Below are 57,671 nucleotides of genomic sequence, written 5' to 3'. Positions count from 1 at the left end.
TGCTCGCCGACTTCATGGCGGGCAAGTTGACCGCCCCCACCGGGGATCGCGCCGCCTTGCGGGAACTCGTGTCGCAGCGGCAGGCCGACGTGGTCAACCGTGCGGGGTGGAAGGCGATCGACGCGGCGGAGAAGGCCGCGGGCAAGGCGGGCGGGCGTCCCCGGGTCAAGTTCACCACCCTCGAGGACCTGCTCAAGGCCGCGCGCGGCTGACGTTCCCGACTTCGGCCGGGTCCGTGCGATCCGGCCGAAGCAGTGGGCTCAGGGCAGTGGCATGATGCGCACGACCGTGGTCGTCGCACCGCCCACCACGAACCACAGGCGCAGTACCGGCCTGCCCGAACGGTCGCCGGGTTCATAGCGGCTGCGAACCGTCACGTGTTGCCGGGCCAGCACGGGGGCGACGTACTCGATGATGGCGCGATGCGGCCCGGCGACCAGCTTCGGGTACTCGACCAGGAACTGTTCCACCGCCTGCCAGTAGCAGGCGTTGTTGATGTGGTTGTACTGGTCTATATCGGTGGCGCGCACCGGGAACGGCATATCGATATCGGATTCCGGCGGGGTGGCGTCGGTGAGGTACGGCCGCCACCGCAGCCGATGTTCCTGGGTGGTCTGCGCCAGGTAGGACAGGCCCTCGTCGCTGATCCTGGTGGGCATGTTGTTGGTCTCGCTGATGTTGATCCAGAAACCCTCGGTCTCGATCAGCCCGCCGTTTCCGCTGGTGATCCGCACGCGCATATTGGTCCAGCGGGTCGACATGCTCGAACACCAGCGCAGCAACCGCACCCGATCGGGCCACTGGATCGGCCGGACGACGTCGATGACCGTGCGGCGCACGATCCACACCGGATCGGTGCGATGCAGCGCGGTCTGATGCAACTGCTCCCAGGCGATATCCTGGAGATATCGGGCGACGCTGTCGAACCGGAGGCGGTCGTACGGGTCCACATCACCAGCCCGGACGGGCCACGCCGAAGCAAAGCCCATGCCCTCCTGGGGAAGCGGGGCGAGTGGCTGATCGAGTGACACTGGTGCTCCTCGCGCTGCACGGTGTGCCGCGTTTCTTCTTGCGGTGCTGTTGTGAGACGACTTTACGGGGCCTACGTCACACCCTCGCGTCGAGCCATCTCTACTCGCAGGTATGGCCTCGACCAGGCAGTATGGCGGCCGTGAACGGTTCCGATCTCCCCTCTGGACTCAGTGGACCCGCCCGGTGCGCCCTCGCCGCGGCCGGTATCACCACCCTCTCCGACCCGACGACCCGGACCGGACGCGACGTGGCCGCCCTGCACGGCGTCGGCCCCACCGCCATGGTAAAGCTCCGGGCGGCCCTGGCCGAACGCAACTGGTCATTCGCCTCGTAGCGATCACGAACCGACGCTCAGTACCCCTGGTAGGCGCCCCCGGAATTGACCGCGGCCACACCGGGCACATTGCCCAGCGAGCCGTACCGGTCGAAGGAGTAGCGCACCGCCGCGACGATGTTGTCCACCGGGTTCCAGATGTCGTCGTGACCCGGCGCCTTGTAGGCGTTGAAGGTGCCGTCGATGGTCTGCATGATGCCCTTGGACGGGTGGCCGGCCAGCCAGTTGCTGTCCCAGCGGTTCTCGGCGTACGGGTTGCCACCGGATTCGTGCTGGATCATCATCGCGATGGCCCGCTCGTCGATGTCCTTCTCGTCGTAGCCCATCTCGACGAGGACCTTCTTGGCGTCCTCGATCCACTTGGCGACGTCGCCGGTCGGCATCGGCCCGGTCGGCGCGCTCGACGATCCGCTCGACAGCGCGCCGCCGCCCATGGCGTAGTCGGTGGACCTGCCGTGCGAGCCCGAACTCGACGCGGGCGTGTAGGCGGGGCGCGAGGAGGACGGCGCCGAGGTGACCACCGGCGTGGCGGCGGCGGGGGTGGTCGGCGCGGGCACGGCCGAGGGGTCGCCGAGTCCGTCGAAGGCCGCGTTGAGCTTGCCCACCGCGGTGGCGAGCGTGGTCTGCGCGATGGTGGCCACGCCCTCGGCCTGGGCCAGGGCGTTCACCAGGTCGGTGTGCCAGCGGGCGGCGTCGAGTTTCGCCTGATCGCCGAGCCGATCGGCCTCGTGTTCGCCGAGATTGTCCTTGTACCAGGCGATCCGCTTGTCGGCGCTGACGTCGCCGTTGGGCGCGACCTCGAAACCCGGTTCGTGTTTGCCCGGATCGGCCCAGCACTGCCCGCCCGCCTCCGCGCCCGCGCGCAGGCTCAGCACCTTGGATTTGGCGTTCTCCAGGTTGCCGACCTGGGCGGTGAAGGCGGTGTGCAACTCGAGCAGCGCGGCGCTCAGCGCCGAAGCGCGGGCCTGCTCGGTGCCCATGCGGGTGTTCGCCGCCGTCGCGGCCACCCCCGACCACACCTTGTCGACTCCAAGTCGGCTGGTGGCGTCGACGGCCGTGCGCACGGCGGCGTCCAGATCGGTGGACATGGTCTGGGCCGCGCCGCCCGCGGCGGTGAGCTGGGCGGGCTGCCAGCCCGCGACGTCATCGATGGTCAGGGTCATGGCAGCGACAGTCCGATCGTCTCGAGCTTGCCCGTGAAGTCGGATTCGGCGACTTCGTAGACCTTCGCGGCGTTCTGGGTGCTGTCGGCGATCCGGTTCAACCGCTCGCCGACGCGGGCGAGACTCCTGTTCACGGCGTCGGTGGCCTGCCCGACGACATCGCCGAACCCGGTGCCCGGTAGCGCGCCGTTCGCGACGGCGAGGAGATCGCCCGCGTTGAGCGTGCCGATCCGGCCGGAACCCGCGCGCAGGGCGTCCGCGAAGCCGCGCAGCCCGTCCTGGTCCACCCGCAGGGTGGTGGATTGCCCTTCCTGAACCATCTGTCCGATCCCCCTTCTCCCCGACTGAAAGTCGCGGTCAGCATAGCAAAACGGGCCCGCCCGGAGGGGTCGGTACGGCCGCGTTCCACAGGCATCGCCGCCCCGCGGACGGCCGGCGGTTATGTTGGTCTCGACGTCGGTGACGGACCGTGTCACCGGAGTGGATACGAGAGGTCGGCACATGCGCGCAGCCCAGGTCAGCAAGTTGGAAGGGCCCGAATCCATCGAGATCGTCGAGATCCCGGAACCCGCGGGTTTCCCGGACGGCGTCGTCATCGACGTGCACGCGGCCGGGGTGGCCTTTCCCGACGTGTTGATGACCCGGGGCCTCTACCAGATGAAGCCCGAGCTGCCCTTCGTGGTGGGTGGCGAGGTCGCCGGCGTGGTGCGCGAAGCGCCCGCGGGCGCGCACGTGGCCCCCGGTGACCGGGTGATCGCGCTGACCATGCTCGGCAACGCCATCGCCGAGGTCGCCGTCGCGCCCGCGCAGATGGTGTTCAAGCTGCCCGACAACATCTCGTTGGAGGCGGGCGCCGGCATCGTGTTCAACGACCTGACGGTGCACTTCTGCCTACGCACGCGCGGCAGACTGGCCAAGGGCGAGTCGGTGCTCGTGCACGGCGCGGCGGGCGGTATCGGCACCTCGACGCTGCGGATGGCCAAGGCGTTCGGCGCGAGCCGGGTGATCGCGGTGGTGAGCACCGAGGAGAAGGCGGCCATCGCCGAGGCCGCGGGCGCGACCGACGTCGTGCTCACCGACGGGTGGTTGGCGAAGGTCAAGGAGCTGACCGGCGGTCGAGGCGTCGACATCGTGCTGGACCCGGTCGGCGGCGACCGCTTCACCGACAGCATCCGCTCGCTCGCGCCCGCGGGCAGGCTGCTGGTCGTCGGCTTCACCGGCGGGGAGATCCCCACCGTCAAGGTGAACCGACTGCTGCTCAACAACGTCGAGGTGACGGGCGCGGCGTGGGGCGAGTGGGTGATGCGCAACCCCGGTTACCTCCAGGAACAGTGGGCCGAGGTGGAGCCGCTGCTGGCTTCCGGCGAGATCGTCCCGCCCACGCCGGTGATCTATCCGCTCGAGCAGACCGCGGCCGCCGTGGCCTCGCTGGACAATCGCACCGCGCTCGGCAAGGTCGTCGTCACGCTGCGCTGACCGCCGTCGGCGGGCCGGTGCGGCCGGCCCGCCCTCAGCCGGCCCGCCCGCCTCGGTAGGCGGGCGCTTTGCTGGTGTGGGTAGGGGTGGAGGTACGCAGCAACGGCAGCGTCCGCCTGGCCACCACCGTCGACAGCACGACGACGCTGTGCGAGCGCGTCACCGAGGTGGTCCGGTCGATGGTGAGCAGCACCGCTTGCAGGCCGGCGTGCGAATCCGCGCCGATGCGGCACAGCACGTCGCCGGACCCGGTGGTCGCGTACGCCTCCAGCACGCCGGGGATGGCCGCGAGTTCGGCGGTCACCAGATCCAGCGCGCCTTGGGCGATCTCGAGGGTGACGAACGCCTGCACGTCGAATCCGGCGGCGGTGACGTCGATCTGCGGGTCGTAGGAGGCGATCACCCCGGCGGCCTCCATCCGGCTGATCCGCGCCTGCACCGTGGCCCTGGCGACCTTCGTGCGTCGGGACAGTTCCAGGACTCCGGCCTTCTGGTGGTCGTGCATCGCGGTGAGGATCGCGAGATCGAGTTCGTCCAGTTTCGGCGGTGTGCGGGACATGGCGGCCCTCCCGGTCGGGTGCGCGACGATGCGAACTGCTAGTCGAATTGTCCAGCATCCGCGCCTCGCGTCCGGCGTGATCGACCACAGTGTCCAGCGGGAATCGCGGCGGTTGCCCGGCCGGTGCGCCCGCGATTTCCTGGACCGATGACGATCGACGTGCCCTCCGACGGCGAATTGCGCGACCTGGTCGGCCTGGTCGACCACGACCTCGGCGTCGACCCGTTTCCCGTCATCGGCTGGGACGCGCTGGTGTGGGTGGTGGGCAACGCCACCCAGACCGCGCAGTTCCTGCAATCCGCCTACGGGATGCGGTTGGTCGCCTATTCCGGTCCGGAGACGGGCAACCGCGACCACAAGGCGTTCGTGCTGCGCAGCGGCGCGGCGCGTTTCGTGATCACCGGCGCCGTCGATCCGGACAGTCCGCTGGCGGCGCACCACCACCGGCACGGCGACGGTGTCCTCGACATCGCCTTGGAGGTCGCCGACGTGGACCGTTGCGTGCACCGGGCGCGATCACGCGGCGCGCGGATCCTGCGCGAACCCGCCTCGGCGAGTGACGGATTCGGCACCGTGCGGACCGCGACGCTGGCCGTCTACGGCGCGACCAGACACACCCTGGTCGACCGCTCCGGCTATCGCGGGCCGTACCTGCCCGGCTACGTGGCGCGTGAATCCGCGCACCGGACGCGCCCGGACGCGCCGCGCCGACTGTTCCAGGCCGTCGATCACGTGGTGGGCAACGTGGAACTCGGGATGATGGATCGCTGGGTCGAGTTCTACCGCGAGGTCATGGGATTCGCGAACATGGCCGAATTCGTCGGCGACGACATCGCCACCGAGTACTCGGCGCTGATGAGCAAGGTCGTGGCGAACGGGAACCACCGGGTGAAGCTCCCGCTCAACGAACCGGCGCTGGGCAGGCGGCGTTCGCAGATCGAGGAATACCTGGAATTCCATCGCGGCCCCGGTGTTCAGCACATCGCGCTGGCCACCGCCGACATCGTGGCCGCCGTGGACGCGCTGCGCCGCGAAGGCGTGGAATTCCTGACCACCCCGGACGCCTACTACGCCGATCCCGACCTGCGCGCGCGCATCGGCGCGGTGCGCGCGCCGGTCGAGGAACTGCGCTCGCGCGGCATCCTGGTCGACCGCGACGAGGACGGCTACCTGTTGCAGATCTTCACCCGGCCGATCGGCGACCGGCCCACGGTGTTCTTCGAATTGATCGAGCGACACGGGTCGCTCGGGTTCGGCAAGGGCAATTTCCGCGCGCTGTTCGAGGCCATCGAGCGCGAGCAGGCGACTCGCGGCAACCTCTGAGGGATCTGGGTAGAGTTCACGGCATGCGGATCATGGCTGCGTTGGTCGCCGGGCTGAGCTGTGTGCTCGCCCTGACCGCGTGCGGGGGCGGGGGCGGCGATTCCGCCGACGGGCCGTCGCGGCCGGTGCCCAAGGTGGTTCCGCCGGGGCCCTTCGTCGGCGAATGCGGGCACGTCACCGACGACGAGGTCCGCGATCGCGCGGGGCTGAGCCAGATCTCGCGGGTGTTCAAGAACGCCGTCGGCTGCAACTGGGAAGCACCCGGAATGGGTTCGGCCAGTGTGACCTTCGCGTCCTATCGGGGGAGCCCGATCGATCGCGAACGCGCCTGGGTGACCACGCACGGCAGGCCGCCGGAGCAGATCACCGTCGGCGGGCGTTCCGGTTTCGCCGCGCTCGACCCGAGCGGGACGATCTGCGATCTGGCCGTCCAACTCGAGGACGATTTCTTCGAGTGGTCGACCTCCTACGGTTCCTATTCCACGATCTCGGGCAATCCGTGCGATCGCAGTCGCGCGCTGGCCGAGCTGACCGTGCAGCGGCTGGGATGAGGTCTACGACGGTGTCACGGCCACGCCGTTCGGCGGCGCGTCGCACGTTCGCCGCGCTGGCCGCCGGTGTGTTGCTGGCGGGCGGTCTCGCGGGCTGCGGCAGCACGATCCAGGGCGAAGCGGTCCCGCTGGGCGAGGGCGGCCAAGGCGGCATCAACACCAAGTTCGACAAGTTGCTGCGCGAATGCGACGTGGTCACTCCCGACAAGATCGCCGAGACGGCGGGCGGCGAGGGCTCCTATGTCGCGGACTCGTTCTTCGGCGCGGTCTGCATGTGGGATCTCGAGGGCGCGGCCACCGGGATGATCACGTTGAACTGGTACGAGAACGGGAGCCTGCGCAACGAGCGGCTCAACAACGACAAACTCGGCTACAGCACCAACAGCATCTCGGTGCAGGGTGCGCTGGCACTGGAGGTGCGCAGACCCAACGATCCGGATTCGTGCGGTGTCAGCGCGAGCGCCGCGGACACCGGCGTGGTGGGCTGGTGGATCAACTACCGGGCGGGCTCGCCCCATCCCGATCCGTGCGCCGCGGCCAAGACGCTGGTCGAGATCACGCTGAACCTGGCCCGGTGACGACCCCGCTTTGACCGTGTCTCAGGGCCGCGGGTATCGTGGATCGCTGTGCCCGGAAGCTAGCGGGCAATTTCGTGCTCTGACGTAAGCCAGCGAAAGCGGCCGACCTCTCCGGCATGCCCAGAATGTGGGTCTTGTCCGGCACGCGACACGCCCGACCTCGGGACGCGTGAAAGGGGGTCGGACGTGCGGGTGAAGGCTCGATGACAGCGGCATGAACGACGGCTCCACCGGACGCCGTCGCGCCGCGGCCGACCCAGACATGAAGTTCTAGACAACCGAGTTAGACAACGCCGAGTAGACGAAACAAGGAAAGCCGGTCTATGCCAACCATCAACCAGCTGGTCCGCAAGGGTCGCCGTGACAAGGTCGCCAAGACCAAGACCGCGGCCCTCAAGGGGAGCCCGCAGCGTCGTGGGGTGTGCACCCGCGTGTACACCACGACCCCGAAGAAGCCGAACTCCGCGCTCCGTAAGGTCGCGCGTGTTCGCCTGACCAGCGCGGTCGAGGTCACGGCTTACATCCCGGGCGAAGGCCACAACCTGCAGGAGCACTCGATGGTGCTCGTGCGCGGCGGTCGTGTGAAGGACCTCCCCGGTGTCCGCTACAAGATCATCCGTGGCTCGCTCGACACCCAGGGTGTGAAGAACCGCAAGCAGGCCCGCAGCCGCTACGGCGCCAAGAAGGAGAAGAGCTGATATGCCACGCAAGGGCCCCGCACCCAAGCGTCCGTTGATCAACGACCCGGTCTACGGTTCGCCGCTGGTCACTCAGCTGGTCAACAAGATCCTGCTGGACGGCAAGAAGTCCACCGCCGAGCGGATCGTCTACGGCGCGCTCGAGCAGGCGCGCGAGAAGACCGGCACCGATCCGGTCGTCACCCTCAAGCGCGCGCTCGACAACGTCAAGCCCTCGCTCGAGGTCAAGCCGCGCCGCGTCGGCGGCGCCACCTACCAGGTGCCGGTCGAGGTCCGTCCCGGCCGCGCCAACACCCTCGCGCTGCGCTGGCTGGTCAACTTCTCGCGCGCCCGTCGTGAGAAGACGATGGTCGAGCGTCTGGCCAACGAGCTGCTCGATGCCAGCAACGGCCTCGGCGCCTCGGTCAAGCGGCGTGAGGACACCCACAAGATGGCCGAGTCGAACCGGGCCTTCGCGCACTACCGCTGGTGATGTCCGACCGGCCGTCGCTCGTGTCGGCTCGGGAAGGCACACGGCAGGAACGTCCTGCGACGCCGGCGGCGGACCGTCGCCGGCGAGGTGGAACCTCCTGCCTCGTCGAGACAGTCGGACCAGGCACTTCCGTGCCGCTTCCGGCGTTGACCTAGTGATGACCCGACAGGGTCTCGTACCCAAGATCCCAACTGATCTACGACAAGCAGAGCGGGGAAGATTTCCGTGGCACAGGACGTGCTCACCGACCTGAACAAGGTCCGCAACATCGGCATCATGGCCCACATCGATGCCGGTAAGACCACCACTACCGAACGCATCCTCTTCTACACCGGTATCACCTACAAGATCGGTGAGGTCCACGACGGCGCGGCCACGATGGACTGGATGGAGCAGGAGCAGGAGCGTGGTATCACCATCACCTCCGCCGCTACCACCTGCTACTGGAACGACAACCAGATCAACATCATCGACACCCCCGGCCACGTCGACTTCACCGTCGAGGTGGAGCGGTCGCTGCGCGTGCTCGACGGTGCGGTCGCGGTCTTCGATGGCAAAGAAGGCGTCGAACCCCAGTCCGAGCAGGTGTGGCGTCAGGCCGACAAGTACAACGTGCCGCGTATCTGCTTCGTCAACAAGATGGACAAGCTGGGCGCGGACTTCTACTTCACCGTCCAGACCATCAAGGATCGTCTCGGCGCCAAGCCGCTGGTCATCCAGCTGCCCATCGGCGCGGAGGACACCTTCGAGGGCATCGTCGACCTGGTCGAGATGAACGCCAAGGTCTGGAAGGGCGAGACCAAGCTCGGCGAGAAGTACGAGGTCCAGGAGATCCCCGCCGACCTCGCCGAGCGCGCCGAGCAGTACCGCCAGGAACTGCTCGAGACGGTCGCCGAGTCCGACGAGGCGCTGCTGGAGAAGTTCTTCGGCGGCGAAGAGCTCTCCATCGAGGAGATCAAGGGCGCGATCCGCAAGCTCACGGTCAACTCCGAGCTCTACCCGATCCTGTGCGGTTCGGCGTTCAAGAACAAGGGCGTGCAGCCCATGCTCGACGCCGTCATCGACTACCTGCCGACCCCGCTGGACGACGGCGGCACCGACGGTCACGTCCCCGGCAAGGAGGACGAGGTCATCCACCGCGAGGCGAGCGTCACCGAGCCGTTCGCGGCGCTGGCGTTCAAGATCGCCGTGCACCCGTTCTTCGGCAAGCTGACCTACGTGCGCGTGTACTCGGGCAAGGTCGACTCCGGCGCCCAGGTCATCAACTCGACCAAGGGTAAGAAGGAGCGTCTGGGCAAGCTGTTCCAGATGCACTCCAACAAGGAGAACCCGGTCGGCGAGGCCCAGGCGGGTCACATCTACGCCGTCATCGGCCTGAAGGACACCACCACCGGCGACACCCTGTGCGATCCGCAGAACCAGATCGTGCTGGAGTCCATGACCTTCCCGGACCCGGTCATCGAGGTCTCCATCGAGCCCAAGACCAAGTCCGACCAGGAGAAGCTGGGCACCGCCATCCAGCGTCTGGCCGAAGAGGACCCGACCTTCTCGGTGAAGCTGGACGACCAGACCGGCCAGACCATCATCGGTGGCATGGGCGAGCTGCACCTCGACATCCTCGTCGACCGCATGCGGCGCGAGTTCAAGGTCGAGGCGAACGTCGGCAAGCCGCAGGTCGCCTACCGTGAGACGATCACCAAGCCGGTGGAGAAGCTCGAGTTCACCCACAAGAAGCAGACGGGTGGCTCGGGTCAGTTCGCGAAGGTGATCATCGCCCTCGAGCCGTTCGTCGGCGAGGACGGCGCTCACTACGAGTTCGAGAACAAGGTCACCGGTGGCCGCGTGCCGAGGGAGTACATCCCTTCGGTCGACGCCGGCGCGCAGGACGCCATGCAGTACGGTGTGCTCGCCGGTTACCCGCTGGTCAACCTGAAGGTGACCCTGCTCGACGGTGCCTACCACGACGTCGACTCCTCGGAGATGGCGTTCAAGATCGCCGGCTCGCAGGCCCTGAAGGAAGCGGCCCGCAAGGCCGGTCCGGTGATCCTCGAACCGCTCATGGCGGTCGAGGTCATCACGCCCGAGGACTACATGGGCGAAGTGATCGGCGACCTGAACTCCCGCCGTGGCCAGATCCAGGCCATGGAGGAACGCAGTGGTGCCCGTGTCGTCAAGGCGCTGGTTCCGCTCTCGGAGATGTTCGGCTACATCGGTGACCTGCGGTCCAAGACCCAGGGCCGGGCCAACTACTCCATGGTGTTCAACTCGTACGCGGAGGTTCCGGCCAACGTGTCGAAGGAGATCATCGCCAAGGCGACCGGCGAGTAAAACCGGGCGCAAGCACCACCCGATCCCCGCATCCGCGGGGATGATCCACGCACCTGCTGCAAATGCACGCACCAACAAGTCCAGGAGGACCCAAAAGTGGCGAAGGCGAAGTTCGAGCGGACGAAGCCGCACGTCAACATCGGCACCATCGGTCACGTCGACCACGGCAAGACCACGCTGACCGCAGCGATCACCAAGGTGCTGGCTGACAAGTACCCGGATCTGAACGAGGCCTCGGCCTTCGATCAGATCGACAAGGCGCCGGAGGAGAAGGCTCGTGGTATCACGATCAACATCTCCCACGTCGAGTACCAGACCGAGAAGCGCCACTACGCGCACGTCGACGCCCCGGGTCACGCCGACTACATCAAGAACATGATCACCGGTGCGGCGCAGATGGACGGCGCCATCCTGGTGGTCGCCGCCACCGACGGCCCGATGCCGCAGACCCGCGAGCACGTGCTGCTCGCCCGTCAGGTCGGCGTGCCCTACATCCTGGTCGCGCTGAACAAGTCGGACATGGTCGACGACGAGGAAATCCTCGAGCTCGTCGAGATGGAGGTCCGCGAGCTGCTGGCTTCGCAGGAGTTCGACGAGGATGCCCCCGTCGTGCGCGTGTCGGGCCTCAAGGCGCTCGAGGGCGACCCGAAGTGGACCGAGTCGGTTCTGGAACTGATGAGCGCGGTCGACGAGTCCATCCCGGACCCGGTGCGTGAGACCGACAAGCCGTTCCTGATGCCGGTCGAGGACGTGTTCACGATCACCGGTCGTGGCACCGTCGTCACCGGTCGTGTCGAGCGCGGCATCATCAACGTGAACGAGGAAGTCGAGATCGTCGGCATCCGCGAGAAGAGCACCAAGACCACCGTCACCGGTATCGAGATGTTCCGCAAGCTGCTCGATCAGGGCCAGGCGGGCGACAACGTCGGTCTGCTGGTCCGCGGCATCAAGCGCGAGGACGTGGAGCGCGGCCAGGTCGTCGTGAAGCCGGGCACCACCACCCCGCACACCGAGTTCGAGGGCCAGGCGTACATCCTGTCCAAGGACGAGGGCGGCCGCCACACCCCGTTCTTCAACAACTACCGTCCGCAGTTCTACTTCCGTACCACGGACGTGACCGGCGTCGTGACCCTCCCCGAGGGCACCGAGATGGTCATGCCGGGCGACAACACCGAGATGAGCGTCAAGCTCATCCAGCCGGTCGCCATGGACGAGGGCCTGCGCTTCGCGATCCGCGAAGGTGGCCGCACCGTCGGTGCCGGCCGCGTCACCAAGATCATCAAGTGATTCCCTGAATCACTGATCGGTCGACGGCGTCGCTCCCCCGGGAGCGACGCCGTTCGCCGTTTCGAAGCGCGTCACCGGTGGCTGCCCCCCCGGTGGGTTGACGCTCAGCAGTTGGTGGGGGCGGGGTGGTTTTGGAAGCGGGCGTCGAGCCAGGCCAGGGCGAAGGGGAGGCCGAGGACGGCGGTGGTCATGTGTTCGGGGGTGGGGGCGAGGTCGGCTTGGAGGGTGACGCCGGCGGCGCAGTAGCGGCGGTTGGTGTTGACGATGGAGTCGACGGGGATGAGGGGGTCGGTGGGGGAATGCCATTCGTAGATCGGCATGTTCGGGATGCCGTCGAACAGTTCGAGGCTGTTCTCCTCGACCACCGCGCGGGCCTGGGGATCGTCCACCATGGACATGCTGCTCGCGAAATCCATGACGCCGCGGCCCGCGCCCGCCGCGAGGATGTCGTTGGTGCACCCGTTGGCGACGCTGTCGCGGGCGGCCAGACCGCGGGAATTCATCGAATCGCTGACGGGGAAACGATCGGGATATTCGCGTTCGAGTCCGATTCCGGCGGCGAACACCAGTCCGAATGCGGGGTGCGGATTGGTGCCGACGCCTTCGATCATGCGGACCAGATTCATCGGCACACCGCCGTAGGCGGCTCCGGCGATACGCAATTCGGGGGCGTAGGTGGGGGTGAGGGCGGCGGCGAACGCGGTCGCCATTCCGCCGCCGGAATAACCGGCCATCGCGATCGGGCTGTCGGCCAGACCGAATTGGGGGACGGCGCGGGCGGCGCGGATGCCGTCCAGGGTGATCTGGCCGCCGAGTCGCGCGGCGCCGTAGGCGAAGGTGGGGCCGAGGTGGTCGGGCAGGGCGACGGTCCACCCGCGCGCCAGCGCGGCGTTCAACGCCACGGCCTCGCGGACCTGCAGGTTCGGGTCGTCGGTGTAGAGCACGTGGGAGACCGCGCATCGCGGGCCGAGTCCGTTGATGATGTGCTGATAGGACAGCAGTGGCCCGCCGGGGGCCCGCAACGGCGGGGTGAGCACGGTGGTGGTCGCGGCGATCGGCAGGCCGCGGGAATTGGTGGACCGGAATTTGACGAGGGTCACCGCGGTGCCGGGAAATATCGGCAGCGGCGGCAGGGCGCGGATAGCGAGTACGTCGCCGGGGGAATGGTCGGCGATATCGGCGGGGGCGGCGTAGATCGGGTCGGGGTCGGGTAGGGGATACAGCGGGGCCGCGGTCGAGAATCCGGGGGCGAATACGGATATCGCGGAGCCGATCAGGACGGCCTGGAAAATGCGGGAGAGTGGATTTCGAGCGATCGTCGGAATCTGCACGAGGAGTCATGATCACCCGTCGCGGCGAATTATTCGCGTAACCGAGGCGGTGTCAACCGAGTTGTGTCATTCCGGCGGCGACCACGGCGGCGACGGTGGAGACCTCGTCGGTGGCGGGCAGCGGAATGTCGTCCAGGGCGCGCAGTCGGTCGGTGCCAGCGATGGCGAACATCGCCGACACCCAGGCGGCGGCGCAGGCCCGCAGGGTGCCGGGGCGGACCGGTCCGGGCGCGCTGGCCTCGAGGACGCGCGCGGTGACGTCGAGCAGGTGGGTGCGCAGGTCGCGCAGTTGCCGCCGCACGTCGGGATGGGTGTCGGCTTCGCGCCACATGATGACGCGCAGCACCGAGGAGTGGTGGTCGCGCAGGTTGACGGTGGCGTCGAGGTCGACGAGGCTGCGCGCGGGGTCGCCGGGGGTGACGAGGGCGTCGATGTCGGCGACGGGGTGGGTGGGCGCGCGTTCTTCCATCAGCGCGGACAGGATCGCCTCTTTGGTGGGGAAGTAGTAGAAGACCAGTCCCTTGGGCACACCGGCCGCGGACGCGACGGCGGCGGTGGCCGTCGCGTCGAAGCCGTGCGCCGCGAAGAGGTTCTCCGCGGCGTCGAGGATGAGTTCGCGGGCGTCGCCGTCGAGTTTGGCGTTGCGGCGACGCCCGGTGTTGCGGTGGGTGTTCGGCATCGGTGGCCTCACCCTTCGTCCCGTGCCGGGGCGGGCCTGCTCAGGTGTGCGGCACGCCTTGGTGCATGCGGGGGTGCATGCGCGCCGACATCGCGGGCAGTGCCGCGACCGCGACGACCACCGTCACCACTCCGACGATCCATGCGGTCCAGGATGCGCCCGTGTAGGCGGTGAAGTCCATCGCCCACGGCGAGATGAACAGCAGGACGCCGGCCAACGCCATCAGGTAGTCCATGGCTCCCATCGCGGGTCGGGTGAGTTGGGCGAGTCCGGCGAGCGCGATGACGGCGCCGAGCACGATGAGCGTCCACATGGCGCGGGTGTTGGTGTCCACCCACAGCGGGGACAGTGCGGTGAAGACACCGAGCACGACGGCGAGTCCGTCCTGTGCGCGGCTTTCGGTGAACATGGTGGCCTCCTTCAGGGTGGTTTTTGCTCCTGACCTCGGTATAGACCTGATTGACCGCCCGGTCGACATCGGGACGGGCACGATTGCGCGGCGATAGCCGGCTCGATGCGGTCACGGAGGGTCACACGATCGACCAAGCAAGCGCTAGGCTGGGTGGACGTTACGGGTGAAGGGATGGCCGCATGACAGCGACGATCGTGATCATCGGCGCCGGGCTCGCGGGCCTGCGCACCGCCGAGGAACTGCGGCGCACGGGCTACGAGGGCGAACTGGTGCTCGTCGGCGACGAATCGCGGCTGCCCTACGATCGCCCGCCGCTGTCCAAGCAGTTCGTGCGGGGCGAGACCGACGACACCACGCTGCGGCCCGCCGAATTCTTCGATGACAAGGGTATCGCGCTGCGCCTGGGGACCGAGGCGATCGGGCTGGACACCGCCGCCCGCACGGTCGCGCTCGCCGACGGGGGCGTGCTGGCCTACGACCAGGTGATCATCGCGACGGGTCTGCGTCCCCGTCGCCTGCCGGGACTGCCCGACCTCGCCGGTGTGCACGTGCTGCGCGGGCACGCCGACGCGACCGCGTTGCGCGCCGACATCGCGGACGCGCGCCGCGCGCTCGTGGTGGGCGCGGGTTTCATCGGCTGCGAGGTCGCGGCGAGCCTGCGTGCCGAAGGACTCGAGGTGACGCTGGTCGAACCGCAGCCGACGCCGCTGGCCTCGGTGCTGGGCGAGCGGGTCGGCGAACTGGTGGCCCGTCTGCACCGCGCGGAGGGCGTCGACCTGCGCTGCGGCATCGGCTTGGACACCCTGCTGTCCGATGACGCGGGCCGGGTGCGGGGGGCGCGGCTGTCCGACGGGGCGGAGGTCGCGGCCGACCTGGTGGTGATCGGGGTCGGCTCGCGACCGGTCACCGAATGGTTGGATGGGTCGGGGGTGGCGTTGGCCGAACCCGCGCGCGGCGGTGGCGTCCTGGCCGACGAGGTCGGACGGACCTCGGCCGAGGGCGTGTGGGCGGTCGGCGACGTGGCGGCCTGGCGGCACGACACCGGGGAGACCAAGCGCGTCGAGCACTGGACCAACGCGGGCGAGCAGGCGAAACTGCTGGCCTGCGCGCTGCTGGGGGCCGAGCCGCCCACGGCGGCGCGGGTGCCGTACTTCTGGAGCGATCAGTACGAGGTGAAGATCCAGGCTCTCGGTGTTCCGTCGGTGGAGGACACCGTCGACCTGATCTCCGATGACGGCCGCCGTTTCCTGGTGTACTACTCCCGCGACGGCAAACTGACCGCGGTGGTGGGCGCGGGGATGATGAGCGCGGTCATGAAGATGCGCAACCGGATCGCCACCGGCGCCTCGATCGCCGAACTGCTCGCCTCGACCTGATCCGCGCGCCAACGGCCGCCTGCTGTGTCGGGGCGCGCGCGGGCCTGTAATACGGTGGTCGATGTGATCGTCGCGCTCATCGATTCCGGTTTGGGGTTGCTGCCCACGGCGGCCTGGCTGCGCAAACTGCGGCCCGATGTCGATCTGCTGTTGCAGACCGACCCGGACGGCGCGCCGTGGGGGCCAAAGCCCGAACCGTGGGTGGTGGAGCGGGTCGTGGACGCCGCGCGCACGTCGCTGCGGCACGGCGCGGAGGTGGTCGTGCTGCCCTGCAACACCGCGAGTGTGACGGCGCTGGCGCAGGTGCGCGAGGAGGTCGGTCAGGACGTGCCGGTGATCGGCACCGTGCCCGCGATCAAACCCGCTGCGGCGGTGTGTCGTTCGGTCGCGGTGTGGGCGACGGCGGCGACCACGGCCAGTCGGTACCAGGCGGATCTGATCGCGCGTTTCGGCGGCCGGGCGTCGGTGGTCGGGGTGGCCTGTCACGGGCTCGCCGACTCCATCGACGGTGGTGATCTGGCGGCGGCGCACGCCGCGATCGCCAGTGCCGCGGAGCGGACGCCGCCCGAGGTGGAGGGCGTGGTGCTCGGCTGCACGCACTATCCGCTGGTGGCCGACGCGATCCTGGCGGCGCTGCCCGCGGGCGTCCGCCTGTTCGACAGCGCGCAAGCCGTTGCCGCGCAGACCATCCGGCGGATGGAGGCGCTGGACCGCCCGTCCACCGGAACGGGTGTGGTGCGGGTGCTCAACAGCGGCCGTCCCGGTGAATTGCCTTCCGGCGCGGCGGCTTACGAGTCGGGTCGGGTGCTGGGCGCGCGGCCGTGACGGCGACCGCGGCGCGGGTGGCGGCCGCGCTGGCCGAGGTCGCCGACGTCGAGGACGCGCGAAATCTGGGGCGTTTCTTCAAGACCGGGCCCGGCGAGTACGGCGAAGGCGACGTCTTCCTCGGTGTGCGGGTGCCCGCGACCAGGGCCGTGGCCAAGCGCTTCGCGGATCTGCCGCTCGCGGAGATCGACGTGCTGCTCGACAGCGCGGTGCACGAACACCGCCTGGCCGGTCTGGTGATCCTGAACGCCCGGTTCGCGAAGGCCGCCCGTCCGCGGACCCTCGACCTCGACGCCCAGGCGGAGATGGCGCGGTTCTACCTCGACGCGGTGTACCGGGGGCGGGTGAACAACTGGGACCTGGTCGACGTGTCCGCCGAGAACGTGCTGGGGCCGTGGCTGTTGGACCGTCCGCGCGACGTGCTGTTCGAGTTGGCCCGCGCGGATTCGCTGTGGCAGCGGCGGGTGGCCTTGCTGACCACCTTCGCCTTCATCAAGGCCGGGGACGCCTCGACCACGTTCGCGCTGGCCGAGGAACTCTTCGACGACCGCCGCGACCTGATCCAGAAGGCGCTGGGCTGGATGCTGCGCGAGGTGGGCAAACGCGTCGATCCCGCGCTGCTGACCGGTTTCCTCGACGAGCACGCCCCGGCGCTGGGCCGCACCGCGCTCTCCTACGCCACCGAGCACCTGGACCCGGCGCGGCGGGCGGCCTATCGGGCGGCGCGCTAGAACTGGATCTTGAGGTGATCGGTGACCGGTCGCGCCTGGCAGCCGAGGATGTAGCCGTTCTCGATGTCCTCGGGGTCGAGGATCTCGCAGGTCGCCATCTCGACCTTGCCCTCGAGCACGGTGCACGCGCAGGAACCGCATTCGCCCTCCTGGCAGGAGTAGGGCACGTCGATGCCCTTGGCGAGCATGATGTCGACCAGCGTCTGGCTGCGCGGCCAGGACAGTTCGTGCACCTCGCCGTCGAGTTCGACCTCCACGGTGGCGGCGTCGGCGGCATCGGCTGCGCTGACTTCCACGGGGGCCTGGTCGGCGAACGGGTCGCCCGCGAGGGAGTTGAACACCTCGGCGTTGGTGCGCGAGCGCGGCACCTCGAGGCGGGCCAGCGCGTCGTGCACCCGGTCCATGAACGGCTTCGGGCCGCACATGAAAGCGTGGTAGGAGCTGTAGGGCTCGACCAGGCAGGCCAAGGCGTCGGCGGTGGGCAGCCCCTGCAATGTCTCGAGCCAATGGACGACGACGAGGCGCTGCGGGTGTTTGGCGGCCAGTTCGGCGAGTTCGGCGGCGAAGATGACTTCGTTGGGGTCGCGGTTGGCGTAGACGAGCACGACCTGGCCCGCGCCGCGCGCGAGCGCCGACTTCAGGATGGAGATGACGGGGGTGATCCCGCTGCCAGCGCCGAACAGCAGCAGGTCGTCGTCGAGGTCCTTGGGGGTGAACACGCCCGAGGGCGGCAGCACCTCGATCTCATCGCCCGGTTTGACGTTGTCGCACACCCAGTTCGAGCCGTAGCCGCCCGCCGTGCGCTTGACGGTGACCTTGGGTTTGTCATCGGTGTGCGGCGAACTGGCCAGCGAGTAGCAGCGCGCCACCGATCCGGTGAGGTCGCTGGGGATGCGCAGGGTGAGGAACTGGCCGGGCTTGTAGGCGAATTTGTCGCGGGATTCCTCGGGCACGTCGAAGACGAGTGAGCAGGCGTCGGTCGTCTCGGCGATCACCGCGGCGACTCGCAGTACGACCGATCGCGAACCGTGCGGAACCTCGACGGTAGTCATCTCGTCCTCTCGACCGGGGCGCAAACTAGAACGTGTTTCAGTTTCATCGTACGTCGAGGTCCCGTCGACGGACAAGCTGGGCTTCCAGGCCGGCGATCAACACCTCCATGCCGAAGTCGTAGGTGTAGCGTCCGCGCAGGTCGGCGATGTGTTCGGCGGCCCTGGCCACCACCTCCGGCAGCGCCACCTCCGACAGGGCCGTGCTGTCACGCGGCGGGTTCACCCGGCGGCGACCGAACAGATAGGTGTGGATCGTGGCGTAGGCCGAGAGCACGTCGCGCTCGCCGAACCCCGCTTCGAACAGGATCTCCATGATCGCGGTGATCAGGTCGAGCTGCTTGCCGAGCATCTGCTCGATCAGCACGTCGCCCAGGCCGGGATGCTTGCGCAGCTTCTCGTCGATCTGGTCGATCAGCTCGCGCAACCGGTGCTGCCACGGCCCCGACTCCGGGGTGCGCACCCCGGTCAGCGCCGCCGTCGCGACCAGATCGAGCAGTTCGCGCTTGTCGGCCACGTAGTAGTACGGGGCCATCGGAGAGACGCCCAGTTCACGGGACAGCCGCCGCATCGACAGCTTTTCCACACCGTCCTCGCGGACCACGCGTAGCGCGGCCTCGACGATCTCGGACTCCGACAGTGTGTTGCCGCCCCCGCTCGCCTGCATTCGTCCGACTCCCATGCCACCTCTACCACTGCCGGCGTCGACGCCGACGCGTTCCGTTCAGCTGTTCTCCACCCGGAATTCTAGAGGGCGCGGCGGTGTGCGTTTTGCGTTGGCGGCCCCGCATGGGATTTGATCGTCGGCGCGCCGGAGCATCCGCCCGGCGCCGCGGGTTACTGCGCCCGTGGTGGCGCAGTCCGTCCGGCCTCGACGCGGGGGTGGTCCCGCGGTCGGACGGTGCTGTGCCCGTTGATCGATCATCCGTCCGCTCGCCGGTACCGTCGAAACAGGGCCGTGCGTCGTCGGCGTCGCCGAACGATTGCCGGTGACCCGCCGACAATCCGGAGAGCGGAACAATCGCGGACGGATGTGATAATTGCCCATCCGTTGCCATGGGAGGGATCACGAGATGTCGCACCTCGGTCGCCGACGAATTCCGGTGTATCGCGCGGACTTCGCCGACGGCGCAGCGCGAACGGGCGAGCGCCGCAATCGAACGGATTCGGGCGAATCGCGCGGAATTCCCTCCTTTTTTCCGGGGCGATGATGTCCGGCCGCGAAAATCCGCCTAGCATGCCAGGAATGCGCCATGATCGCCTGCCCGACGGATTCGGGGTGCGGATCGATCCCCGGGTGCGGGCGTATTCCGGGGGACGCATCCTGATCGGCGGGTCCCCGGCCCGGTTGCTGCGACTTGCCCCGGAGGCCGCCGAGATGATCGGCGACGGCTATCTCGAGGTCACCGGCCCGAAATCGGCTGTCGTTGCCAGACGTCTGCTCGACTCCGGTGTCGGCAATCCGCGACCGCGTCTGCTGCCCTCGCCGCAGGACGTGACGGTCATCGTGCCGCTGCACAACAATCCCGACGGGCTGGAGCGGCTGCTCGCGGTGCTGCGCGGCCACAACGTCATCGTCGTGGACGACGGTTCGGACCAACCGGTCCTGATTCCGGAGGGCCGTGGCAGCCGCTGCAACGTCACCGTGCTGCGCCAGGACCGTCAGCAAGGGCCCGCCGCGGCGCGCAACGCGGGGCTGCGGGCGGCGACAACCGAATTCGTGGCCTTCCTGGACTCCGACGTGGTGCCGCGCAGCGGGTGGCTGGAAGTCATGCTCGGACATTTCAGCGACCCCGAGGTCGCCCTGGTCGCGCCGCGCATCGTGGCGCTGGACCCGGAGTCCAACGCGCTGGCCCGCTACGAGCACACCCGCTCCTCGCTGGATCTGGGCAGGCGCGAGTCGGCGGTGCATTCGCGCGGTTCGGTGTCCTACGTGCCGAGCGCGGCGCTGCTGGTGCGCCGCCGCGCGCTGCTCGCCGAGGGCGGCTTCGACGAGTCCATGCGGGTGGCCGAGGACGTCGACCTGTGTTGGCGGCTCGAAAGCGCGGGGTGGCGGTTGCGCTACGAACCCGCCGCGCACGTCGCCCACGACCACCGGATCTCCTTCCGCGCCTGGTTCGGCCGCAAATTGCTGTACGGGACCGGGGCCGCCCCGCTGGGCGAACGCCACGATCCGAGCCTGGTCTCCCCGTTGACGGTGCCGTCCTGGACGGTGGTGGCCGCCTTCCTGTTCGGCACGCTGTCCAAGTGGGGTGTGCTGGGCGGGCTGATCACGCTGGCGACGGCGCTGATCCGATTGCGCCGCGTCTTCACCGAATTGGACAATCCGACCAGGATCGCCGCGATCTACCTCTCCCGCGGCTTCTTCGCCGGGCTGTGGCGGCTGGCCTCGGCCATGTGTCGCCACTATTGGCCGGTGACGTTGCTGGCGATGCTGTTCTCCCGCCGTATCCGCCGGGTCGCGGTGACGATGGCGGTGGCCGACGGTCTGGCCGACTGGTTCACCCACCGGGACGCGGGCGGTCTGGACCCGGTGCGCTATCTGGCCTACAAGCGCCTCGACGACATCGCCTACGGCACCGGATTGTGGCTGGGGGCGTTCCGGGCGCGCAGCCTCGAGGCGCTCAAGCCGTCGGTGCCGCCGCGTTGAGTCGATGACCCTCGTCGGGGTCGACACCCTGATCGTCGGCGCGGGGACGGCGGGCTGTCTGCTCGCGGCTCGGTTGGCCGCCGTGCCCGGCCACCGGGTGCGGGTGGTGGAGGCGGGGCCGGTGTGGGCCGGGTGGGAGCGGATCCCCGCGGCGGTGCGCGATGCCGAGGTCATGCCGATCGGCCCCGAGTCGCCGTGGCTGTGGCGCTACCGGACCCGGCTCGCCGAGGGCGCGCCCGATAGTGCCGAGGTGCTGCGCGGGCGACTGCTGGGCGGGTCGAGCGCGGTCAACGGTGGTTATTTCGTTCGTGCGACCGCGCAGGATTTCCTGGCCTGGTCGGCCGAACTCGGGGGTGCGCCGCAGTGGTCGGCGTCTGCGGTATTACCCGCGTATCGGCAAATCGAGCGCGATCTCGATTTCGGTGACGCGCCCGGTCACGGCGCTCGCGGACCCATTCCGGTGCAGCGCGTGCCCCGACCGAAACCGGTGAGTGTCGAATTCTCGACAGTGGCGGGCGCGGCCGGATTTCCGGAGATTCCCGACCTCAACGCCCTGCCCGAGGCGGTCCCGACGACCGGATTCGGTCCGGTGCCCCGCAATATCGCCGACGGAACGCGGATGAGCAGCGCGGCCGCGCTCGCGACCGCGCCCGCGTCGGCGGCGTTGACCGTCACCGGCGGAATCACGGTGACCCGCATCCTTTTTCGCGGGACGCGGGCGGTGGGTGTGGAGTACCGCGACGCGGGCGGCACGGGCACGATCGCGGCGGACCGGGTCGTGGTGTGCGCGGGCGCGGTGGAATCGGCGGCGTTGCTGCTCCGCTCGGGAATCGGTGATCCGGACGAATTACGCGCTCTGGACATTCCGGTTGTCGCGCCCTCGCCGGTGGGGAAATGGTTCAGCGACCATCCGGAGGTGGGCATCGATTTCCGATTCGGTCCGCCCGCGGCGGCGACCGCGCCGCCGCTGGAGGTGATCTGGACGCGGGGCGACGTCGAGATCCGGCCCTACACCGTCGCGTTCGGCCCGGATCCGTCGGTGCATCGACTCGGGGTGGCGCTGATGCGGCCGGTCGGGCACGGGGTCCTGCGGTTGGCGTCGGCCGATCCGGCGGTCGCGCCCGTCCTCGAGCATCGCTACTTGTCCGAGGCCACCGATCGGGAGGCGCTGTGGACGGGCATGGCGGTGGCCGAGGAACTGCTGCGGGCGATCCCGGGGGTGCGCTACGACCGCCCGCGGTGGCAGGATCGACTCGCGATCCCCGCGAATCTCGGTACCTCCCAGCATCTGTCGGGCACCTGCCGGATGGGGGCGGCGGGCGACGAGCGCGCCGTGGTGGATCCGTGGTGTGCGGTGCACGGGGTGAGCGGGGTGTCGGTGGTGGACCTGTCGGTGGTCCCGGTGCCGCTGAGTCGGGGGCCCGCGGCGACTGTCATGATGGTCGCCGAACACGTCGCTGGTCACCTCACACCGCTAAGTGAAAGATGATTAGGTCACATTTTCTTACGGTGTGAACCGTGTGTGACCTGGCGGACAAACACCGCCATCCGACCTTGCCTGGGAAATCGCGCCGGTACAGTTTGGGGCGGAAAGAAAGGCAAATGGTCAGCAATCTTGCAGGTGGGTGGCCCCCACGGCGCGGCGACAATCGATCGACGGTGGAACCGGGTACACAACTCGGCGCCCTCGAATCCTATGCCGCACAAGCCCACGGATATCTTAGCGCGGGCGGTGAACAACTGTCGCAGCTAGCCGGTCTGCTGCGTCCGCTCGTGCTGGAATCCTGGTTGCGCAGCCTCCGCGGCGGCATCGACCCGATGGACGTGCTGAGCGAACGCGGTCTGCGCGGCGTCGACCTGCAACGCTACCGCGACGCCCACCCCATCGCGGCGCTCATGCCGTTGATCGACAAACTCCTGGTCCAGGACACCTCGCGGACCGGTCTGATCGTGGTGGTGGCCGACCAGTTCGGCCGGGTGCTGACCGTGCACGGCAAGGACGAACAGGTCGCCGCGGCGGCCGAGACCGGCCTGCGCGCCGGCGACGACCTGAGCGAGCGCCGGGTCGGCGCCAACGCCGTGGGCCTGGTGGTGCGCACCGGGCGGGCCACCTGGATCCACGGACCCGAACATTTCCTGCACCGCATGCACCAGGTCACCGGGGCGGCCGCGCCGGTGCACGATCCGGACGGTCGACTCGTCGGCGTGCTGATGATCGCGGGCGGCGTGCGGGTGGCCAAGCCGGAGATCCTGGCGTTGGTCAAGGCCGCGGCCACGGCCGCGGAGATGGATCTGGTGCTGACCGCCATGCGCGCGAATCAGCACGGCGGCGCTCGGCCGGGCAGGCGCGAGCCGGAACCCGCCGCGCAGGCCGACCGGATCGGCTTGGACGTGCTCGGCCTCGGTCAGCCGCAACTGACGCTGGCGGGCGACCGGGTGCCGCTGTCGCAACGGCACGCCGAGATCCTGCTGCTGTTGGCCGAACATCCCGAGGGGCTGGGCGCGGACCATCTGGCGCTGCTGCTCGATGACACCGATCTGGACAACGGCACGATCCGCGCCGCGATGTCGCGGTTGCGCTCGGTGGTCGGGCCGAATGTGGTCGGCTCGCGGCCCTACCGTCTGCGGGTGCACCTCGCAACCGATGTGGAGGCGCTGCGCGCGGCGCTCGACTCCGGTGATGTCGATTACGCATTACGGTTGTACGCCGGTCCGGTGCTGCCCAGATCCACCGCGCCGGGAATTATCGACATCCGCGACGAGTTGCGGGTGCGTCTGCGCACCGCGGTGCTCGGTTCCCATGATTCCGGGGTCTTGCGCCGCTGGACGGCGGGGGCCGAGGGGCGCGACGACGCCCCGGCATGGGCTGCCTACCGTGCCACCGTCGATCGGGATTCGCCCCTATATGCCCAGATCGAGGCGAAGATCCGGGTGCTCGACCGGCGGCTCGGCGCCGATGCAACGCGAATGCAACGTTCCGGCTCATAGTCTGCACCCCTGAGAGTGCGATAGCTCACACCAGCGGCCGAATCCCGGCCGCGCGGCCGTTCGTGTCCGCGAGTTGCTGCCGTGAGAGTTCACTGAACAAGCGTCCAGAAGTTTTTAACGCAATAGGTTCCTTTTTATTTCGATTGGGCTTAGTGTTCGCAATGCACGGGTCACATCCGTGTGACGTACGAAACACAGTCGCCGCGCAGGACCGGCGTGGCGGCCGCGGAGTTGGAGGAACGATCACGGGCTGAACGCATCCGTCGGCGAACCTCGCCACGGAGGTGACCGCAGCGGTCACCGATCTCGTATCACGCAATCTGTTGGATCCCGCGGCGGTGACGTGTCCACGTCCCGCGCATTCGTCGAATCACCTGTGGTGGCTACGCCCCGCGCCGGGTCGACCCGGTACGGAGGCCGTCTTCGTGCTGCCCGAAAAACATTCGGCAAGCAGTACTTTCACCGATCGAGGAGGCTCTGGTGCACGGTACGGAGTTGAGTGGTCACGGCGTCCGACCCGACGCGGCGACGCGGACCGGGACAACATCCGAACCGATCCGGTTCCCGCTCGCGCCCGCGCAACTCGGCCTCTGGTACGCGCAACTGCTCGATCCCGAGGTGCCGATCAACATCGCCCAGTACGTCGACGTGCGCGGGGAACTCGACGCCGACGTGCTCGCCGAAGTCTCCCGGGAGGCGGCCCGCGACTACGGTTCCACCCTGGTCCGCCTCGGCGTCGAGGACGGGACGCCCTACCAGTGCGTCGACCCGGCGCTGACGATCGAGATCCCGCTGCTGGACATGCGCGGACACGACGACCCGGTCGCGGCCGCGCACGAATGGATGCGCGCCGACGCGGGCGCGCCCGTCGACCTGCTGCACGACCGACTCTTCGCGGGCGCGGTGCTGCGCGTGGCCGACCAGCGCTGGTTCTGGTACCTGCGCGCGCACCACATCGTGCTCGACGGTTTCGGCGCGCTGACCAATACCATGCGCGTCGCCGAGCGCTACACCGCCCGCGTCCTCGGCGCCGAACCCGAACCGGCGCGCGCCGGTGACCTGCCCGACCTGGTCGACGGCGAGACGACCTACCGCGCGAGCACGCGCTTCGAATCCGACCGCGCGCACTGGGCGGAGCGGGTCGCCGGACTCGACGCGCCCACCAGCCTCGACGGTCGCAGCGCGCCGCGCTCGGCCAACAACCTGATCGTCGGACGCGCGCTGCCCGCACCCCTGGTCGAGGCGATGGAGAAACTGGCCGCGAGCCAGGACTCCACCATCGCCGTCGTCCTGCTGGCCGCCTTCGCCGGCTACCTCGGCCGCTGCACCGACCGCGACGACGTCGTGTTGAGCCTGCCGGTGACCGCGCGGACCACCGCCGTGATGCGGCGTTCGGCGGGCATGCTGTCCAATATCGTCCCGCTGCGCGTGGGCCTCGGCGCGGAAGTGAGCTGGGGAGAACTGCTGCGCGCGACCCGGGTCGAGGTCGCGGGCGCGCTGCGGCACCAGCGCTACCGGCACGAGGACATCCGCCGCGACGCCGAACACGACGGCAGGCCCGCCCGGCGCGCGCTGTTCGGCCCGCTGGCCAACATCATGCTCTTCAGCAGCGACCTCACCCTCGGCGCGACCTCCGGCCGCTACAACGTGCTGTCCACCGGGCCGGTCGAGGATCTGAGCCTCAATGTCTACTACGGCGAACGCGACAGCGTGCACGTCGACTTCGAGGCGAACCCGAACCTGTACCGCACCGACGATCTGGCCCGCCACCACGCGCGCTTCCTGCGGTACCTGGAACGTCTGGTCGAGCTGGACCTGGACCGTCCGGTCGTCGCGGTCGACGTGGCCACCGAACTCGAAGTGCAGGTCAGCACCGGGATCTGGAACAGCACCGGATTCGACGTCGCCGAAGTCACCGGGGGCGCGGACACACTGGTCGCGCTGTTCGACGCGCAGGTCGCGCGCACCCCCGAAGCGACGGCGCTGCACGTCGCGGGCGAGCCGGGGCAGAGCCTGACCTACCGCGAACTGGCCGCGCGGGTGCGGCGCGCGGCGCGCGGGCTGATCGACGCCGGCGTCGGGCCGGAGACCACGGTCGCGCTGCATCTGCGCCGGTCGGTGGACCTGGTCGTCGCGCTGTACGCGGTGCAGGCCGCGGGCGGGGCGTACCTGCCGATCGACCCCGATCATCCGGCCGAGCGCGTCGCGCACATCCTGCGCACGGCGCGTCCGGTGTGCGTGCTCAGCGCGGAACCGGCGGACCTGCCGGACGCCGCCGGGATTCCAGTGCTGGCCGTGGCCGCCCTGGCACCGGAGGACGCGGACGACGCGCCGATCACCGACACCGAGCGTCTGGCTCCGCTGCGCGCGGACCACCCGGCCTATGTGATCTTCACCTCCGGGTCGACCGGGTTGCCCAAGGGCGTGACGGTCACCCATGCGGCGATCGTCAACCGGTTGGTGTGGATGCAGCAGACCTATCGGCTCACCCCGGCGGACGTGGTGTTGCAGAAGACCCCCGCGACATTCGACGTGTCGGTGTGGGAGTTGTTCTGGCCGTGGCAGATCGGCGCGACCCTGGTACTGGCCGCGCCCGACGGACACCGCGATCCGGCGTACCTGCGCGCGGTCATCGCCGAATACGGCGTGACCACCGCGCATTTCGTGCCGTCGATGCTGGAAGTGTTCCTCGCCCACCAGGACATCGCGCGCACCGGGACGCTGCGCACGGTGTTCGCCTCCGGTGAGGCGCTGCCCGCCGCGACCGCGCGCAGGCTGCGGGTGCTGACGGGGGCCCGACTGCACAACCTGTACGGTCCGACCGAGGCGGCGGTCGATGTCACCTACCACGAAGTCACCGATGCCGATACCCTCGCGGTGCCGATCGGTGCGCCGGTGTTCAACACCAGGCTCTACGTGCTCGACTCGCGGCTGCGGCCGTCGCCGGTCGGCGCTCCGGGTGAGCTGTATCTGTCGGGGGTACAGCTCGCCCGGGGCTACGCGGCACGCGCGGGCTTGACCGCGGAGCGCTTCGTCGCCGACCCGTACGCGGCGGGCGAACGCATGTACCGCACCGGCGACTCGGTGCGCTGGACCGCGGGCGGCGAACTCGAATACCTGGGACGCACCGATTTCCAGGTCAAGCTGCGCGGTCTGCGCATCGAACTCGGCGAGATCGAGTCGGTGCTGGCCGAGGTGGATTCGGTGGTGCGCGCGGTGGTCACCGTCGGCGACGTCGCCGGGGTGGGCGAGCAGTTGATCGCCTACGCGGTGGAATCCGAGCCGGGGACGGTGACGCCCGCGCGGTTGCGCGCGGCGGCGGCCCGCGCGCTGCCCGCCTACATGGTGCCCGCCGCCTACGTCGTGCTCGACGCCTTCCCGCTCAACGCCTCGGGCAAACTCGACCGCGCCGCGCTGCCCGCCCCCGAGCGGACCGCGACCGAGTACCAACCGCCGCGCACCCCGGGGGAACGCGCTGTCGCCGAGGTGTTCGCCGAGGTCCTCGGCCTGGAACGGGTCGGCCGCGACGACGACTTCTTCGCACTGGGCGGCAACAGTCTGGCCGCCACCGGCGTGGCCGCGCGCCTGGGTGCGGAACTGGGCTGCCCGCTCGGGGTCAGGGAGGTGTTCACCGCCACCACAGTGGCCGACCTCGCCGACCTGATCGAGCGGGCTGGTGGGACCGGCGGCGTCGATCCGGCCGCGCTGCTGCGGGCGCGACCGCGTCCGCCGCTGGTCCCGCTGTCTCCGGCGCAGCAGCGGATCTGGTTCCTGAACCGTTTCGAGCGCGCGAGCGCGGGCTACAACATGCCGTTCGTGGTGCGCCTGCGCGGCGAGGTCGACACCGCGGCCCTGCTCGCGGCGGTCGCCGACGTGGTGGGCAGGCACGAGGTGCTGCGCACGGTGTTCCCCGCGCTGCCCGCCGGTCATCCGGACGGCGTCGCCGCGCAGCGCGTCGTCGAGGACGTGGTGCTCGCGGGTTCGGCCGAAGCCGTCGCGGCCGCCGACCTGGCGGCCCGGCTCGCGGAATTCGCGGCGACCGGGTTCGACCTCGAACACGAGATCCCCCTGCGCCTGCGACTGTTCGCCGTGGACGACGGCGAGCACGCGCTGGCGCTGGTGCTGCACCACATCGCCGCCGACGGTCTGTCGCTGCGGGTGCTGGCCCGCGACGTCGTGATCGCCTACACCGCCCGCCGGGCGGGTGGGGCCCCGCAGTGGGCTCCGCTGCCGGTGCAGTACGCGGATTACAGCCTGTGGCAACGCGAATGGCTGGGGTCGGCGCGGGAGGAGAACTCCGTCGCGGCGCGGCAACTCGCGTTCTGGACGGACGCGCTGGCAGGCGCCCCCGATCAGCTCGAGCTGCCCGCCGACCGTCCGCGTCCGGCGGTGGCCTCCGGTCGCGGCGCGGTGCACCGTTTCGAGATCCCCGCCGCCGTGGCCGCGGGTGTCACCGAACTCGCCGGGGCCGAAGGGGTTTCGGCGTTCATGGTGCTGCACGCCGCGCTGGCGAGCTTGCTCGCGCGGGTCGGCGGCACGGCCGACATCCTCATCGGCACCCCGGTCGCCGGACGCGGGCAGCGCGCCCTCGACGAACTGATCGGCATGTTCGTCAACACGCTGGTGCTGCGCACCCGCGTCGATACGGCCGCCCCCTTCACCGCTCTGCTGGCCCGGGTGCGCGACACCGACCTGGCGGCATTCGCGCACGCCGAACTGCCGTTCGAGCAGTTGGTGGAGGCCCTGAATCCGACGCGTTCGCAGGCCCGGCACCCGCTGTTCCAGGTGCTGCTGGCCTTCGACGCCGGCGCCGATGTCGCGCTCGCGCTGCCCGGTCTGGCCGCCACCGCCGAGGTCGTGGACACCGGACTCACCAAATTCGACCTCCAGTTGACGGTGTCGGGCGCGTTCACCGGCGCGGGGGCGGTCCCGGCCGAATTCACCTACGCCACCGACCTGTTCGACCCCGCCACGATCGCCGAACTGACCGGGTGGCTGCTGCGCCTGCTGGACGGCGTCGTCTCGGCCCCGGGAACGGCGGTCGGCGATCTGCCGCTGCTCGACCCGGCGGCGCAGCGGGCGGCGGTGGCCCGCGGCCGTCGCGGCGGGCCTGCCGTGACCGGCACGGTCGTGGACGCCTTCCGCGACCGGGCGCGCCGCACCCCGGAGGCGACGGCGCTGATCGACGGCGCGCGGCGCTTCGACTACGCCGGGTTCGCCGCCGAGGTCGACCGGGTGGCCGCGGCGCTGGTCGCGGCCGGGGTCGGACGGCAGCGCACGGTCGTGCTCGGTATGCGGCGTTCGGCCGAATTCGTCGTCGCCGCCTACGCGGTGCTCGCGGCGGGCGGGGCCTACGTGCCGGTCGATCCCGACCAGCCCGCGGCCCGACTGGCGGCGATCGTGGACCAGGCCGCCCCGGTGTGCGTGCTCACCCGCCGCGCCGACGGGTGGTCGGCCCCGACCGCCGTCCCGGTGCTGGCCGTGGACGACCTCGCCGACGCGCCCCGCGACCGACTCACCCCCGGACCGGACGCGGCGGACACCGCGTACCTGATCTTCACCTCCGGCTCCACCGGCCTGCCCAAGGGCGTGGCGGTCACGCACGCCGCGATGGCCAACCAGGTGCGCTGGATCGCCGACGAATACGGCATCGGCGCGCACGACACCGTGCTGTTCAAGACGCCCGCCACCTTCGACGTGTCGGTGTGGGAACTGTTCGCGCCGCTCACCACGGGCGGCCGGATCGTGGTCGCCGCGCACGACGGGCACCGCGACAGCCGCTACCTCGCGGACGCGATCGCCGAACACGGCGTCACCATGACCTCGTTCGTGCCGTCCATGCTGACCGTGTTCGCCGAGGTCGTCGACCCCGCCGACCTGGTATCGCTGCGCACGGTCTTCGTGGCGGGCGAGGCCATGACCGGCGCGGCGGCGGCGGCCTTCGCCGCCGTCAGCGGCGCGGAACTGCACAACCTGTACGGGCCGACCGAATTCACCGTGCACGCCACCCACGCGCCGGTCGACCCGGCCGCGACGGGCGCGGTCCCGATCGGCAGGCCGGTCGCGGGCAGCGGCGTCCTGGTGCTCGACGCCCGGTTGCGCCCGGTGCCCGAAACCGTGGTCGGGGAGCTCTATCTGACCGGCGTGCAACTCGCGCGCGGCTACCACGGCCGCCTCGGCCTGACCGCCGAACGTTTCGTCGCCGATCCGCACGGCCCCGCGGGCACACGCATGTATCGCACCGGGGATCTGGTGCGGCGCAACCGGTCCGGGCAGTTGGAGTACCTGGGCCGCACCGACTTCCAGGTGAAACTGCGCGGCCAGCGCATCGAACTCGGCGAGATCGAGGCGGCGCTGCTGGCCCAGGAACCGGTGCGGGCGGCGGCGGTGCGCGTGCACCGCCACGCGGCGGGGGAGATCCTGGTCGCCTACCTTGTCACCGACCTGGACGAGGCGCGCCTGGGCGCGGTGCTGGGGGAGCGGTTGCGCGAGTCGCTGCCCTCCTACATGGTGCCCGGCGCGTACGTGCGGTTGACGGCGATGCCGCTGACCGGTTCGGGCAAGCTGGACCGCAACGCCCTGCCCGAGCCCCGGCTGACCACCGTCACCCACCGCGCGCCGCGCACCGTCGAGGAGCGTCTGGTGGCGGCCGAGTTCGCCGAGGTGCTCGGCCTGGACCGGGTCGGCCTGGACGACGACTTCTTCGCCCTCGGCGGCAATTCGCTGGTGGCGACCCAGATCGCGGCCCGACTCGCGGCCGCGACCGGGACCGAGGTGCCGGTGCGACTGCTGTTCGAGCGGCCGACGGTGGCGGCGCTGGCCGCCGGACTCCCGGCCGCCGGGGCCGCGGGTGGGCGGCTGCCCCTGGTCGCGGGCTCGCGCCCCGACTCGATCCCGCTGTCCTACGCCCAGCAGCGCATGTGGCTGCTCAGCCAACTCGACACCGATTCGGTGGCCGACAACCTGACCGCCGCGCTGCGCCTGCGCGGTCCGCTGGACGTGGCGGTGCTGCGCGCGGCGGTCGCCGATCTGGTCGGCAGGCACGAGGTGCTGCGCACCCACTACCCGTCGGTCGACGGCGTCGCCCGCCAGCAGATCCTGCCCGCCGACGGCGCGGAGTTCGCGCTGAGCGCGGAAATCGTGTCGGCCGAACGGCTCTCGGCGCGGATCGCCGAAGTGGCCGCGACGCCGTTCGCGGTGGATCGCGAACCGCCGGTGCGCCTGGCGCTGCTGCGGACCGCGGCCGAGGAGCACGTGCTCGTGGTGTCGCTGCACCACATCGCCGCCGACGGGTGGTCGCTGGCCCCGCTGACCCGCGACCTGATGACCGCCTACGCCGCCCGCCGCGCGCGGATCACGCCGACCTGGCCGCCGCTTCCGGTGCAGTACGCCGATTACGCGCTGTGGCAGCGGGAATCGCTCGGGCGGTCCGAGGACCCGCAGTCGCCGTTGTCCGCGCAACTGGCGTTCTGGTCCGCCGAACTCGCCGACCTGCCCGATGTGCTCGCGCTGCCCGCCGACCGCCCGCGCCCGCCGGTCGCCTCGGGCCGTGGCGCGCGCCACCGCTTCGGCGTGCCCGCCGAGGTCGTCGCCGCCCTGCGCGGCACAGCCACCGCGCACAACGCCTCGCTGTTCATGGTGTGCCACGCGGCGTTCGCCGTGCTGCTGGCGAAACTGTCCGGACAGCGGGACATTCCGATCGGCACACCCGTCTCCGGGCGCGGTGACCGCGCGCTGGACGCGGTCGTCGGCATGTTCGTCAACACCCTGGTCCTGCGCGCCCGCATCGATCCGGACGCCGCTTTCACCGACCTGCTCGGCACGGTCCGCGAGACCGACCTGCGGGCCTTCGAGCACGCCGAGGTCCCTTTCGAGCGCCTGGTGCAGGCGCTGGACCCGGCGCGTTCCACCGCCCACCACCCGCTGTTCCAGGTGATGCTGGACTTCCAGAACACCGAGTCCGTCGCGCTCGACCTGGCCGGCCTGACGATCACCGATCTCGACATCGATCCCGCCGCCGCGAAATTCGACCTGCACCTGAGCCTGCGCGAGACCGCCGACGGTGGCCTGCTCGCCCACTTCGACTACGCCACGGACCTTTTCGACGCCGACACCGTCGCCGTTCTTGCTGCACGTTTCGTTCGCGTCCTGGCGGCGGTCGCCGCGAATCCGGCGTCCGCCCTGGACGACATCGACGTGCTGTCGACGGCCGAACGCGCCGCACTGCCGATGGTCGGCGAGGTCATCCCGATCGACCCCGCCGCCACGCTGGTGTCGCTGTTCGAGGCGGGCAGCGCGGGCCGCGCCGACGCCGTCGCCGTCACCTTCGAGGGCGACTCGCTGACCGTCGCCGAATTCCGGGCCCGGGTGAATCGGCTGGCGCGCCTGTTGATCTCGGTGGGCGTCGGACCGGACCGGACCGTCGCGGTCGCCATGCAACGGTCGCTGGACCTGGTCGTCGCGCTGTACGCGGTGGTGACCGCGGGCGGCGCCTACGTGCCGGTCGATCCGACGCATCCGGCCGACCGCGTCGCCGACGTCCTCGGCACCGCCCGCCCGGTGTGCGTGCTGACCCGCACCGGCGACGGCCTCGACCTGCCCGCCGACGGCAAGCCGTGGCCTGTGCTCGACGTGGACGAATTCGACACCGCCGATTACAGCGCGGACACCGTCACCGACGCCGACCGCCTCGCGGACCTGCGCCCGGACCACACCGCCTACGTCCTGTTCACCTCCGGGTCCACCGGCCGCCCGAAGGGAGTGGCGGTCAGCCACGCGGCGATCGTCAACCGGTTGGTGTGGATGCAGCACGCCTACCCGATCGGCCCCGCCGACGCCGTGATCCAGAAGACGCCCGCCACCTTCGACGTGTCGGTGTGGGAGTTCTTCTGGCCGCCGCAGGTCGGGGCGCGACTGGTGCTGGCCCGCCCGGACGGTCACCGCGACCCCGCCTATCTGGCCGACCTCATCCGGCGCGAAGGCGTCACGGTCGCGCATTTCGTGCCGTCGATGCTGGCGGTGTTCGTCGCCGACCCCGCGGCCGGACAGGCCGCCTGCCTGCGCCAGGTGTTCTGCTCCGGCGAGGCGCTGCCCGCCGGGCCCGCCCAGCGCCTGCGCGCGCTGACCGGCGCGCGGGTGCTGAACCTCTACGGCCCCACCGAAGCCGCCGTCGACGTCACCCACCACGAGGTGCGCGACGCCGACACGCTCGGCGTGCCGATCGGCCGACCGGTCGCCCACACCGGGGTCCACGTCCTGGACGCGCGGTTGCGTCCGGTCGCGCCCGGCGTCGCGGGCGAGCTGTACCTGACCGGTGCGCAGTTGGCGCGCGGCTATCTCGGCCGCGCCGATCTCACCGCCGATCGTTTCGTCGCCGACCCGTACGCCGCGGGCACGCGCATGTACCGCACCGGCGATCTGGTCACCCGTGATCGCGACGGCGAACTGGAATATCTGGGCCGCACCGACTTCCAGGTCAAGGTGCGCGGCCTGCGCATCGAACTCGGCGAGATCGAGGCCGCGCTCACCGCCGCCGACACCGTCGCCACGGCCGCGGCGGCCGTGCACGGCGATCGGCTGGTCGGCTACCTGGCGCCCGCGGACGGCCCGGTCGACCTGGTCGGCGTGCGCGCCGCCCTGAGCCGCCGACTACCCGACTACATGGTGCCCGCGGACCTGCTCGTGCTGGACCGGTTGCCGCTCAACGCCTCCGGCAAACTCGACCGCAAGGCCCTGCCCGCGCCCGCGCGCACCCAGGCCGAATTCCGCGCGCCGGAGACCGCGACCCAACGCGCCGTCGCCCACGTCTTCGCCGAAGTGCTCGACATCACCGAACCGCTCGGCCTCGACGACGATTTCTTCGCCCTCGGCGGCACCTCGCTGTCCGCCGCCCGCGCGGTCGCCCGGATCGGGGCCGTCGTGGACGCCCGCGTCCCGCTGCGCGCGGTGTTCGAGGCGTCGACCGTGGCCGCCGTCGCCGAACGCGCCGACCTGCTGCGCGGCGACGGCGACCGACTCGCGTTGACCGCGCGTCCACGTCCGGCGCGCATCCCGCTCGCCCCCGCGCAGCGCCGCATCTGGTTCCTCAACCGCTACCTCGCCGACGTGGGCGGCGACGCGGTCGACAACATCCCCCTCGCGCTGCGCCTGACCGGGACGCTGGACCGCGCCGCCTTGGCCGCCGCCCTGGGTGACGTGTTCACCCGGCACGAAATGCTGCGCACCCGGTTCCCTGATTCCGCGGACGGTCCGACGCAGGTCGTCGCGGCCGCCGCCGTGGCTGTCCCGGAACTGGTCGCACCGCTCGATGCCCCGGTGACCGTCACCGAATCCGACCTCGCCGCCGCACTGGCCGAGCGCGCCGCCCGGACTTTCGATCTGACCCGCGACCTGCCGGTGCGCGTCGACCTGTTCGTTCTCGGACCCACGGACCACGTGCTGAGCGTGGTCCTGCATCACATCGCGGCGGACGGCTTCTCGCTCGCCCCGCTGGCCGCGGATGTCATGCGCGCCTACGCCGCTCGGCGCGACGGCGACGCGCCCGAGTGGTCGCCGTTGCCGGTGCAGTACGCCGACTACACCCTGTGGCAGTCCGAATCCCTCGGTGACCCGGCGGATTCCGGCTCCACCGCGCACCGGCAGTTGGAGTTCTGGCGGCACGCGCTGGACGGGCTGCCCGAACAACTCGACCTGCCCGCCGACCGTCCGCGCCCGGAGTCCGCGACCCTGCGCGGTGCGACGCACCGGTTGCGGGTCGACTCCGATCTGCACGGTGAGCTGCGCGAACTCGCCCGCAAGCACGAGGCGACGCTGTTCAGCACCGTGCACGCCGCGTTGGCGGTGCTGTTGGCGCGGCTGTCGGGCGGCGCGGACATCGCCGTCGGCACGCCGGTCGCGGGGCGCGGCGAGGCGGCCCTCGACGGGGTGATCGGCATGTTCGTCAACACGCTGGTGCTGCGGACCCGGATCGATCCGCGCGCCCGCTTCGAGACCGTTCTGGACGCGGTGCGCGCCGGCGACCTGGACGCGCTCTCGCACGCCGACCTGCCGTTCGAGGAGATCGTGGACGCGCTCGCGCCCGCTCGGGCGCGCAACCGGCATCCGCTGTTCCAGGTGGCGTTGAGCTGGCAGGATTTCGCGGCCCCCGCCGTGGAACTGGCCGGTCTGACCGTGGCGGCGGTTCCGGTCGACACCGCGACCGCGAAATTCGATCTCCAGTTCACCGTGGTGGAGGCCGACGACGCCGACGGCCGCGCCGACGGCATGGACATCGAGATCGTCTACGCGAGCGAGCTGTTCGAGCCCGCGACCGTCGCGGCGCTGGGCCGCCGTTTCACCCAGGTCCTGGCGGCCGTCGCCGCCGACGCGACCGTGGTGGTCGGTGACATCCAACTGCTCGACGCGGAGGAACAGCGGCGCGCGCTGCACGAGTGGGCCACTGCGGCGGCGGGCGCGCACGCGGGCGAGGCGACGATCGCGGAACGTTTCGCCGCCTCGGTGCGCCGCGGTCCCGGCGCGATCGCGGTGCGGGCCGGGTCGCGGGCACTGAGTTACGCCGAACTCGACGCCTGGTCGAATCGGTTGGCGCGGCGACTCGTCGCGGCGGGCGTCGCCCCGGAAACCCTGGTGGCCGTGGCGTTGCCGCGCTCGGTGGAACTGGTCGTGGCGTTGCTGGCGGTGCTCAAGGCGGGCGGCGGCTACCTGCCGGTGGACCCGAACTACCCGGCCGACCGCATCGAGTACATGCTCGACGACGCCGCCCCGGTCTGCGCGATCGGCGGCAGCGGCACCGACCTGCCGCGCGACTGGTTCGGCGGACCCGTCCTGGACGTGGACGCCGCGAACCTCGGCGACCTGGACGCGGGCCCGATCACCGACGCCGACCGGCGCGCGCCGCTGTCACCGGCCAACACCGCCTACGTCATCTACACCTCCGGGTCGACCGGCAGGCCCAAGGGCGTCGTGGTGCCGCACCGGCAGGTCATCCGGTTGCTCGACAACACCGCGGGGCTGATCGACTTCGGCCCGGCCGACGTGTGGACGATGTTCCACTCCTACGCCTTCGACTTCTCGGTGTGGGAACTGTTCGGTGCGCTGCTGCACGGCGGCCGCCTGGTCGTGGTCGACTACTTCACCTCGCGCTCGCCGGAACAGTTCCTCGATCTGCTGGTGCGCGAGCGGGTGACGATCCTGAACCAGACCCCCTCGGCCTTCTACCAGTTGGCGGCGGCCGACGCGGCCCGCGAACCGGCCGAATTCGCCCTGCGCACCGTGATCTTCGGCGGTGAGGCGCTCGAGCCGCAGCGGCTCGCGGGCTGGTTCGCGCGCTATCCACACGCGCCGCGCCTGGTCAACATGTACGGCATCACCGAGACCACCGTGCACGTCTCGCACCGGCCGCTGACCCCGGACACCATGTCGGCCAGCGTGATCGGCGGCCCGATCCCGGGACTGGTGATCCGCGTGCTGGATTCGCGGCTGCGGCCGGTGCCGGTCGGCGTGCCCGGCGAGATCTACGTCTCCGGCGGGCAACTCGCGCGCGGCTACCTGGGTCGTCCCGACCTGACCGCGAGCCGGTTCGTCGCCGACCCGTACGGCGCGGACGGCGCACTGGCCTACCGCACGGGCGACCTCGCCCGCCGCCGCCCGGACGGCGATCTGGAATACCTCGGCCGCGCCGACCAGCAGGTCAACCTGCGCGGATTCCGCATCGAACTCGGCGAGATCGAGGCCGCGCTGCTGGCGGCGGGCGCGCCCGCCCCGACGCAGGCCGCCGTGGTGGTACGCACCGATCTGGCCGAAGACGCCCGGTTGGTCGGCTACGTGGTGGGCGTGGGCGTGGACACCGCGGCCTTGCGCGCGGAACTGGCCCGCACGCTGCCCGAGCACATGGTGCCCGCCGCGCTGGTCGTGCTGGACCGGATCCCGTTGACCGTCAACGGGAAACTCGACCGCGCCGCGCTGCCCGCGCCGGTCTTCGAGGGCACCGCCTACCGCAGGCCGTCCGGATTGGCCGAGGAGATCGTGGCGGGGGTGTTCGCCGAAGTCCTCGGACTGCCCGCCGACGAACAGCGGGTCGGCGCCGACGACGATTTCTTCGCACTCGGCGGCAGTTCACTGCTCGCCGCCAAGGCGGTCGCGCGGATCGGCGCGGCCCTGGACCGCGCGGTCGGGGTGCGGTCGCTGTTCGAGTCGCCCACCGTCGCGGAACTCGCCGCCGCGGTCACCGCCTCGGACGCGGCCCGCCTACCCGCGCTGGTGGCCGGGGCGCGGCCGGCGCGACTGCCGCTCTCGCCCGCCCAGCAGCGCATGTGGTTCCTCAACCGCTTCGACGGGGAGTCCAGCGCCTACACCATCCCGCTCGCACTGCGCCTGACCGGCGACCTCGACGTCGCCGCGTTGCAGGCCGCCTTCGGCGATGTAGTCGGCAGGCACGAATCGCTGCGCACCCGCTATCCCGAGATCGACGGCGCGCCCGCGCAAGTGGTGGCCCCGGTCGCGGCGGCCGTGCCCGCGCTGTACCCGATCGCCCTCGCCGAGGCGGACCTGCCGGATCGGCTGCGCGAGTTGGTCGCGACGGTCTTCGACGTGACCGCGCAGATCCCGCTCGCGGTGCGGCTCTACCGCCTCGACGAGCGCACCCACGTGCTGGCGGCGGTCCTGCACCACATCGCCGCGGACGGGTCCTCGATCGCGCCGTTCGTGCGCGATCTGATGACCGCCTACACCGCGCGCGTCGAGGATCGCGCGCCCTGCTGGTCGCCGTTGGCGGTGCAGTACGCCGACTACGCGCTGTGGCAGCGCGCGGCCCTGGGCGCGGAGGACGACCCGGATTCCCGTGTCGCGCGCCAGATCGCCTACTGGACGCGCACCCTGGCCGACCTGCCCGACCAGCTGAACCTGCCCACCGACCTGCCGCGGCCCGCCCGCCAGAGTCTGCGCGGCGCGAAACTGGACTGGACCGCCGACGCGGATCTGCACGCGGCCCTGACCGCACGCGGCCGCGAACGCGGGGCGACCCTGTTCATGGTGGTCCAGGCGGCGTTCGCGGCACTGCTGGCCCGGCTGTCCGGCACCGGCGACATCGCCGTGGGCACGCCGATCGCCGGTCGTGGCGAAGTCGAACTCGACGATGTGATCGGCATGTTCGTCAACACGCTGGTACTGCGCACCCGCGTGGACGCCCGGTCGAGCTTCGCGGACCTGCTGACCGCCGTGCGTGCCGCCGACGTGGCCGCCTTCTCGCACGCCGAAGTCCCGTTCGAGCGCTTGGTGGAGGTGCTCAACCCGGAGCGGTCCACCGCGCGGCACCCGCTGTTCCAGGTGGGCTACTCCTTCCAGAACCACGAGCGCGGCGAGCTCGCGCTGCCGGGCCTCGAGGTCCGCCCGATCGAGATCGACAACGGGGTGGCGCAGTTCGACCTGCACCTGTTCGCGGTCGACACCTACGACGCCGACGGCGCGCCCGCCGGCATCGAGTTCTCCCTCGGTTACGCCACCGACCTGTTCCTGCCCGACACCGCGCGCCGCGTGGTCGAGCAGTTGCGCCGGGTGCTGACGGCGGTCGCGCACCGCCCGGACGCCGTGGTCGGCGACCTGGACCTGCTCGGCACGACCGAGCGGGCCCGCCTGCTCGACGGGTGGAACCACACCGTGCGGCCGGTGCCCGCGGCCACCCTCGGCGACCTCGCGGCCGCACAGGCCGCGCGGACACCCGAGGCGGTCGCCCTGGTGGACGCCGCCACCGGCCGCGGCCTGGACTACCGCGGCTTCGACGCGACGGTCAACCGCCTGGCCCGCGTGCTGATCGAGGCGGGCGTCGGCCCGGAGACCACGGTCGCGCTGGCCATGCGCCGCTCGGTGGACCTGGTGTTGGCCATGTACGCGGTGGCGCGCGCGGGCGGCGCCTACGTTCCGCTCGACCCGGACCACCCGGCCGACCGTCTGACCTACGTCCTGGACACCGCCGCCCCCGCCTGCGTGCTGACCACCGCCGCCGACGGTGTCCCGGTGGACACCGCGCTGCCGGTGTTCGAGGTGGACCGCCTGGACCTGGCGGGCCGCTCCGGCGCACCGGTCACCGACGCGGAGCGGACGCGTCCGCTGCGTCCCGACCACACCGCCTACGTCATCTTCACCTCCGGTTCGACCGGTCGGCCGAAGGGCGTCGCCGTCCCGCACGCGGCGGTGGTCAACCAACTGGCTTGGCTGCGCGAGCATTTCGCCCTCGGCCCGGCCGACGCGACCCTGTTGAAGACCCCCGCCACCTTCGATCTGTCGGTCTGGGAGTTCTGGGCACCGCTGACCACGGGCGGAACAGTGGTCGTCACCGAACCCGGCGTCGAACGCGACCCGGACCGGTTGCGCGCCGCGCTGACCCGGCACCGCGCGACGATCCTGTTCGCCGTTCCGTCGCTGATCGGGCTGCTGCTCGAACAGCCCGACGCCACCGTGCCGCCCGCGCTGCGCCACGTCCTCGCCATCGGTGAGGCGCTGCCGCCGAGCACCGCCGCGGCGTTCCGGCGCGCGGCGAACGGCCGTGCGCGCCTGTGGAATCTGTACGGCCCGACCGAGGCGGCGGTGTCGATCACCGCCCACGAGGTCACCGAGGATGACGGCCACGCGGTGCCCATCGGCGCGCCGGTGTGGAACAGCCGCGTCTACGTCCTGGACGCCCGGCTGCATCCGGTTCCGGTCGGTGTCGCGGGCGAGTTGTACTTGGCGGGCGCGCAATTGGCGCGCGGGTACCACGCCCGGCCGGCCATCACGGCGGACCGGTTCGTCGCCGACCCGTTCGGCGCGCGGTCGACCCGCATGTACCGGACGGGCGACATCGTGCGCAGGCGCGCGGACGGCGGCCTGGAGTACCTGGAGCGCGCCGACTTCCAGGTGCAGATCGGCGGATTCCGCATCGAACTCGGCGAAGTGGAGACCGCGCTGCGGGCTCGGCCGGGTGTGACCGCCGCGGTCGCCGTCGCCCACCGCGACGAACGCGCGGGCGTGCGCCTGATCGCCTACGCGGCGAGCGCCGAGTCACTGGACGGCGCCGACCTGCGCGCCGCGCTGGCCGCCGACCTGCCCGCCTACATGGTCCCCGCGTCGGTGACGGTGCTGGATCGGTTGCCGCTCAACGCCAACGGCAAGGTCGACCGGGCGCGGCTGCCCGAACCGGTCTTCGTGGAGGCGGGTTTCCGCGCGCCGGTCACCGAATTGGAATACCTGGTCGCGGGCACCTTCGCCGAGGTCATCGGCGTTGCCGAGGTCGGCGTGGACGGCGAGTTCTTCGCCCTCGGCGGTAATTCGCTGCTGGCCACCCGCCTCGTGGCGCGCCTCGGCGCGGCCCTGGGCGCGCGGGTTCCGGTGGCCGCCGTGTTCGACGCGCCGACCGTCGCGGCCCTGGCCGCGCACCTGGCCGACCTGGACACCGGGTCCGCTGGACCGGTCCTGGTCGCCTACGCCGGCACCGATCCGGCTCCGCTCGCGCCCGCCCAACAGCGGATGTGGGTGGTCAACCGGCTCGCACCCGAGTCCGCGGCCTACAACATCCCGGTCGCGCTGCGGCTCACCGGCGCGCTGGACACCGCGCTGCTGACCGCCGCGCTCGGTGACGTGGTGGCCCGGCACGAGATCCTGCGCACCCGCTACCCCGACACCGCGGACGGCCCCGTCCAGCAGGTCCTCGCCGACGTGCGCGTGGAACTGACCGAATCCACGGTCGCCGCGGCCGATCTCGATCGCCGCGTCGCCGAATTCGTCGGCGTCGGCTTCGACGTGACCGCCGCGCCGCCGGTCCGGGCCGCGCTGCTGCGCCAGGCGCCGGACGAGGCCGTCCTGCTGGTGGTGCTGCACCATATCGCCGCCGACGGCTATTCGGTGGCCCCGATGGCCCGTGACCTGGTCCGCGCCTATCTGGACCGCGCGCGCGGCGGCGAACCCGGCTGGGAGTCGCTGGACATCCAGTACGGCGACTACAGCCGCTGGCAGCACGACCTGCTCGGCGCGCGCACCGATCCGACCAGCCTGCGCGCGCGGCAACTCGACTACTGGACGCGGGAACTCGCGGGACTGCCCGAGGTGCTCGCGCTGCCCACCGACCGACCGCGGCCCGCGCGCCGCGACGGACGCGGCGGCAGCGTCGAGGTCACCGCGGACGCGGCGCTGACCGGTCGACTGGCCGCGGTCGCCGAGGAGTACGGCACCACGTTGTTCACGGTCGTGCACAGCGCGCTGGCCGTCCTGCTGGCCAAACTCGGCGGCGGGACCGACATCGCGATCGGCGCTCCGGTCGCGGGGCGCGGCGCGCGCGAACTCGACGATTTGATCGGCATGTTCGTCAACACCGTCGTCCTGCGCACCGAGGTCGACCCGAAGGCGGGCTTCGCCGATCTGCTGCGCCAGGTCCGCGACCGCGACCTGGCGGCGCTCTCGCACGCCGAGGTGCCCTTCGAGGAGGTCGTGGAGGCCACCGGCCGCGCCCGATCCGGGTCCTACACACCGCTGTTCCAGGTGATGTTCACCTTCCAGAACCTGCCCGCGGGCACGGTGGCCCTGCCCGGACTCGACGTCGAGGTGCTCGACCCGGACACCGGCGAGGCGAAATTCGATCTCCAGCTGACCGGGATCGAACGCTTCGAGTCCGACGGGTCGCGCGCCGGACTGGACCTGCGCGTCGGATACGCCGCCGACCTGTTCGACGCCGACACCGCCGACCGGATCGCGCGCAGACTGCTGCTGGTGCTCAGCGCGGTCGCCGAGGACCCGCGGATCGCGGTGCGCGCGATCGACATCCGCGTCGAGGACGAGAAGGCGGCGGCGCGGCCCGCCCCCGTCTCCGCCCCCGCGACCACGGCGGATCTGCCCGACCTGATCGCGGCCGCGGCGCGGACCGCGCCGCGGGCCATCGCGTTCAGTCACGGCGCGCACGCCGTCTCCTACGGCGATCTGGCCGCCAAGGTGGCCGCGGTCGCCAAGGCGATGGGCGCGGCGGCGAAACCGGAAGCCCTGATCAACGTCTCACTCGCCGGGCTGGTGCCCGGTGTCCTGGCCGCACTCGGGGGCGGAGGTCTCGCCGAGGCCCTGCGCACCCTGCTCGACGACGCGCGGTCGGTCGTCGCGCTCGGCCACCAGGAAGTCGATTCGGAAGGAATGTGCTGATGTCCTCAGCAGAACTCACCGTCGGCGAACGCGGCGACCACACCGCGCCCCGCGACCACCGCGCCCTGCGCCGTGCCTACGGCATCGACGACCTGCCCGCGTTGATCGACCTGGTCGCCGAGGTGGCCCCCGACCGCGTCGCGCTGACCCATGACGGAGTCGGCATCGCCTACGCCGTGCTGGCGGCCGAGATCACCGCGCTGGACGAGGCGATGGGTGGCGGACTCGGCCCCGAGGCGCTGGTGCCGGTGGTCATCTCCGCGCAGTTGCCCGCCCTGCTCGACGCGGGCGAGGGCATCCTCGGCGCGGTGCTCGAACGCCTGCTCGACGACTCCCTCGACGCGGTGGGACATCTGCTGGCGGGCAGTTTCGCGCCGGTCGAGACGCTGATCACCGAATTCGCGGGCCAGGTGGCCCGCACCCCCGACGCCGTGGCGCTGGAGTTCGGCGGCCGGACCCTGTCCTACGCCGAATTCGCCACCAGGGTCACCGCGCTGGCCCGGCGGCTCAGCGCCCTCGGCGTCGGCCCCGACGTGCTGGTCGGACTGGCCGTGCGGCGGTCCTTCGAGCTGCTGGTCGGCATGTACGCGATCCTCGAGGCGGGCGGCGCGTACGTCCCGATCGACCCGGATCACCCCGCCGAGCGCATCGGCCACATCCTCGACACCGCGAACCCGGCGCTGGTGCTGACCACCACCGCCGACGAACCGGCGATCGCCGACGTGCCGCTCCTGCACATCGACGTGTTCGAGTCCGACGACCGCGCCTCCGGGACCGCGCTCGACGCCGCGCCCGCCCGCGCGGTCTCCGCCGACAGCACCGCCTATGTGATCTTCACCTCCGGTTCGACCGGCAGGCCCAAGGGCGTGGCCGTCGCGCACCGCGCGATCATGGCGAATCTGCGCTGGCGGCAGCGGATGTACCGGCTGCACCCCGACGACGTGGTGTTGCAGAAGACCCCGTTCACCTTCGACGTGTCGGTGTGGGAGTTCTTCTGGCCGTTGCAGGTCGGCGCGCGACTGGTCATCGCCGAACCCGACGGCCACCGCGATCCGGCCTACCTGACCCGGGTGATCGCCGAGAAGAACGTCACCGTCGCGCATTTCGTGCCGTCGATGCTGTCGGTATTCGTGGCCGAACCCGGGGTGGAGGCCGCCGCCGAACCGCTGCGTCTGGTGTTCGCCTCGGGCGAGGCGCTGCCCGCCGCGACCGCCGCCGCCTTCCGCGACATCAGCGGCGCGACCCTGCACAACCTGTACGGCCCCACCGAGGCCGCGGTGGACGTCACCGCGCACGAGGTCACCGCCGCCGACGTCACCTCCGTGCCGATCGGCGCGCCCGCCGACGACACCGACCTGCTGGTGCTGGACGACACGCTGCGCCCGGTGCCCAGCGGCGTGGTGGGCGAGTTGTACTTGGCCGGTGTGCAATTGGCGCGCGGCTACGTCGCGCGGGCCGGACTGACCGCGGACCGCTTCGTCGCCAATCCCGAGGGCGCGCCCGGCGACCGCATGTACCGCACGGGCGATCTGGTGCGCTGGGTGAGCGACGTGGACGGCGGGCCCGCCGAACTGGAGTACCTGGGCCGCACCGATTTCCAGGTCAAGCTGCGCGGTCTGCGCATCGAACTCGGCGAGGTGGAGGCCGCGCTGCTGCGTCGCCGCGAGGTCGCCCAGGCCGCGGTGGTCCTGCACCGGCACGCGGGCGGCGACCACCTGGTCGGCTACCTGGTCGGGTCGGGCGGCCCGCTCGACACAGCGGACGTGCTGGCCAGCGCGCGCGATGTCCTGCCCGAATACATGGTGCCGTCGCTGCTGGTCGTCCTGGACGCCATGCCGCTCAACGCGAACGGCAAACTGGACCGCCGGGCCCTGCCCGAACCCGACTTCGGCAGCGCCGCCGCGGAATACCGCGCGCCGGGCACGCCCGCGGAACGGACCGTCGCCGACATCTACGCCGACCTGCTCGGGGCCGAGCGGGTGGGCGCGGACGACGACTTCTTCACCCTCGGCGGCAATTCGCTGCTGGCGACCCGCGCGCTGGCCCGGATCGGTGCGGCGCTGGGCGTCACCCTGGACGTGCGCGATTTCTTCGACGACTCGTCGGTGGCCGCCGTCGCCGCGGCGGCGGGCACGGCCGCCCCGCGTCCGCCGCTGGTGGCGGGGGAGCGGCCCGCGCTGGTGCCGCTCTCGCCCGCCCAGCGCCGCATGTGGTTCCTCAATCGGCTGGCCGTGGACGGTCCCGGCGGCGATCTGCACGCCGCCGCGGTCGACAACATCCCGGTCGCGCTGCGGTTGCGCGGGCCGCTGGACCGGGCCGCGCTGGCGGCCGCGGTCACGGATCTGGTGGCCCGCCACGAGATCCTGCGCACCGTCTATCCGCAGACCCCGGGCGGTCCGGTGCAGTCGGTGCGCGCGGTGCACGCCGCCTTCGACCTGACCCCGGTGTCGGTGCCCGAGGCCGATCTGGCCGAGGCGGTCGCCGCCGCCGCGGCGCGCGGCTTCGACGTGGCCGAGGAGATCCCGCTGCGGGTGCGGTTGCTGCGCAGCGCCGCCGACGACCACACGCTGGTGTTCGTGGTCCACCACATCGCCGCCGACGGCGTCTCGCTGGGACCGCTGATGCGCGACCTATTGACCGCCTACGCCGCGCGCGGCCTCGGTCGCGGCCCCGACTGGCCGCCGCTGCCGGTGCAGTACGCCGACTACGCGCTGTGGCAGCGCGCGGTCCTGGGCGAGGCGGCCGACCCGGAATCGCTCGCCGCCGCCCAACTCGGTTTCTGGACCGCCGAACTGGCCGACCTGCCCGCCCAACTCGACCTGCCCGCCGACCGCGCGCGTCCGGCGGCGTCCTCCTATCGGGGCGCGACCCGCGAATTCGCGATCGACGCCGACCTGCGTGCCGAGATCGACGCCTTGGCCGCCCGGACCGGCGCGACGCCGTTCATGGTGCTGCACGCCGCGCTCGCCGCGTTGCTCGCGCGCCTGTCCGGCACCGCCGACATCGCCGTGGGCACCCCGGTCGCCGGTCGCGGCGACCGCGCCCTGGACGAGTTGATCGGCATGTTCGTCAACACCCTGGTGCTGCGCACCGAGGTCGACGCCGCCGCCTCGTTCACCGCGCTGCTCGCCCACGCCCGCGATCGCGACCTGCGCGCTTTCGCCCACGCCGACGTGCCGTTCGAGCAGTTGGTGGAGGTCATCGATCCCGCCCGCTCGCAGGCCCGCCACCCGCTGTTCCAGGTCGCGTTGTTCATGCAGAACATGGCGCCGGTCGCGCTGGAACTGCCGGAACTCACCGTCGAACCGGTCGATTTCGATCCCGGGTTCGCGAAATTCGATCTTCAGCTGACTTTCTCCGAACCGACCGCGGGCGGTGCCGGCTACCGCGCCGAATTCACCTACGCCACCGACCTGTTCGACGCCGCCACGGTGGACGAGTTCGGCACCAAATTCGTGCGTCTGCTGCGCGCGGTGCTGGCCGACCCGGACCGCGCCGTCGGCGATGTCGAACTGCTCGACGCGGGCGAACTCGACTACGTCACCGCGAGCTGGAACGCCAGCGGCCACAAAGTCGCCGACCGGTTCCTGCACGAGGGCTTCGACAATCAGGTGCGGCGCACACCGGGCGCGGTCGCGCTGATCGCCGCCGACGGCACCTCGCTGACCTACACCGAGTTGTCGGAGCGGGCCAACCGGCTCGGCCGCGCCCTGATCGCGGACGGGGTCGGGCCGGAATCGCTGGTCGTGCTGGCCCTGCCGCGCTCGGTGGACCTCGTCGTGGCCATGTACGCGGTGCTGCGCGCGGGCGGCGCGTACGTGCCGGTCGACCCGGCGCACCCGGCCGAGCGCGTCGGCCACATCCTGGACACCGCGCGCCCGCATTCGGTGCTCACCACCCGGACCTCCGGTTTCGCCGCGCCCGCGGACATCGCGGTCCGCCACCTCGACGACCTCGACCTGTCCGAGGTCTCGGCGTCCGCGATCACCGACCGGGACCGCCGCGCCTCCCCGCACCCCGACCAGCCCGCCTACGTGATCTTCACCTCCGGGTCCACCGGAAAGCCCAAGGGCGTGGCCGTCTCGCACCGCGCCATCGCCAACCAACTGGCCTGGATGCACGACGAGTACCGCCCCGGTCGCGGCGACGTCTACCTCCAGAAGACCGCCACCACCTTCGACGTGTCGCTGTGGGGGTACTTCCTGCCGTTGCGGGCGGGCGCGACCCTGCTGCTGGCCACCCCCGACGGCCACCGCGATCCGCGCTACATCGCCGAGGTCATCGCCGCCAACGGCGTCACCCTCACCGATTTCGTACCCTCGATGCTGGCGGTGTTCGCCGCGCACGCCGAACCCGGCGAACTGGACACCCTGCGTGACGTGTTCGTCATCGGCGAGGCGCTGCCCCCGGAGACCGTGGCCGCCTTCCACGCGGTCAGCGACGCCGGACTGCACAACCTGTACGGCCCCACCGAGGCCGCGGTCTCGATCACCTACCGCGAGGTCACCACCGCGGACGCGCCGCTGGTCCCGATCGGCGAACCGGAGTGGAATTCGCAGGTCTACGTGCTGGATTCGCGCCTGCACCCCACCCCGATCGGTGTGCCGGGCGAGCTGTACCTGGCCGGTGACCAACTCGCGCGCGGCTACCACGGCCGGGTCGACCTGACCTCGGACCGCTTCGTCGCCAACCCGTTCGGCGCCGGTCAGCGCATGTACCGCACCGGCGACCTGGTGCGCTGGAGCCCGGACGGCGAACTGGTCTACTTGGGCCGCGTCGACTTCCAGGTCAAATTCCGCGGCCAGCGCGTCGAACTGGCCGAGATCGAGACCGCGCTGCTGGCCGAACCCGGCATCGCCCAGGCCGCCGTGCGCCTGATCGCGGGCGAGAGCGGCGACTATTTGGCCGGCTACGTCGTGCCGAGTCCCGGTGTCCGCTGGAACCCCGACGCCGTGCGCGAGGGGCTCACCCGGCGACTACCGGCCTACATGGTGCCCACGGCCTTGGTCGACCTGCCCGAATTCCCGCTCAACACCAGCGGCAAGCTCGATCGCAAGGCCCTGCCGGTCCCGGTGTTGCGCGCCAGGGAGTTCCGCGCGCCGGTCACCGCGGCGCAACGAACGGTCGCCACCGTGTTCGCCGAGGTCCTCGGACTGCCCAGGGTCGGCCTCGACGACGATTTCTTCGCCTTGGGCGGCAGTTCGCTCGACGCCACCCAGGTCACCGCCCGCGCGGGCGCGGCGTTCGACGTGCGCGTCCCCGTGCGCGTGCTGTTCGAAGCGGGCACGGTGGAAGGTTTCGCGGCGGCGGTGCAAGCGCTCGCCCCGACCGGCGCGGCGCGCGTCGACCTGGTGGGACAGCCTCGGCCGCAACGGCTTCCGCTCTCCCCGGCCCAGCAGCGCCTGTGGTTCCTCAACCGGCTCGAAGCCGAGGAGTCGGCGACAGCGGCCACCGGCGTCTACAACCTGCCCGTGGTCCTGCGCCTGCGCGGCAGGCTCGACGTGCTCGCGCTCGAACGCGCGGTCCTCGACGTCCTCGCGCGGCACGAATCCCTGCGCACCCGCTACCCGCAGGACGACCGAGGCCCCTACCAGTCGATCCTGCCCGCCGCCGAGATCGGCCTGAGCCTGGTCCCCGCCCCGGTCTCGCCCGCCGAACTGGACGACGCCGTCATCGCGATCGTCGCCGCCGGATTCGACGTCACCGAGGAGATCCCCGCGCGCGTGGCGCTGCTGTCTGTCACCGAGGGGCAGACGCCCGAACACGTGCTGGTCTTCGTCGTGCACCACATCGCCGCCGACGCGCTGTCGATGCCGCCGCTGGTCACCGACCTGCTGCGCGCCTACCGCGCCCGCCTGATCTCGCACGCGCCGGACTGGGCCCCGCTGTCCGTCCACTACGCGGATTACAGCGTGTGGCAGCACCGCGTCCTGGGGTCCGCCGACGATCCCGACGCCTTGGCCCACGCCCAGATGAACCACTGGCGCGCGGCGCTCGCGGGCGCGCCGGGCGAGTTGCCGGTCCCGACCGATCGTCCGCGTCCCGCGCATCCCACGCGGCGCGGCGCGACCGTCGACCTCACCGTCGAACCCGCCGTCGTCACGGCCCTGCGCGAAGTGGCGCGAGGGGCGGGCGCGACCCTGTTCATGGTGCTGCACGCCGGATTCGCGGCCACCCTGGCGCGGTCGGGCGGCACGGCCGACATCGTCGTCGGCACCCCGGTCGGCGGTCGCGGCGAACGCGAACTCGACGGCCTGGTCGGCATGTTCGTCAACACCCTCGCGCTGCGCACCCCCGTCCTCGCGCGGCGGCCCTTCACCGAATTCCTGGCCGGGGTCGCCGAGGTCGATCTGGCCGCGTTCGCCAACGCCGACCTGCCCTTCGAGCAGATCGTGGACGCCCTCGACGTCGACCGCGGCACCGGCGCGCACCCGCTGTTCCAGGTGATGTTCAGCTACGGTCAGGCCCAGCGCTTCCCCGCGGTCGACCTGCCGTGGCTCACCGTGGAACCGGTCGAGATCGCGGACCCCACCGCCAAATTCGACCTGCACCTGATCCTGAACGAAGACGCGGCCACCGGCGCGCTGACCGGATCGCTGCGCTACGACACCGACCTGTTCGACGCCCGCCGCGCCGAGGCGCTGGCGACCCGTCTGGGCCGCGTCCTGAACGCCGTCGCCGCCGCGCCGAGCACCGCGGTCGGTGATCTCGAGGTGTTCGACGCCGCCGAACGCGCCGAGGTGCTGCGCGGCTACAACGCCACCGAGCACCGTCTCGACGGCCCGCGCACCCTGCCCGCGCTGTTCGCCGCCCAGGTGGCGCGCACCCCGGACGCTCCGGCGCTCACCTTCGAGACCACGACGCTGACCTACGCGGAACTCTCGGCGCGGGCCAACCGTCTGGCCCGCGAACTGATCGCGCGCGGCGTCGGCCCGGATTCGCTGGTCGCGCTGGGGATGCGCCGCGGCATCGACCTGGTCGTCGGCATGTACGCGATCACCATCGCGGGCGGCGGCTACGTGCCGCTGGACCCCGACCACCCGGCCGAACGCACCCGCCACATCCTCGACACCGCCATCCCGGTGATGGTGCTGACCTCGGGCGCGGACCTGGACCTGCCCGTCTCGCAGGTCCGCGTCGACCGCCTCGACCTGGACCGCCACAGCGGCGACCCGGTCACCGACGCCGACCGCCGCGCCCCGCTGCGCGCCGCCAACACCGCCTACGTGATCTTCACCTCGGGGTCCACCGGCAGGCCCAAGGGCGTCGCGATGACCCACGAGGGCATCGTCAACCGGTTGCGCTGGGGTCAGGCGCACATGGTCACCCTGGACGACACCGACACCGTGTTGCAGAAGACGCCCGTCACCTTCGACGTGTCGGTGCCGGAGTTCTTCTGGCCGTTGCAGACCGGCGCGCGCCTGGTGCTGGCCCGCCCCGACGGTCACCGTGACCCGGTCTACCTGGCCGAACTCATCCGCCGCGAGCGGATCACGGTCGCGCATTTCGTGCCGTCGATGCTGGCGGTGTTCCTGGCCGACGACGTGTCCGCGCCCTCGCTGCGCCACATCCAGTGCTCCGGTGAGACGCTGCCGGCCGCCACCGCGCGGCGCGCGCTCGAACTGACCGGCGCGCGCCTGCACAACACCTACGGCCCCACCGAGACCGCGGTGGAGTTGTCCCACCACGAGGTCACGCCCGAGGATCTGCGCGAGGGGCGGAGTCTGTCCCTGGGCGGGCCGATATGGAACACCCGCTGCTATGTGCTCGACGCGCGTCTGCGGCCGGTGCCGCCCGGTGTGCCCGGCGAGTTGTATCTGGCGGGCGCGCAGTTGGCGCGCGGCTACCTCGGTCGCGCCGACCTGACCGGCGACCGCTTCGTGGCCGACCCGTTCGGCCCGCGCGGCGCGCGCATGTACCGCTCCGGCGACCTGGTCGCCTGGCGCACCGACGGCTCCGGCGAACTGGAGTTTCTGGGCCGCACCGATTTCCAGGTCAAGGTGCGCGGCCTGCGGATCGAACTCGGCGAGATCGAATCCGCGCTGCTCACCCTGCCCGGCGTCGCGCAGGCGGCCGTGCTGGTGCGCGACGACCACGGCACCGGCGACCAGTTGGTGGCCTACCTGGTGCTAGACGGCCCCGTCGAGATCGACCAGGTGCGCGACGATCTCGCGCGCCTGCTGCCCTCCTACATGGTGCCCGCGGCCTTCCTCGCGCTGGACGCCTTCCCGGTCAACGCCTCGGGCAAACTCGACCGGCCCGCGCTGCCCGCCCCCGCGGCCGCCGCCGTGCGCTTCCGCGCGCCCGCCGGACGCGCCGAGATCCTGGTGGCCGAGACCTTCGGCGCGCTGCTCGGCTTGGATCGCGTCGGCGCGGACGACGACTTCTTCGCCTCGGGCGGCAATTCGCTCGTCGCCACCCAACTCGCGGCCCGCCTCGGCAAGGCCACGGGCGCGGAGGTGCCGGTCCGCGCGATCTTCGACGCCTCGACGGTGCGGGAACTGGCCGCGCGCCTGGACTTCGACGCCGTCGACGCCGTGCCCGTGCTGCCGCCGGTGACCGCCGCGGACCGCGAGTCCGCCATCCCGCTGTCCATCGCGCAGCGGCGCATGTGGTTCCTCAACCGTTTCGACAGCGGCAGCGGCGCCTACAACATCCCGTTCGCGCTGCGCCTGACCGGTGCACTGGACGTGCCCGCGCTCGAGGCCGCCCTCGGTGACCTCGTCACCAGGCACGAGACCCTGCGCACCCTCTACCCGGAGCACGACGGCGCGGCGACGCAGTTCGTGCTGCCCCCGCACGCCGCCGCGATCCGGTTGGAGCCGCGCTCGGTGCGCGAGAGCGAACTGCCCGCGCTGATCGCCGCCGTCGCGGGCGCCGGATTCGACGTGACCGCGGAGGTGCCGCTGCGCGTGCGCCTGCTGCGGGTCGAGACCGAACCGGGTGCGCCGCGCGAACACGTCCTGCTGTTCGTCGTGCACCACATCGCCGCCGACGGGTGGTCCTTCGCGCCGCTGACCCGCGATCTGGCCGCCGCCTACGTGGCGCGCTGCGCGAACACCGCCCCGCACTGGTCGCCGCTGCCGGTGCAGTACGCCGATTTCGCGCTCTGGCAGCGCGCCGTCCTGGGCGACGCCGCGGACGAGACCTCGGTGCTGGCCCGTCAACTCGGCTACTGGACCGAGCGCCTGACCGGTGCGCCGGAGGTCTGCTCGCCGCCCGCCGACCGGCCCCGCCCGGCCGTGGCGAGCAACGTCGGCGGCGAGCGGATCGGTCACCTCGACGCCGCGCTGCACCGCGAGGTGCACCGCTTGGCCGCCGCCCGCCGCGTCACTCCGTTCATGGTCCTGCACACCGCGCTCGCGGTGCTGCTGAGCCGCCTCGGCGGCGCGCGGGACGTGGTGATCGGCACTTCTGTGGCAGGCCGCGGCGACGAAGCGCTGGACGAGTTGGTCGGCATGTTCGTCAACACCCTGGTGCTGCGCACCGAGGTCCGCCCAGACGCCACCCTGGCCGACCTGCTCGACACCGTGCGCGCCGCCGACCTGGCCGCCTTCGACCACGCGGTGGTCCCCTTCGAGCAACTGGTGGAAACCCTCAACCCGGTGCGCTCGCAGGCGCATGCGCCGCTCTACCAGGTCGGCTTGACCCTCCAGAACCAGACCAAGCCCGAATTCGCGCTGCACCGGCTGAGTTTCGCCGTGCTGGAGGCCGGTCCCGCCCCGATCCAGCTCGACCTGGACTGGACGCTGACCGACCGCTACGACGCCGACGGCGACCCCGACGGCATCGATGTCCACCTGCACTACGCGACCGACCTGTTCGACCCCGAGACGGTCGCGGATCTGCTCGCCCGCTTCGAGCGGGTGCTGCGCGTCCTGGTCGCCGATCCCGGCGTCCGGGTCGGCGCGGTCGAACTGCTCTCGGTGGCCGAACGCGGTCTGCTGCTGTCGGATCGCAACGCCACCGTGCACCCGCTGCCCGCGCAGACCCTGGACGACCTGCTCAGGACGCGGACGGCCGCCGACCCCGAGGGCGTCGCCGCCTGGTTCGAGGGCGACACCATCACCTACGGCGAGCTGACGGCCCGGGTGGACCGGTTGGCGCGCTGGCTGATCGGGCGCGGCGTCGGCCCGGAGACCGTCGTCGGTCTGGCCGCCCTGCGCGGCACGGACATGCTGGTCGCGCTGTACGCGATCGTGCGCGCGGGCGGCGCCTACCTGCCGATCGATCCGGCGCACCCGGCCGACCGCATCGCCCACCTGATCGATACCGCCGCACCGGCGCTGATCCTCACCGCGGGCGGCGCGCGTCTGCCCGCCCCGCGGGACGTGCCGGTGGTCGATCCGGCCGACCTGGACCTGTCCGGCCTCGACGCGCACCCGTTCACCGCCGCCGAGCGCCGCGCGCCGCTGCGCCCGGACAACACCGCCTACGTGCTGTTCACCTCCGGTTCCACCGGACGACCCAAGGGCGTCGCGGTGAGTCACCGCGCGATCGTGAACCAGTTGCGCTGGCTGGAGTTCCGCTACGGGGTGAACGCCGCGGACCGCCTGCTGCACCGCGCGCCGCTGAGCTTCGACGTCTCGGTGTGGGAACTGTTCCTGCCGGTCGCCGTGGGCGCACCGCTGGTGATCGCCCGCCCCAGCGGCCATCAGGACCTGGCCTACCTCGCCGACCTGCTGCGCGAACATCGGATCACCTTCGCCGAATTCGTGCCGTCGGTGCTGGCGGCGCTGATCGGCGAGGGCATGGGCGACGCGCTCGCCTCGCTGCGGCACCTGCACTCCGGCGGCGAGGCGCTGACCCCCGACCTGGTGGCCGCCCTGCGCGCCCACGTCGGCGGCGCGGTGCACAACACCTACGGCCCCACCGAGGCCGCGATCACCGTGATCTTCCACGAATTCGATGCCGCCGGCGCGGATTCCGCGCTGGAGGTCCCGATCGGGCGGGCCTGCTGGAACACCCGCGCCTACGTCCTGGACGGGCGGCTGCGCCCGGTCCCGATCGGCGTCGCGGGCGAGTTGTACCTCGCGGGCGACCAACTCGCCCGCGGCTACCAAGGGCGTCCCGGGCTGAGCGCCGAACGCTTCGTCGCGGACCCGTTCGGCGTGCCGGGCCGGGTCATGTACCGCACCGGCGACCTGGTCAAGTGGAATCGTGACGGCGATCTGGTCTATCTGGGCCGCAACGACTTCCAGGTGAAGTTGCGCGGTCAGCGCGTCGAACTCGGCGAGATCGAGGCCGCGCTGACAGCGGTGGCCGGTGTTGCCAACGCCGCCGTCGTGTTGGCCGCCGACTCTGCGGGCACGGACAACCTGGTCGGCTACGTCAGCGGGACCGATCTGGTCGCCGCGGACGTCCTCGTCGCGGTGCGCGGTCGCCTGCCCGGCTACATGGTGCCCGCCCACCTGGTCGTCCTGGATCGGATGCCGCTGACCACGGTCGGCAAGCTGAACCGCGCCGCGCTGCCCGCCGTCGAGTTCACCGGCGCGAGCACCGTCTTCCGCGCGCCGAGCGAAGGCGTCGAATCGGTGCTGGCGGCGCTGATCACCGACCTGATCGCGCCGAATTCCGCGCTCGGCGCGGACGACGACTTCTTCGCGCGCGGCGGCAATTCGCTGCTGGCGATGCGCCTGGTCGCCCGCGCCAACGCGGCGTTCGGGTCCGCGCTGACCGTGCGCGAGATCTTCGAGGCCCCGACCGTGGCCGAACTGGCCCCGCGGGTACGCGATTCGGCCGCGGGGGAGGTGCGCGCGACGCCTCCGCTGGTCGCCGGGCCGCGCCCGGCCCGCATCCCGCTCTCGCCCGCCCAGCAGCGGATCTGGCTGCTCAACCGGCTGGAACCGGAGTCGGCGGCCTACAACATCCCGATCACCATCCGCCTCGCGGGCGCGCTCGACCCGGCGGCGCTGCGCGCGGCCATCGGTGACGTGGTGACCCGCCACGAATCGCTGCGCACGATCTTCCCGTCCGACGCCGAGGGCCCGCACCAAGTGGTGCTGTCCGGTGCGGCCGCGCCGAATCCGCCGTTGCCGGTGCTCGACGTCGAGGCGGCGAACCTGCTCGACACCGTCGTCCGCCTGACCGGCGACGGCTTCGACCTGCGCACCCGGATGCCCGTGCGCGCGCATCTGCTGCGGGTGCACCCGCGCGAGCACGTACTGGTGGTGGTCGTGCACCACATCGCCGCCGACGGCGTGTCCACCGGTCCGCTGGCCCGTGACCTGATGGTCGCCTACGAGGCCCGCGTGCGGGAGACCGCGCCCGAGTGGACGCCGCTGCCGGTGCAGTACCCCGACGTCGCGCTGTGGCAGCACGCGGTACTCGGTTCCGCCGACGACCCGGATTCGCTGCTGTCCCAGCGCATCACGCACTGGCGCACCGAATTGGCCGGACTCGCCCCGGTGCTGGAACTGCCGGCCGACCGCCCGCGTCCGCCGGTCGCGAGCGGCCGTGGCGCCATGGTCGAGTTCACCGTGCCCGAGGACTTGGTCGCGGCGGCGGGCGAGTTGGCCCGCGCGCACGGCGTCTCGCTGTTCATGGTGGTGCACGCCGCCTACGCCGCGCTGCTCTCGCGCTCGGCCCGCACCGAGGACATCGCCATCGGCACCCCGGTGGCGGGCCGCGCCGAACAGGCCCTCGACGACCTGGTCGGCATGTTCGTCAACACGCTGGTGCTGCGCACCGCCGTGCGCGCCGGGGACAGCTTCGCCGATCTGCTGGCCGAGGTGCGCGCGGTCGACGTGCGCGCCTTCGGACACGCCGAACTGCCCTTCGAGCGACTGGTCGAGGAGCTGAACCCGGTCCGCTCGCAGGCGCATTCGCCGATCGTGCAGACCCTGCTCACCTTCGAGCACCGTGACGACACCGTGCTGAGCCTGGGTGACCTCGAGGTCAGCGGCTACCCGATCGACAGCGGCATCGCCCAGTTCGACCTGGCCCTGGAACTCACCGAATACGGCACCGACGCCGGGTCCGCGCTGCGCGGCGTGCTGCGCTACGCCACCGATCTGTTCGACGCGGCCACCGCGCACACCTACGCCGCGCGACTGCTGCGCGTCCTGGAGGCGGCCACCGCCGATCCGCGCGTCGCGGTCGGCGACATCGAATGGCTCGACCCGGCCGAGCGCACCCTGGTCCTGGACCGCTGGAACGACACCGCTCGGGCCCTGCCCGGTGAGCACACCTTGGTCTCGCTGTTCGAGGCACAGGCCGCGCGCACCCCCGACGCGCCCGCCCTGACCCAGGACGGCCACACCCTCACCTACGCCGAATTCGCCGCCCGCGCGCGGCGGTTGGCGCGGTGGCTGGTGGATCAGGGTGTGGGCCCCGACTCGCTGGTGGCACTCGGCATGCGCCGCTCGATCGACCAGGTCGTCGCCATGTACGCGATCCTCGCGGCGGGCGGCGCGTACGTCCCGCTCGACCCCGACCACCCGGCCGAGCGGATCGACCACGTGCTGCGCACCGCGAAACCGGTGTGCGCGTTGACCTCCGGCCTGGATCTGGACACCGCCGCCGTGCGGCAGGTGCGCGTGGACCGTCTAGACCTGGACCGGTACCCGAGCGATCCGCTGCGCGCGGTCGACCGTCTCGGCGACCCCCGACCGGGTCACCCGGCCTACGTCATCTTCACCTCCGGGTCCACCGGCCGCCCGAAGGGCGTGGCCGTCTCGCACGCCGCCATCGTCAACCGACTGCTGTGGATGCAGGACCGCTATGCCCTGCGCCCGGCGGACACGGTGTTGCAGAAGACGCCCGCGACCTTCGACGTGTCGGTGTGGGAGTTCTTCTGGCCCTTGCAGGTCGGCGCGCGCCTGGTGCTGGCGAGCCACGACGGCCACCGCGACCCGGCCTACCTGGCCGCGCTGATCGCCACCGAATCCGTCACCACCGTGCATTTCGTCCCGGCCATGCTGGCGGCCTTCGTGGCCGAACCGGCGGCGGCGCGGTGCGGTTCGCTGCGGCGCGTGTTCGCCTCGGGCGAGGCGCTGCCCGCGCCCGTCGCCCAGCGCGCGCGGGCACTGACCGGTGCGCGCGTGCACAACCTGTACGGCCCCACCGAGGCGGCGGTGGACGTCACCTTCCACGAGGTCACCGACGCCGACACCGTCACGGTGCCGATCGGGCGTCCGGTGTTCAACACCCGCCTGCTGGTGCTGGACACGCGCCTGCGCCCGGTGCCGGTCGGGGTGCCCGGCGAGCTGTACCTGGCGGGCGCGCAGGTGGCCCTCGGTTACGTCGGCCGCCCGGATCTGACCGCCGACCGCTTCGTCGCCGATCCGTACGGTAGGCCCGGCGCGCGCATGTACCGCACCGGCGACCTGGTCGTCTGGCGGCCGGACGGCGAACTGGACTACCTGGGCCGCACCGATTTCCAGGTGAAGTTGCGCGGCCTGCGGATCGAACTCGGCGAGATCGAGGCCGCGCTGACCGCCGACGCCGCGGTCGACCAGGCCGTGGTGGTGCTGCGCGCCGACGAACGGGTCGGGGAACGACTCGTCGCCTACCTGGTCGGCGCGGCGATCGACACACCCCGCCTGCGCGCCGCGCTCGCCGACCGGTTGCCCGCCTACATGGTGCCCGCCGCCTTCGTCGTGCTGCCCGACCTGCCCGTAAACGCCTCGGGCAAACTGGACCGCCGCGCGCTGCCCGAACCGCCCGTCGAGACCGCCGCCTACCGCGCGCCGGAGACCGACGCCGAACGGATCGTGGCCGCCGTGATGGCCGATCTGCTCGGTCTGGACCGCGTCGGCCTGGACGACGATTTCTTCGCCCTCGGCGGCAATTCGCTGATCGCGACCCGGTTGGCCGCACGCCTGAGCGCCGAACTGTGCGGGGACATCCCGGTGCGGATGCTGTTCGACGCGCCCACCGTGGCCGCGCTGGCCGCGCGGGTCGCCCGCGCCGACGGACCGCGCACCGCGCTCACCGCCGGTCCGCGCCCGGAGTCGATCCCGCTCTCGCCCGCTCAGCGGCGCATGTGGTTCCTGAACCGGTTCGACCCGAACGACACCGTCAACAACATTCCCGTCGCTGTCCGGCTGACGGGGGCGCTGGACGAAACCGCGCTCACCGCGGCACTGGCCGACGTCGTCGCCCGGCACGAAACCCTGCGCACCGTCTACCCGGACCGTGACGGCACCGGCCACCAGCGCGTCCTGGACCCCGCCGCACCGCGGATCACCGCACTCGACGGCGCCCGCCCGCGGGAAGCGCTGGCCGATTTCGTCGCCGCCCCGTTCGACGTCACCGCCGAGGTGCCGCTGCGGGTCGGCCTGGCCCGCCTCGCGCCCGAGGACCACGTGCTCGCGCTGGTCGTGCACCACATCGCCGCCGACGGCTATTCGATGGGACCGCTGGCGCGCGACATCGCCACCGCCTACGCGGCCCGGGCGGCCGGTTCCGCGCCGGACTGGTCGCCGCTGCCGGTCCAGTACGCCGACTACGCGCTGTGGCAGCGCGAACTGCTCGGCGCGGAGACCGATCCGCAGTCCCTGGCCGCCCGTCAACTCGACTACTGGCGGCGGGCACTGCGCGGTCTGCCCGCCCAACTCGACCTGCCCGCCGACCGCCCGCGCCCCGCCGTCGCCACGCACGCGGCGGAGTCGGTGACCGTACCGCTGCCGGAAGGGCTGCGCCGCGCGATCGACGCCGTCGCCGCCCGCCACGA

At 71.4% G+C, this 57,671-nt stretch carries 26 protein-coding genes (2 of these 26 cut by a window edge); 17 read left to right on the top strand and 9 right to left on the bottom strand.

What is annotated here, in order from left to right:
* The coding region annotated (locus tag ON30_RS24105) for a ferredoxin (RefSeq protein ID WP_040710387.1) crosses the window boundary (this coding region is incomplete at its 5' end): on the top strand, positions 1 to 212 show 212 of its 674 nt. The annotated region extends 462 nt beyond the left edge of the window.
* A 48-nt stretch (positions 213 to 260) separates the two neighbouring features.
* On the opposite strand, the gene ON30_RS24100 is transcribed toward ON30_RS24105, so the two are convergent.
* The 3 genes from ON30_RS24100 to ON30_RS24085 all read right to left on the bottom strand — a co-directional run bounded on the left by ON30_RS24100 (position 261) and on the right by ON30_RS24085 (position 2,849).
* Complete coding sequence (locus tag ON30_RS24100; protein WP_040710384.1) at positions 261 to 1,031, bottom strand: acyl-[acyl-carrier-protein] thioesterase; 771 nt, start codon at positions 1,029 to 1,031, stop codon at positions 261 to 263.
* A gap of 352 nt (positions 1,032 to 1,383) precedes the next feature.
* Entirely contained in the window at positions 1,384 to 2,529 is a 1,146-nt protein-coding gene (locus tag ON30_RS24090) for a lytic transglycosylase domain-containing protein (RefSeq protein ID WP_040710380.1), read from the bottom strand.
* Positions 2,526 to 2,849 carry a hypothetical protein gene (locus tag ON30_RS24085; protein ID WP_040710378.1) on the bottom strand — a complete coding sequence of 108 codons (324 nt, stop codon included), beginning with the start codon at positions 2,847 to 2,849 and terminating at the stop codon, positions 2,526 to 2,528. Before ON30_RS24085 ends, ON30_RS24090 begins: the two co-directional genes overlap by 4 nt.
* A 181-nt stretch (positions 2,850 to 3,030) precedes the next feature.
* On the opposite strand from ON30_RS24085, the gene ON30_RS24080 reads away from it, so the two are divergent.
* Positions 3,031 to 4,005, top strand: a complete 975-nt coding sequence (locus tag ON30_RS24080; RefSeq protein ID WP_040710376.1) for an NADPH:quinone oxidoreductase family protein — start codon at positions 3,031 to 3,033, stop codon at positions 4,003 to 4,005.
* 34 nt (positions 4,006 to 4,039) lie between these two features.
* Here the strand turns inward: ON30_RS24080 and ON30_RS24075 are convergent, their stop codons facing one another.
* Positions 4,040 to 4,564, bottom strand: a complete 525-nt coding sequence (locus ON30_RS24075; protein WP_040710373.1) for an Lrp/AsnC family transcriptional regulator — start codon at positions 4,562 to 4,564, stop codon at positions 4,040 to 4,042.
* A gap of 147 nt (positions 4,565 to 4,711) precedes the next feature.
* On the opposite strand from ON30_RS24075, the gene hppD reads away from it, so the two are divergent.
* The 7 genes from hppD to tuf all read left to right on the top strand — a co-directional run bounded on the left by hppD (position 4,712) and on the right by tuf (position 11,801).
* On the top strand, positions 4,712 to 5,887 hold the full coding sequence (gene hppD / locus ON30_RS24070; RefSeq protein WP_040710371.1) for a 4-hydroxyphenylpyruvate dioxygenase: 1,176 nt from the start codon (positions 4,712 to 4,714) through the stop codon (positions 5,885 to 5,887).
* Between the two features lie 23 nt (positions 5,888 to 5,910).
* Positions 5,911 to 6,438, top strand: coding sequence for a DUF3558 domain-containing protein (locus ON30_RS24065; RefSeq protein WP_051029914.1), 528 nt, complete (start codon positions 5,911 to 5,913; stop codon positions 6,436 to 6,438).
* Positions 6,439 to 6,449: 11 nt separating this feature from the next.
* Positions 6,450 to 7,016, top strand: a complete 567-nt coding sequence (locus tag ON30_RS24060; RefSeq protein WP_040710366.1) for a DUF3558 domain-containing protein — start codon at positions 6,450 to 6,452, stop codon at positions 7,014 to 7,016.
* A gap of 323 nt (positions 7,017 to 7,339) precedes the next feature.
* The gene (gene rpsL, locus ON30_RS24055) at positions 7,340 to 7,714 is read left to right on the top strand and encodes a 30S ribosomal protein S12 (protein ID WP_014353064.1); all 375 of its coding nucleotides are present in this window, start codon (positions 7,340 to 7,342) and stop codon (positions 7,712 to 7,714) included.
* Position 7,715: 1 nt separating this feature from the next.
* Positions 7,716 to 8,186, top strand: a complete 471-nt coding sequence (gene rpsG / locus ON30_RS24050; RefSeq protein ID WP_014353063.1) for a 30S ribosomal protein S7 — start codon at positions 7,716 to 7,718, stop codon at positions 8,184 to 8,186.
* Positions 8,187 to 8,411: 225 nt separating this feature from the next.
* The gene (gene fusA, locus ON30_RS24045; RefSeq protein WP_040710364.1) at positions 8,412 to 10,514 is read left to right on the top strand and encodes an elongation factor G; all 2,103 of its coding nucleotides are present in this window, start codon (positions 8,412 to 8,414) and stop codon (positions 10,512 to 10,514) included.
* Between the two features lie 96 nt (positions 10,515 to 10,610).
* Positions 10,611 to 11,801 (top strand): elongation factor Tu, encoded by a 1,191-nt coding sequence (tuf, locus tag ON30_RS24040; RefSeq protein WP_040710362.1) that lies wholly within the window; start codon positions 10,611 to 10,613, stop codon positions 11,799 to 11,801.
* A 104-nt stretch (positions 11,802 to 11,905) separates the two neighbouring features.
* On the opposite strand, the gene ON30_RS24035 is transcribed toward tuf, so the two are convergent.
* The 3 genes from ON30_RS24035 to ON30_RS24025 all read right to left on the bottom strand — a co-directional run bounded on the left by ON30_RS24035 (position 11,906) and on the right by ON30_RS24025 (position 14,220).
* Positions 11,906 to 13,093: a lipase family protein gene (locus ON30_RS24035; protein WP_040710409.1), complete on the bottom strand. Its 1,188-nt coding sequence runs from the start codon at positions 13,091 to 13,093 to the stop codon at positions 11,906 to 11,908.
* A 91-nt stretch (positions 13,094 to 13,184) separates the two neighbouring features.
* A complete protein-coding gene (locus ON30_RS24030) occupies positions 13,185 to 13,811 on the bottom strand; it encodes a TetR/AcrR family transcriptional regulator (RefSeq protein ID WP_040710360.1) in 627 nt (208 codons plus the stop codon).
* Between the two features lie 40 nt (positions 13,812 to 13,851).
* Positions 13,852 to 14,220: an SPW repeat domain-containing protein gene (locus ON30_RS24025; RefSeq protein ID WP_040710358.1), complete on the bottom strand. Its 369-nt coding sequence runs from the start codon at positions 14,218 to 14,220 to the stop codon at positions 13,852 to 13,854.
* A gap of 182 nt (positions 14,221 to 14,402) precedes the next feature.
* On the opposite strand from ON30_RS24025, the gene ON30_RS24020 reads away from it, so the two are divergent.
* The 3 genes from ON30_RS24020 (at position 14,403) to ON30_RS24010 (ending at position 17,155) form a co-directional block, all read left to right on the top strand.
* Positions 14,403 to 15,599, top strand: coding sequence for an NAD(P)/FAD-dependent oxidoreductase (locus ON30_RS24020; RefSeq protein ID WP_040710356.1), 1,197 nt, complete (start codon positions 14,403 to 14,405; stop codon positions 15,597 to 15,599).
* 63 nt (positions 15,600 to 15,662) lie between these two features.
* Positions 15,663 to 16,424: a glutamate racemase gene (locus ON30_RS24015; RefSeq protein WP_040710355.1), complete on the top strand. Its 762-nt coding sequence runs from the start codon at positions 15,663 to 15,665 to the stop codon at positions 16,422 to 16,424.
* Complete coding sequence (locus ON30_RS24010) at positions 16,421 to 17,155, top strand: DNA alkylation repair protein (RefSeq protein WP_040710354.1); 735 nt, start codon at positions 16,421 to 16,423, stop codon at positions 17,153 to 17,155. Before ON30_RS24015 ends, ON30_RS24010 begins: the two co-directional genes overlap by 4 nt.
* Here ON30_RS24010 and ON30_RS24005 read toward each other — a convergent pair.
* Both ON30_RS24005 and mftR2 read right to left on the bottom strand, forming a co-directional pair.
* Positions 17,152 to 18,207 carry a ferredoxin--NADP reductase gene (locus ON30_RS24005; RefSeq protein ID WP_040710352.1) on the bottom strand — a complete coding sequence of 352 codons (1,056 nt, stop codon included), beginning with the start codon at positions 18,205 to 18,207 and terminating at the stop codon, positions 17,152 to 17,154. The two genes, ON30_RS24010 and ON30_RS24005, sit on opposite strands and share 4 nt — an antisense overlap.
* A gap of 43 nt (positions 18,208 to 18,250) precedes the next feature.
* Positions 18,251 to 18,886: a mycofactocin system transcriptional regulator MftR2 gene (gene mftR2 / locus ON30_RS24000; RefSeq protein ID WP_245554192.1), complete on the bottom strand. Its 636-nt coding sequence runs from the start codon at positions 18,884 to 18,886 to the stop codon at positions 18,251 to 18,253.
* A gap of 564 nt (positions 18,887 to 19,450) precedes the next feature.
* Here mftR2 and mftF point away from each other — a divergent pair.
* The 5 genes from mftF to ON30_RS23975 form a co-directional block, all read left to right on the top strand.
* Positions 19,451 to 20,854 (top strand): mycofactocin biosynthesis glycosyltransferase MftF, encoded by a 1,404-nt coding sequence (gene mftF / locus ON30_RS23995; protein ID WP_040710351.1) that lies wholly within the window; start codon positions 19,451 to 19,453, stop codon positions 20,852 to 20,854.
* Positions 20,855 to 20,858: 4 nt separating this feature from the next.
* Positions 20,859 to 22,343 (top strand): mycofactocin dehydrogenase MftG, encoded by a 1,485-nt coding sequence (gene mftG / locus ON30_RS23990; protein WP_040710350.1) that lies wholly within the window; start codon positions 20,859 to 20,861, stop codon positions 22,341 to 22,343.
* 170 nt (positions 22,344 to 22,513) lie between these two features.
* Entirely contained in the window at positions 22,514 to 23,842 is a 1,329-nt protein-coding gene (locus tag ON30_RS23985; protein WP_245554191.1) for a GAF domain-containing protein, read from the top strand.
* A 480-nt stretch (positions 23,843 to 24,322) separates the two neighbouring features.
* Positions 24,323 to 41,995 (top strand): non-ribosomal peptide synthetase, encoded by a 17,673-nt coding sequence (locus tag ON30_RS23980; protein WP_040710346.1) that lies wholly within the window; start codon positions 24,323 to 24,325, stop codon positions 41,993 to 41,995.
* Positions 41,995 to 57,671, top strand: the 5' portion of a protein-coding gene (locus ON30_RS23975) for a non-ribosomal peptide synthetase (RefSeq protein WP_040710405.1). It continues 9,577 nt past the right edge of the window; the window shows 15,677 of its 25,254 coding nt (coding positions 1-15,677); its start codon is at positions 41,995 to 41,997; its stop codon lies off the right edge, out of view. The genes ON30_RS23980 and ON30_RS23975 overlap by 1 nt, the downstream gene beginning before the upstream one ends.

The sequence above is a fragment of the Nocardia takedensis NBRC 100417 genome (assembly GCF_000308695.1).
Classification (GTDB): Bacteria; Actinomycetota; Actinomycetes; order Mycobacteriales; family Mycobacteriaceae; genus Nocardia; species Nocardia takedensis.
Note: the sequence above shows the minus strand (reverse complement) of the source record. Positions and strands in the feature narration are given on the sequence as shown.

Bases quoted from the DNA above. Each gene is read 5' to 3' on its own strand.
- ON30_RS24090 (WP_040710380.1), bottom strand. From the start codon at position 2,529: ATGACCCTGACCATCGATGACGTCGCGGGCTGGCAGCCCGCCCAGCTC.
- ON30_RS24085 (WP_040710378.1), bottom strand. From the start codon at position 2,849: ATGGTTCAGGAAGGGCAATCCACCACCCTGCGGGTGGACCAGGACGGG.
- ON30_RS24080 (WP_040710376.1), top strand. From the start codon at position 3,031: ATGCGCGCAGCCCAGGTCAGCAAGTTGGAAGGGCCCGAATCCATCGAG.
- ON30_RS24075 (WP_040710373.1), bottom strand. From the start codon at position 4,564: ATGTCCCGCACACCGCCGAAACTGGACGAACTCGATCTCGCGATCCTC.
- hppD (WP_040710371.1), top strand. From the start codon at position 4,712: ATGACGATCGACGTGCCCTCCGACGGCGAATTGCGCGACCTGGTCGGC.
- ON30_RS24065 (WP_051029914.1), top strand. From the start codon at position 5,911: ATGCGGATCATGGCTGCGTTGGTCGCCGGGCTGAGCTGTGTGCTCGCC.
- rpsL (WP_014353064.1), top strand. From the start codon at position 7,340: ATGCCAACCATCAACCAGCTGGTCCGCAAGGGTCGCCGTGACAAGGTC.
- rpsG (WP_014353063.1), top strand. From the start codon at position 7,716: ATGCCACGCAAGGGCCCCGCACCCAAGCGTCCGTTGATCAACGACCCG.
- ON30_RS24030 (WP_040710360.1), bottom strand. From the start codon at position 13,811: ATGCCGAACACCCACCGCAACACCGGGCGTCGCCGCAACGCCAAACTC.
- ON30_RS24025 (WP_040710358.1), bottom strand. From the start codon at position 14,220: ATGTTCACCGAAAGCCGCGCACAGGACGGACTCGCCGTCGTGCTCGGT.
- ON30_RS24020 (WP_040710356.1), top strand. From the start codon at position 14,403: ATGACAGCGACGATCGTGATCATCGGCGCCGGGCTCGCGGGCCTGCGC.
- ON30_RS24005 (WP_040710352.1), bottom strand. From the start codon at position 18,207: ATGACTACCGTCGAGGTTCCGCACGGTTCGCGATCGGTCGTACTGCGA.
- mftR2 (WP_245554192.1), bottom strand. From the start codon at position 18,886: ATGGGAGTCGGACGAATGCAGGCGAGCGGGGGCGGCAACACACTGTCG.
- mftF (WP_040710351.1), top strand. From the start codon at position 19,451: ATGCGCCATGATCGCCTGCCCGACGGATTCGGGGTGCGGATCGATCCC.
- mftG (WP_040710350.1), top strand. From the start codon at position 20,859: ATGACCCTCGTCGGGGTCGACACCCTGATCGTCGGCGCGGGGACGGCG.